The organism is Curtobacterium sp. GC_Cur_3, assembly GCF_026544205.1.
Lineage (GTDB): Bacteria > Actinomycetota > Actinomycetes > Actinomycetales > Microbacteriaceae > Curtobacterium.
This window is the reverse complement of the sequence record NZ_JALNUI010000005.1, coordinates 111,400-161,616: the sequence shown is the minus strand read 5'-3', so window position 1 is coordinate 161,616 and position 50,217 is coordinate 111,400. Positions and strand designations below refer to the sequence as shown.

Annotated in this window: 62 protein-coding genes (1 of these 62 only partly in view); 33 read left to right on the top strand and 29 right to left on the bottom strand. The window is 71.4% G+C overall.

Annotation, left to right across the window (positions count from 1 at the left end):
* Positions 1-84 precede the first annotated feature (84 nt).
* The gene (locus OXR63_RS04315) at positions 85-207 is read left to right on the top strand and encodes a hypothetical protein (RefSeq protein ID WP_267420316.1); all 123 of its coding nucleotides are present in this window, start codon (positions 85-87) and stop codon (positions 205-207) included.
* 167 nt (positions 208-374) lie between these two features.
* Here the strand turns inward: OXR63_RS04315 and OXR63_RS04310 are convergent, their stop codons facing one another.
* Complete coding sequence (locus OXR63_RS04310) at positions 375-686, bottom strand: ArsR/SmtB family transcription factor (protein ID WP_267420314.1); 312 nt, start codon at positions 684-686, stop codon at positions 375-377.
* Positions 687-735: 49 nt separating this feature from the next.
* Here OXR63_RS04310 and OXR63_RS04305 point away from each other — a divergent pair, with 49 nt between their 5' ends.
* Together OXR63_RS04305 and OXR63_RS04300 are read left to right on the top strand one after the other, a co-directional pair.
* Positions 736-1,935 carry an MFS transporter gene (locus tag OXR63_RS04305; RefSeq protein ID WP_267420312.1) on the top strand — a complete coding sequence of 400 codons (1,200 nt, stop codon included), beginning with the start codon at positions 736-738 and terminating at the stop codon, positions 1,933-1,935.
* Between the two features lie 158 nt (positions 1,936-2,093).
* A complete protein-coding gene (locus OXR63_RS04300) occupies positions 2,094-2,231 on the top strand; it encodes a hypothetical protein (RefSeq protein WP_267420311.1) in 138 nt (45 codons plus the stop codon).
* A 265-nt stretch (positions 2,232-2,496) separates the two neighbouring features.
* On the opposite strand, the gene OXR63_RS04295 is transcribed toward OXR63_RS04300, so the two are convergent.
* Both OXR63_RS04295 and OXR63_RS04290 read right to left on the bottom strand, forming a co-directional pair.
* The gene (locus tag OXR63_RS04295) at positions 2,497-2,961 is read right to left on the bottom strand and encodes a hypothetical protein (RefSeq protein ID WP_267420310.1); all 465 of its coding nucleotides are present in this window, start codon (positions 2,959-2,961) and stop codon (positions 2,497-2,499) included.
* 116 nt (positions 2,962-3,077) lie between these two features.
* Positions 3,078-3,224 (bottom strand): hypothetical protein, encoded by a 147-nt coding sequence (locus tag OXR63_RS04290; RefSeq protein WP_267420309.1) that lies wholly within the window; start codon positions 3,222-3,224, stop codon positions 3,078-3,080.
* Between the two features lie 607 nt (positions 3,225-3,831).
* Here OXR63_RS04290 and OXR63_RS04285 point away from each other — a divergent pair.
* From OXR63_RS04285 to OXR63_RS04260, 6 genes are all read left to right on the top strand, one after another.
* Entirely contained in the window at positions 3,832-4,239 is a 408-nt protein-coding gene (locus OXR63_RS04285; protein ID WP_267420308.1) for a hypothetical protein, read from the top strand.
* A 491-nt stretch (positions 4,240-4,730) separates the two neighbouring features.
* Entirely contained in the window at positions 4,731-5,300 is a 570-nt protein-coding gene (locus tag OXR63_RS04280; RefSeq protein ID WP_267420307.1) for a helix-turn-helix domain-containing protein, read from the top strand.
* A 38-nt stretch (positions 5,301-5,338) separates the two neighbouring features.
* Complete coding sequence (locus OXR63_RS04275; RefSeq protein WP_267420306.1) at positions 5,339-6,583, top strand: MFS transporter; 1,245 nt, start codon at positions 5,339-5,341, stop codon at positions 6,581-6,583.
* 65 nt (positions 6,584-6,648) lie between these two features.
* Positions 6,649-7,200: a GNAT family N-acetyltransferase gene (locus OXR63_RS04270; RefSeq protein WP_267420305.1), complete on the top strand. Its 552-nt coding sequence runs from the start codon at positions 6,649-6,651 to the stop codon at positions 7,198-7,200.
* Between the two features lie 71 nt (positions 7,201-7,271).
* A complete protein-coding gene (locus tag OXR63_RS04265; protein ID WP_267420304.1) occupies positions 7,272-7,613 on the top strand; it encodes a hypothetical protein in 342 nt (113 codons plus the stop codon).
* 10 nt (positions 7,614-7,623) lie between these two features.
* The gene (locus OXR63_RS04260; protein ID WP_267420303.1) at positions 7,624-8,247 is read left to right on the top strand and encodes a class I SAM-dependent methyltransferase; all 624 of its coding nucleotides are present in this window, start codon (positions 7,624-7,626) and stop codon (positions 8,245-8,247) included.
* Here the strand turns inward: OXR63_RS04260 and OXR63_RS04255 are convergent.
* The 3 genes from OXR63_RS04255 to OXR63_RS04245 form a co-directional block, all read right to left on the bottom strand.
* Entirely contained in the window at positions 8,244-8,813 is a 570-nt protein-coding gene (locus OXR63_RS04255; RefSeq protein ID WP_267420302.1) for an acetyltransferase, read from the bottom strand. The two genes, OXR63_RS04260 and OXR63_RS04255, sit on opposite strands and share 4 nt — an antisense overlap.
* 5 nt (positions 8,814-8,818) lie before the next feature.
* A complete protein-coding gene (locus tag OXR63_RS04250; RefSeq protein ID WP_374116062.1) occupies positions 8,819-9,283 on the bottom strand; it encodes an ASCH domain-containing protein in 465 nt (154 codons plus the stop codon).
* Between the two features lie 146 nt (positions 9,284-9,429).
* The gene (locus tag OXR63_RS04245; protein WP_267420301.1) at positions 9,430-10,629 is read right to left on the bottom strand and encodes an ROK family transcriptional regulator; all 1,200 of its coding nucleotides are present in this window, start codon (positions 10,627-10,629) and stop codon (positions 9,430-9,432) included.
* A gap of 132 nt (positions 10,630-10,761) precedes the next feature.
* Between OXR63_RS04245 and OXR63_RS04240 the strand changes: the two genes are divergently transcribed.
* From OXR63_RS04240 to OXR63_RS04205, 8 genes are read left to right on the top strand one after another with little or no spacing between them, the layout of a single operon-like run.
* Entirely contained in the window at positions 10,762-11,793 is a 1,032-nt protein-coding gene (locus OXR63_RS04240; RefSeq protein ID WP_267420300.1) for an SIS domain-containing protein, read from the top strand.
* Positions 11,790-12,713 (top strand): N-acetylglucosamine kinase, encoded by a 924-nt coding sequence (locus OXR63_RS04235; RefSeq protein WP_267420299.1) that lies wholly within the window; start codon positions 11,790-11,792, stop codon positions 12,711-12,713. Before OXR63_RS04240 ends, OXR63_RS04235 begins: the two co-directional genes overlap by 4 nt.
* A 16-nt stretch (positions 12,714-12,729) precedes the next feature.
* Entirely contained in the window at positions 12,730-13,677 is a 948-nt protein-coding gene (locus tag OXR63_RS04230) for an ABC transporter substrate-binding protein (RefSeq protein WP_267420298.1), read from the top strand.
* A gap of 1 nt (position 13,678) precedes the next feature.
* Positions 13,679-14,659 (top strand): amino acid ABC transporter permease, encoded by a 981-nt coding sequence (locus tag OXR63_RS04225; protein ID WP_267420297.1) that lies wholly within the window; start codon positions 13,679-13,681, stop codon positions 14,657-14,659.
* A gap of 29 nt (positions 14,660-14,688) precedes the next feature.
* Positions 14,689-15,441 carry an amino acid ABC transporter ATP-binding protein gene (locus tag OXR63_RS04220; RefSeq protein WP_267420318.1) on the top strand — a complete coding sequence of 251 codons (753 nt, stop codon included), beginning with the start codon at positions 14,689-14,691 and terminating at the stop codon, positions 15,439-15,441.
* A gap of 4 nt (positions 15,442-15,445) precedes the next feature.
* Entirely contained in the window at positions 15,446-16,099 is a 654-nt protein-coding gene (locus OXR63_RS04215; protein ID WP_267420296.1) for an HAD family hydrolase, read from the top strand.
* 56 nt (positions 16,100-16,155) lie between these two features.
* A complete protein-coding gene (locus OXR63_RS04210) occupies positions 16,156-17,361 on the top strand; it encodes an FAD-binding domain-containing protein (RefSeq protein ID WP_267420294.1) in 1,206 nt (401 codons plus the stop codon).
* A gap of 36 nt (positions 17,362-17,397) precedes the next feature.
* Positions 17,398-18,159 carry an SDR family NAD(P)-dependent oxidoreductase gene (locus OXR63_RS04205; protein WP_267420292.1) on the top strand — a complete coding sequence of 254 codons (762 nt, stop codon included), beginning with the start codon at positions 17,398-17,400 and terminating at the stop codon, positions 18,157-18,159.
* Here the strand turns inward: OXR63_RS04205 and OXR63_RS04200 are convergent.
* Positions 18,144-18,698, bottom strand: a complete 555-nt coding sequence (locus tag OXR63_RS04200) for an AAA family ATPase (RefSeq protein ID WP_267420291.1) — start codon at positions 18,696-18,698, stop codon at positions 18,144-18,146. The genes OXR63_RS04205 and OXR63_RS04200 overlap by 16 nt on opposite strands.
* A gap of 126 nt (positions 18,699-18,824) precedes the next feature.
* On the opposite strand from OXR63_RS04200, the gene OXR63_RS04195 reads away from it, so the two are divergent.
* Positions 18,825-19,343, top strand: coding sequence for a hypothetical protein (locus tag OXR63_RS04195; protein WP_267420290.1), 519 nt, complete (start codon positions 18,825-18,827; stop codon positions 19,341-19,343).
* A gap of 296 nt (positions 19,344-19,639) precedes the next feature.
* On the opposite strand, the gene OXR63_RS04190 is transcribed toward OXR63_RS04195, so the two are convergent.
* The 3 genes from OXR63_RS04190 to OXR63_RS04180 are packed head-to-tail and all read right to left on the bottom strand — an operon-like array spanning position 19,640 to position 22,120.
* On the bottom strand, positions 19,640-20,254 hold the full coding sequence (locus OXR63_RS04190; protein WP_267420289.1) for a hypothetical protein: 615 nt from the start codon (positions 20,252-20,254) through the stop codon (positions 19,640-19,642).
* Positions 20,251-21,198: an alpha/beta hydrolase gene (locus OXR63_RS04185; RefSeq protein ID WP_267420287.1), complete on the bottom strand. Its 948-nt coding sequence runs from the start codon at positions 21,196-21,198 to the stop codon at positions 20,251-20,253. Before OXR63_RS04185 ends, OXR63_RS04190 begins: the two co-directional genes overlap by 4 nt.
* Positions 21,199-21,244: 46 nt before the next feature.
* Entirely contained in the window at positions 21,245-22,120 is an 876-nt protein-coding gene (locus tag OXR63_RS04180; RefSeq protein WP_267420285.1) for an NmrA family NAD(P)-binding protein, read from the bottom strand.
* A 58-nt stretch (positions 22,121-22,178) separates the two neighbouring features.
* Here OXR63_RS04180 and OXR63_RS04175 point away from each other — a divergent pair, with 58 nt between their 5' ends.
* Positions 22,179-22,676, top strand: a complete 498-nt coding sequence (locus tag OXR63_RS04175) for a MarR family winged helix-turn-helix transcriptional regulator (protein WP_267420283.1) — start codon at positions 22,179-22,181, stop codon at positions 22,674-22,676.
* A 72-nt stretch (positions 22,677-22,748) separates the two neighbouring features.
* Positions 22,749-22,880 carry a hypothetical protein gene (locus OXR63_RS04170; RefSeq protein WP_267420281.1) on the top strand — a complete coding sequence of 44 codons (132 nt, stop codon included), beginning with the start codon at positions 22,749-22,751 and terminating at the stop codon, positions 22,878-22,880.
* A 91-nt stretch (positions 22,881-22,971) separates the two neighbouring features.
* Here OXR63_RS04170 and OXR63_RS04165 read toward each other — a convergent pair whose 3' ends face one another.
* The 5 genes from OXR63_RS04165 to OXR63_RS04145 are packed head-to-tail and all read right to left on the bottom strand — an operon-like array spanning position 22,972 to position 28,458.
* Complete coding sequence (locus tag OXR63_RS04165; RefSeq protein WP_267420279.1) at positions 22,972-23,979, bottom strand: aminoglycoside phosphotransferase family protein; 1,008 nt, start codon at positions 23,977-23,979, stop codon at positions 22,972-22,974.
* Entirely contained in the window at positions 23,976-24,881 is a 906-nt protein-coding gene (locus OXR63_RS04160) for a carbohydrate ABC transporter permease (RefSeq protein WP_267420277.1), read from the bottom strand. The genes OXR63_RS04165 and OXR63_RS04160 overlap by 4 nt, the downstream gene beginning before the upstream one ends.
* Complete coding sequence (locus OXR63_RS04155; RefSeq protein ID WP_267420275.1) at positions 24,881-25,840, bottom strand: carbohydrate ABC transporter permease; 960 nt, start codon at positions 25,838-25,840, stop codon at positions 24,881-24,883. Before OXR63_RS04155 ends, OXR63_RS04160 begins: the two co-directional genes overlap by 1 nt.
* Complete coding sequence (locus tag OXR63_RS04150; RefSeq protein WP_267420273.1) at positions 25,837-27,186, bottom strand: ABC transporter substrate-binding protein; 1,350 nt, start codon at positions 27,184-27,186, stop codon at positions 25,837-25,839. The genes OXR63_RS04155 and OXR63_RS04150 overlap by 4 nt, the downstream gene beginning before the upstream one ends.
* A 57-nt stretch (positions 27,187-27,243) precedes the next feature.
* Positions 27,244-28,458, bottom strand: a complete 1,215-nt coding sequence (locus tag OXR63_RS04145; protein WP_267420272.1) for an FAD-dependent monooxygenase — start codon at positions 28,456-28,458, stop codon at positions 27,244-27,246.
* Positions 28,459-28,647: 189 nt separating this feature from the next.
* Between OXR63_RS04145 and OXR63_RS04140 the strand changes: the two genes are divergently transcribed.
* The 4 genes from OXR63_RS04140 to OXR63_RS04125 all read left to right on the top strand — a co-directional run bounded on the left by OXR63_RS04140 (position 28,648) and on the right by OXR63_RS04125 (position 31,418).
* On the top strand, positions 28,648-29,280 hold the full coding sequence (locus tag OXR63_RS04140) for a TetR/AcrR family transcriptional regulator (RefSeq protein ID WP_267420271.1): 633 nt from the start codon (positions 28,648-28,650) through the stop codon (positions 29,278-29,280).
* Positions 29,277-29,624 (top strand): DMT family transporter, encoded by a 348-nt coding sequence (locus tag OXR63_RS04135; RefSeq protein ID WP_267420270.1) that lies wholly within the window; start codon positions 29,277-29,279, stop codon positions 29,622-29,624. Before OXR63_RS04140 ends, OXR63_RS04135 begins: the two co-directional genes overlap by 4 nt.
* Complete coding sequence (locus OXR63_RS04130) at positions 29,624-29,938, top strand: DMT family transporter (protein WP_071278402.1); 315 nt, start codon at positions 29,624-29,626, stop codon at positions 29,936-29,938. The genes OXR63_RS04135 and OXR63_RS04130 overlap by 1 nt, the downstream gene beginning before the upstream one ends.
* Positions 29,939-30,080: 142 nt before the next feature.
* A complete protein-coding gene (locus OXR63_RS04125) occupies positions 30,081-31,418 on the top strand; it encodes a fibronectin type III domain-containing protein (protein ID WP_267420269.1) in 1,338 nt (445 codons plus the stop codon).
* Between the two features lie 168 nt (positions 31,419-31,586).
* On the opposite strand, the gene glgX is transcribed toward OXR63_RS04125, so the two are convergent.
* Positions 31,587-33,605 carry a glycogen debranching protein GlgX gene (gene glgX / locus OXR63_RS04120; RefSeq protein ID WP_267420267.1) on the bottom strand — a complete coding sequence of 673 codons (2,019 nt, stop codon included), beginning with the start codon at positions 33,603-33,605 and terminating at the stop codon, positions 31,587-31,589.
* A gap of 116 nt (positions 33,606-33,721) precedes the next feature.
* On the opposite strand from glgX, the gene OXR63_RS04115 reads away from it, so the two are divergent.
* The 3 genes from OXR63_RS04115 to OXR63_RS04105 are packed head-to-tail and all read left to right on the top strand — an operon-like array spanning position 33,722 to position 35,978.
* A complete protein-coding gene (locus OXR63_RS04115; protein ID WP_267420265.1) occupies positions 33,722-34,498 on the top strand; it encodes a glycosyltransferase family 2 protein in 777 nt (258 codons plus the stop codon).
* Positions 34,495-35,352, top strand: a complete 858-nt coding sequence (locus OXR63_RS04110; protein WP_267420264.1) for an endonuclease/exonuclease/phosphatase family protein — start codon at positions 34,495-34,497, stop codon at positions 35,350-35,352. The genes OXR63_RS04115 and OXR63_RS04110 overlap by 4 nt, the downstream gene beginning before the upstream one ends.
* Positions 35,349-35,978 (top strand): hypothetical protein, encoded by a 630-nt coding sequence (locus tag OXR63_RS04105; RefSeq protein ID WP_267420262.1) that lies wholly within the window; start codon positions 35,349-35,351, stop codon positions 35,976-35,978. The genes OXR63_RS04110 and OXR63_RS04105 overlap by 4 nt, the downstream gene beginning before the upstream one ends.
* Here OXR63_RS04105 and OXR63_RS04100 read toward each other — a convergent pair.
* Entirely contained in the window at positions 35,960-36,748 is a 789-nt protein-coding gene (locus OXR63_RS04100; RefSeq protein WP_267420261.1) for an SDR family NAD(P)-dependent oxidoreductase, read from the bottom strand. The genes OXR63_RS04105 and OXR63_RS04100 overlap by 19 nt on opposite strands.
* A 93-nt stretch (positions 36,749-36,841) precedes the next feature.
* Here OXR63_RS04100 and OXR63_RS04095 point away from each other — a divergent pair, with 93 nt between their 5' ends.
* On the top strand, positions 36,842-37,018 hold the full coding sequence (locus OXR63_RS04095) for a hypothetical protein (protein WP_267420259.1): 177 nt from the start codon (positions 36,842-36,844) through the stop codon (positions 37,016-37,018).
* Positions 37,019-37,028: 10 nt separating this feature from the next.
* Here OXR63_RS04095 and OXR63_RS04090 read toward each other — a convergent pair whose 3' ends face one another.
* The gene (locus tag OXR63_RS04090; protein WP_267420258.1) at positions 37,029-37,595 is read right to left on the bottom strand and encodes a hypothetical protein; all 567 of its coding nucleotides are present in this window, start codon (positions 37,593-37,595) and stop codon (positions 37,029-37,031) included.
* 136 nt (positions 37,596-37,731) lie between these two features.
* Between OXR63_RS04090 and OXR63_RS04085 the strand changes: the two genes are divergently transcribed.
* Positions 37,732-38,217: a DUF4126 family protein gene (locus OXR63_RS04085; protein WP_267420257.1), complete on the top strand. Its 486-nt coding sequence runs from the start codon at positions 37,732-37,734 to the stop codon at positions 38,215-38,217.
* Between the two features lie 87 nt (positions 38,218-38,304).
* Here OXR63_RS04085 and OXR63_RS04080 read toward each other — a convergent pair whose 3' ends face one another.
* Together OXR63_RS04080 and OXR63_RS04075 are read right to left on the bottom strand one after the other, a co-directional pair.
* Positions 38,305-39,084, bottom strand: coding sequence for an SGNH/GDSL hydrolase family protein (locus OXR63_RS04080; RefSeq protein WP_267420256.1), 780 nt, complete (start codon positions 39,082-39,084; stop codon positions 38,305-38,307).
* Between the two features lie 141 nt (positions 39,085-39,225).
* Positions 39,226-40,206, bottom strand: coding sequence for an aldo/keto reductase (locus OXR63_RS04075; RefSeq protein ID WP_267420255.1), 981 nt, complete (start codon positions 40,204-40,206; stop codon positions 39,226-39,228).
* 150 nt (positions 40,207-40,356) lie between these two features.
* Here OXR63_RS04075 and OXR63_RS04070 point away from each other — a divergent pair, with 150 nt between their 5' ends.
* Positions 40,357-41,376: an SDR family NAD(P)-dependent oxidoreductase gene (locus OXR63_RS04070; RefSeq protein ID WP_267420254.1), complete on the top strand. Its 1,020-nt coding sequence runs from the start codon at positions 40,357-40,359 to the stop codon at positions 41,374-41,376.
* Between the two features lie 9 nt (positions 41,377-41,385).
* Here the strand turns inward: OXR63_RS04070 and OXR63_RS04065 are convergent, their stop codons facing one another.
* Positions 41,386-41,931, bottom strand: a complete 546-nt coding sequence (locus OXR63_RS04065; protein WP_276584930.1) for a TetR/AcrR family transcriptional regulator — start codon at positions 41,929-41,931, stop codon at positions 41,386-41,388.
* Positions 41,928-42,554 carry a TetR/AcrR family transcriptional regulator gene (locus OXR63_RS04055; protein ID WP_267420253.1) on the bottom strand — a complete coding sequence of 209 codons (627 nt, stop codon included), beginning with the start codon at positions 42,552-42,554 and terminating at the stop codon, positions 41,928-41,930. Before OXR63_RS04055 ends, OXR63_RS04065 begins: the two co-directional genes overlap by 4 nt.
* 90 nt (positions 42,555-42,644) lie before the next feature.
* Between OXR63_RS04055 and OXR63_RS04050 the strand changes: the two genes are divergently transcribed.
* Positions 42,645-43,376, top strand: coding sequence for an SDR family oxidoreductase (locus OXR63_RS04050; RefSeq protein WP_267420252.1), 732 nt, complete (start codon positions 42,645-42,647; stop codon positions 43,374-43,376).
* A gap of 101 nt (positions 43,377-43,477) precedes the next feature.
* Here the strand turns inward: OXR63_RS04050 and OXR63_RS04045 are convergent, their stop codons facing one another.
* The 4 genes from OXR63_RS04045 to OXR63_RS04030 all read right to left on the bottom strand — a co-directional run bounded on the left by OXR63_RS04045 (position 43,478) and on the right by OXR63_RS04030 (position 47,137).
* Positions 43,478-44,356: an aldo/keto reductase gene (locus tag OXR63_RS04045; RefSeq protein WP_267420251.1), complete on the bottom strand. Its 879-nt coding sequence runs from the start codon at positions 44,354-44,356 to the stop codon at positions 43,478-43,480.
* A gap of 65 nt (positions 44,357-44,421) precedes the next feature.
* Entirely contained in the window at positions 44,422-45,015 is a 594-nt protein-coding gene (locus OXR63_RS04040) for a YdeI/OmpD-associated family protein (protein WP_374116060.1), read from the bottom strand.
* Positions 45,016-45,031: 16 nt separating this feature from the next.
* Positions 45,032-46,546 carry an FAD-binding oxidoreductase gene (locus OXR63_RS04035; protein WP_267420248.1) on the bottom strand — a complete coding sequence of 505 codons (1,515 nt, stop codon included), beginning with the start codon at positions 46,544-46,546 and terminating at the stop codon, positions 45,032-45,034.
* Between the two features lie 63 nt (positions 46,547-46,609).
* Positions 46,610-47,137 carry an acyl-CoA thioesterase gene (locus tag OXR63_RS04030; protein ID WP_267420246.1) on the bottom strand — a complete coding sequence of 176 codons (528 nt, stop codon included), beginning with the start codon at positions 47,135-47,137 and terminating at the stop codon, positions 46,610-46,612.
* Between the two features lie 129 nt (positions 47,138-47,266).
* On the opposite strand from OXR63_RS04030, the gene OXR63_RS04025 reads away from it, so the two are divergent.
* The gene (locus OXR63_RS04025; protein WP_267420244.1) at positions 47,267-48,253 is read left to right on the top strand and encodes an aldo/keto reductase; all 987 of its coding nucleotides are present in this window, start codon (positions 47,267-47,269) and stop codon (positions 48,251-48,253) included.
* 57 nt (positions 48,254-48,310) lie between these two features.
* Here the strand turns inward: OXR63_RS04025 and OXR63_RS04020 are convergent, their stop codons facing one another.
* Positions 48,311-48,793, bottom strand: coding sequence for an FBP domain-containing protein (locus OXR63_RS04020; RefSeq protein WP_267420243.1), 483 nt, complete (start codon positions 48,791-48,793; stop codon positions 48,311-48,313).
* Positions 48,794-48,997: 204 nt separating this feature from the next.
* The gene (locus OXR63_RS04015) at positions 48,998-49,720 is read right to left on the bottom strand and encodes a methyltransferase domain-containing protein (RefSeq protein ID WP_267420242.1); all 723 of its coding nucleotides are present in this window, start codon (positions 49,718-49,720) and stop codon (positions 48,998-49,000) included.
* Between the two features lie 35 nt (positions 49,721-49,755).
* On the opposite strand from OXR63_RS04015, the gene OXR63_RS04010 reads away from it, so the two are divergent.
* On the top strand, positions 49,756-49,962 hold the full coding sequence (locus OXR63_RS04010) for a hypothetical protein (protein ID WP_267420240.1): 207 nt from the start codon (positions 49,756-49,758) through the stop codon (positions 49,960-49,962).
* Positions 49,963-49,983: 21 nt separating this feature from the next.
* On the opposite strand, the gene OXR63_RS04005 is transcribed toward OXR63_RS04010, so the two are convergent.
* Positions 49,984-50,217, bottom strand: the final stretch of a protein-coding gene (locus OXR63_RS04005) for a helix-turn-helix transcriptional regulator (RefSeq protein WP_194659502.1). It continues 672 nt past the right edge of the window; 234 of the gene's 906 nt are visible here — the last part of the coding sequence; the start codon falls outside the window, past its right edge; the stop codon is at positions 49,984-49,986.

The window sequence follows — 50,217 nt, the reverse complement described above, 5'->3', positions numbered from 1 at the left end:
GCGGACACCATGGCCGTACCGTGACGGGCGCGGTCCGCTGCCCGTCAATCTTCATCAACCCAAGCGCGGGTCGAGGCCGTACTGGTGCGGGGCGCCGAGGTGTTCGCGGAGCGTTGCCCCGTCGCCGGCGGGCACCACCTCGATGACGCGTACACGGTGCCCGACGACGCGAACCTCGCCGACCGCCCGCAGGGCGTCAAGGCATGAGCGCTCGACCCCGCCGCGTCCGCACGACTCTGGACGGTGTCGACGGAACTCGTCGGCCGCTGATGATCCGGAGGCAACGCTGTCGAATGACCGGTCCTGCCTCGACATCGAGCGGGCGGATGGCCGACCGCCGGACCCTGGCGGGTCCGGGCTGTGTTCCGTTGACCTCAGTGGCGTGCGCCCGAGGTTACAGCCAGCAGCAGGCCGGGGAACCGCAGGTTGAGCTCCTCGACGCGCAGGCGGATGTCGTGCGTCCGGCCGTGGACCTCGTACACCACCATGCCCGCCTCTCGGAGCGTCTTGAAGTGGTACGAACAGGTCGCTTTCGACGCGGCGAACGCCGCCCAGACGTCGTTCTTCGGCAACGGCGCGCCGTCGGCGAGCATCCGGACGATCTCGAGCCGGGTGGGATCGCCCAGTGCCTTCAGGACCGTCGCAAGCGGTACGTCCGCCAGGTCGGCGCTCGGGTACTCGGGCATCCGTGTCCAATCGTTCGATGATTCTCTAACGGTCTACTAGCGTGTCCGTATGACATCCTTCGAACGATCGTATCCGGCCCGTGGCATGGGCGCTGCTGCACTGGCGCGCCTGTGGGTCCTCGCTGCTGCACTGTTCGTGGTCGGGACGAACGCGTTCGTGATCGCCGGTATCCTACCGGACCTCGCCGAGGGGTTGCGCACCTCCACCGGGGCGGTCGCCACGGCAATCACCTGGTACGCCGCCGTCGTCGCGTTGGCGTCGCCCCTCGTCGCCACGTTCCTGGCGGTGGTCCCGCGCCGGGGCCTCCTGACGACCGGGATGGCGTTGGTCGGGATCGGCACCGCGGTCACGGCGGTGGCGGGGAACGTCGACGTCTTCATAGTCGGACGCGTCATCGCCGCGCTCGGCGGTGCGGCCCTCGTGCCGCCCGCCACCGCGGCTGCCCCGACGCTCGTCGAGCCGCACCACCGCGGACGCGCGATCGCAATCGTCACTGCAGGATTCGCCGGCGCGATCGCGTTCGGGTCACCGCTCGGCGCGGCGGTCGCTGCCGGGATCGGGTGGCGGGCCGCGCTCGCCGGCATCGCGGTGCTCGCCGGGCTCCTCGCGGTCACGCTCGGGCTGACGATGACAGGCATCCCCGGTGCTGCCGCGCGGTCGCTGCGGGAGCGCTTCAGCGTCCTCGCGGATCGCCGGATTCTCCTCGCGTTGGTCGCGATGGTGTCCTACATGGTGTCGTTCAACGTGCTCTACGTCTTCACCTCGGAGGTCCTCGCGCCGGTCGTCGGCGGGCGTCCCGGCGTGCTCGCCGTCGTGCTGCTCTCCTTCGGGCTCGCGACCCTGGTGGGGACATGGCTCGGTGGGATCGCGGTGGATCGGCGAAGCGGCGTGTGGGCCACCGTCCTCGGCCTCATCGCGATGGCCGCTGTCTACGCGGCGCTGTCCGTGTCCACTCGATCGCTGCCCGGCGCGGTCGTGCTCTACGCCGTGTGGGGCCTCGTCGCCATCGCGCCGCAGATCGGGATCCAGGCCGTCCTCGTCGCGGCCAACCCGGCAGAGATCGGCGTCTCACTGTCGTGGTACTCGACCGCGACGTACGTCGGCATCGCAGTCGCCCCTGTCCTCGGTGCGGGTGCACTCCACCTCGGCGCGTGGGCGGTGTTCCTCGCGGCGGGCGTGGCCGCACTCGTCGCGCTCGCACTCGTCGCCGTCTCGACGCGCGCCGGCAACGGCCGATCGGCGGCGTGAGTCGCCGCCCATGCATCCGACACCGACACGCATCAGCGCCGGATCGTGCTACTCGAACGCCCGCGATGCTCTGCGGACGCAGAAGCGCCCATGGACGCCGCTCGCGACTCAGCCGCCGATCCCCTGCAGAGACACAGGGCGTTCTCTAGGCTCGGAACATGGAACCCGCAGGACTGCTGGCCGTCGTGAACCCGCCGGGCGCATCGAACAGTCTGCCGCCGCACATCTGGATCGCTGCGGTGGTCGTGATCCTGATCGTGGGCGCTGCACTGTCAACCCGGCGACGGCGAAAGTAGTCCTCGTGATGGCTCCCGTTCAAGTGGTCGTCGCCTTCGCGATCGGAGCCGCGTTCCTGATGGCAGCGATCGGATACGCCTTCTATCGGAAGCTCCAAGGCTCAACGGAGCCAACGAACCGGCTCTCAAATGCTCTCGCCACCGTAGGGGGAGTGATTGCGGGCGGTGCGATGCTCTGGGGGCTCGCGCACCAGGGCATCTTCACCTGATCATTCGTCGGGTGACCCGACGGCCATGTCCGCAGAAGGATCCGCAACCGAAACGTTCACGATCTGTCGTCGCTGTCTTTGCTGTGTCGCGACGTGGTGACGAGAAGGTGGATGCCGAAGGATGCAGCGACCACGCCTCCGACGAGACTGGGGATCCCGAACGCGAGATCCCCCGCCACCAGACGCACGAAACCGACCACGACGAAGACAGACCCCAGGACCGCGCTCGTGATGTGGACCCCTTGCGTGTATGAGCCTCGGAGTGCCCGACCAGCCGCGAGGTCGGCGTCCATGAAGCGCTTCTGCCGTTCCGATTGCTCGTTCTCGGGCTTCCGCCCAATGCGTCGCTCAATGAGCATGAGGACCACAGCAACGATCATCAGCGAGTAGAAGACCACCGCACCAATCACGGTTGCTCCCTGTTTCAGACCGGTTGACTCGTCACCGCCCGAGTCTGTCAGCCACGCTCGCTCATCTCGCTGCGAAGCCAGCCAGGTTGCCCGCGAGCGTGGGTCGGTCAAGATATCGCTCGGCCTGTCTGGATAGCCGGTGGGTTACCGGCCGGGACCGGTGTCGCTGATGTGTCCCGGACGACGATCCGCTACCGAACGAGACGCCCCAGCTCTCCGAGGGACAGTCAGCGCTTGCGGCGAAGAAACATCGTGACTCCGACAGCGACGATCGCCACGATCACGAGGACGAACGCCCACAGAGGAATCGTGGCGCCCGACTTCGGACTGACAGCAGCGAGCATGACGACCGCGGAGGCGACGAGTGCGTTCACGTGCCTGAGACTAGGGGCGACCGCTGTCTCGTTACCCGATCGGCTTATGGGTATCCCCCGAGCCGGGTGGTGTTGCAACGTCCGCCTGAAACCAAGATCGGCTACTGAGACAATTCCAAGCGTCTAGGTCAGGAAGAGCGCGGTCGAGCGCAGCGCACAGCGTACGTTGGCGCCTGTGCCCTTTCGCCGAGTACTCGCGTTGACCGTCGTCGCCCTGGGCGGAGCTGTCATGACGCTTGTTGGCGGAATGAAGGTCATCCATGGCGGTGACCCAATGGCGTTCCTCCTGCTGATCGCGGGCGTCTTCCTCGTAGTGCTCTCACTTGTCGGCTTCGCCACGAGGGCTAACCGGGTGCGGCGTTCGAACAAGGACGCCCGGTAGCCGATCGGGTAACGGGAACCACGCTGCACGCTGCGGATCGGCCACACTGATGAGGTGCGTTTCGATACTGTCCTGACCGAGGCCGACGTCCCTCCGCTCCGAACTGAGGTCGCTGCCCTCCGGCTCCCGAGACGCCGGCTCGCGCGCGGCGTGAGTGTGCGACGGGATGGTCGCGAACGTCCGTGGCAGTTCCAAGCGGTCGTTGACGAGCGCGACCAAAGTTGGATGTTCGACCGGCAGGGGGACTCGCATCGGGACCGCTATGCGGAGGGCGTGCTTCATTCTGTTGACGGCCCGTCCGAGGTGAGTTTCGCGCGTAGCGGCGCAGTGGCCCCTCCTGTTCGATTGCTCACTCCGGAACTGCTTCTCCTGTGGGGGGCGCCCGCGAGCTATTCACCGATGCTCGTCCAGCGAATCAAGGAGCACTGGCTGCTGTTCACGTTTGAGCACGAGTTCGACCCCGCGCAACGCACGACGCTGGTCGTCGACGAGCGCGACGGAGTCGCACACCGCTCGTACGACCTGGGTCAGATCACAGTGCTCACCGAGCTCCGCGTCATAGAAGACGACGAGCCGATCCCCTCGCGTCCACGCTTCTCACGACTGCAGGAGTGGCCCACGCTCGAGTACTGAGAACGTGTCTGCACGGACCCGTCCGTGTGCGGATGCGTCACTGAGACAAGTTCGCCTCTTGACACCGGAGTCTGCAGTGCGACCGTCAGCTGTCTAATGCATGAGCCCAGAGCATCAGTAGAACTCCTGAGGCGGCGACGACCCCGATTCCGAACCAGAACCAAGGAGCACTTGCGCCGCGGTCTGCTCTGGCCCGGCCGACCCCATCACGGCGAACTGCGATCACGACAGCACGACCGATGAGTCCACAGCCCACCAGCGCGACGCTCACGATCCCAGACCACGTCCACCATGAGAACTCCATGTGGCAAGGATGCCGGATCTGATCGGCTGCATCGAGAGCGACCGCGCGGGCAGTTGTCGTCTCGATAGCCGATCGGCTAACGGGACCCCACTGAGCAGTCAAATGTCCGTCGATCTGAAAGTCATTTGCAGATTGTTCCTCGACGCCCTACGATCTGAAAGACCGTTTCAGATCGCAGGGAGTCGTCGTGCAGGAAAATCGTCCGAACCTCGCTAACCCGGGGGTCCTCGATGCGTTGTCCCACCCGGTGCGTCTCGACGTCCTCGGATACCTCGCCTCTTCGGGCCCAGCGACGGCCTCACAGTGCGCCCGCGCGGTCGGGGACACTCCGTCGAACTGCAGCTACCACCTCCGGGTGCTGGCTTCCCACGGGTTGGTCGAGCCGGATCCCTCGGGCGATGGTCGCTCCCGGCCGTGGCGCACGAGCATCACCGGGTTCACCACCGACGACGTCGACCCGGCCGACCTGGCTGGCGTCGACCGGATGCTGGCTGCTTCGGTCGAGCTCGACCACCACCTGCTCCGCGAGTACCTTCGCGGCCGCGACGTCGTACCGCCGGAGTGGCGGACGGTGGACCTGCACGCCTCCTACGGCCTCGCCCTCTCGCCGGCCGAGCTCGCCGAGGTCATCGAACGACTCGACGCGGTCGTCCGGCCGTACATCCAGGCGACCCGGACGGACGCACCCTCCGACGCCGAACACGTGCACCTGTCGCTCAGTGCGTTCCCGCGGTTCGGGTTCGGACCGGGCCGGTGATGACGACGACCACCCGTCCCGGGCTCAGGGGCTCAGCGATGGCTGTACCCGCGTTCCGGCGGCTCTGGCTCGCCGGGCTCGTGTCGGACACCGGCGATTGGTTGATGTTCATCGCTCTGCCGCTGGTCGTCCTCCAGCTCACCGGTTCCGCAGTCGGCACGTCGTTCGCCTTCCTCCTCGAGCTCGCCCCGCCAGTGCTGCTCGCTCCGGTCGTCGCACGGGTCACCGACCGGTTGTCACACCGGTTGGTGATGGTCGTGGCGATGGTCGGGCAGGCGCTGACGCTGCTGCCGTTGCTCCTGGTGCACGCGGCGTCGGACCTGCCGATCGTCTACGGAGTCATCGTGGCTCAAGCATCGTTCGGCGCATTCTTCCTGCCGGCGAAGAACGCGCTCCTGCCAACACTCGTCGGACTCGAGCGTGCGAACTCGGCGAACGCGCTCGTCGGGCTGAACAACGACCTCGGCCGGATCGTCGGTGGCCCGCTCGGTGGTGTGCTCCTCGCGGTCGGCTCGTTGAGCGCCATTGCGCTCATCGACATGGCCTCCTACGTCGTCGCGGCTGCCCTCGTCCTCAGCCTGCCCCGCGAACGCCGAACCAACCCGGGCGGGCATCCCAGCACGCACCCAAGCGCGCCGAAGCCCAGCGGCGTCCTCCACGCCCTCGCCCACCGGCCGACGCTGCACCTCGTCCTGGTGAACACCGTCGCATCGGTCGCACAAGGACTCTTCCTCGTCCTGTTCGTCTTCTTCGTCACCGACGTGATCCGCGGGAACGAAGCCGACGTCGGCCTCCTCCGCGGCGTGCAGGCGATCGGAGCCATCGGCGCCGGGCTCGTCCTCGGCGTCCTTGGGGCCAAGATCGACGCCTTACGGCTCGCTCTCATCGGCACTAGCATGCTGACGCTCATCACCATGCTCTGCTGGAACGCGTCGTTCGTCACCCATGCCGTGCCGCTCTACGCGCTGCTCTTCGCCATGATCGGGGTACCCGCGGTCTTCATGGGCGCGGGACTGACCAGCCTCCTGCAACAGGCCACCCGCGGCGCGCACCGGGGAAGCGCCTTCGCCGCACTCGGCCTCGGCCAGGCGATCGGCCAGGCGATCGGAATAACGGCCGCGGGGCTCCTGCAGGAACCGCTCGGCACACTGCCCCTGCTTGAAGCCCAAGCCGGCACCTACGCGCTCACCGCGATGCTGGCCATCGTCCTGCTCCCACGACGTTCACGCACAACTTCCGGCCGGCCCGCGCTGTCAGAGCCCGCTCCAAGTTCGTCCGATTGACCATCCCCAACTGGACTGTAGCTAGCGGACTGCTGCGCCGAGAGGCATCCTTCTAGGCTTGCCGGATGACCATCGATGTCGAGCCGCGCCTCTTTCGCGCCGAGGACGCTCCAGAGCTGACGGCTCTGCTGAACTCGGCATATCGAGAGCTGCAAGAAGCGGGCTTGAACTTCACCGCAGCCACCCAAGACGTCGAGACAACTCGACAGCGGGTGGCAGAGGGCGTCTGCTGGGTGGTGGAACACGACGGCCGGGTGGCCGCGAGCATGACGATGTCCGTGCCTCCGCCGGAGGACGTTCGACCGCTGTCCGCGCACGCTCGAGTGGCAGGCACCGGATGGTTGTGCCAGGTGGCAGTCGGGCCAGAGCTGCGTGGTCGCGCCGTCGCGAAGTCGCTGTTCGAGGTCGCCGTGGCGTGGGCCGTGCGGCATGGCATGACGACGATCGGGCTCGACACCGCAGCACCTGCGGGGCACCTCGTCGCCATGTACGCGCGGTGGGGCTTCGAACACGTCGACACGGTGCGCTTCCCCGGCAAGAACTACGACAGCGTCGTGATGACGCGAAGGGTGACCGGCCAGGAGGACCCGCAGACATCGCCCAACAGCCGTTCTTGATCCTGTGAGACGCCGCCTCGGATGCGGGCTCCCTTGGGAAGCACGAGTGAATCGGGACCTACGCTCGGGTCATGCCAGAGAACGCCACGGATGCGTGGTTCGGAGTCCGCTGCGTGTTCCGCCACGGCGGGAGCACGTACGAGGAGCGCATCGTCATCGTCCTCGCCGCTGACTTCGATCACGCGATCGCGAAGGCTGAGGACGATGCCGCTGAGTACGCCGATGACGTGAACGCGGAGTACGTCGGGCTCGCTCAGGCCTTTGCGCTCTTCGACGACCTCGGTGACGGTTCGGAGGTCTTCTCCCTGATGCGGGACTCTGACCTCACCCCTGACGAGTACCTCACCGCCTTCTTCGACACGGGAGACGAGCGGCAGCACGATGCCGGTCGGTCGTGGCCGAAGTCCTCCTAGGCTTCTGCCCATGCCATCGGATGCCCTCGCCGCCTACGGGCGCCGCGCTGCGGAGTACGCCGAGCACCTCGGGTCGATGGCATCGGTGCACCCGTCCGACGTGCACCTCGTGACGACGTGGGCAGCCTCCGTCGACGGCACGCTGCTCGACGCCGGGTGCGGCCCCGGCCACTGGACAGCGCACCTCGCCGGGCAGGGCATCAACGTCCGAGGCGTCGATCAGGTCCCCGCCTTCATCGACCACGCTCGCAGCACCTACCCCGACGTGCCCTTCACGCTCGGCAGCATCGACGCCCTCCAGGACCCAGCCGACACGTACGGCGGCGTCCTGGCTTGGTACTCCCTCATCCACCACGAGCCGAGCGCGATCCGCCGCCCCCTCGACGAGTTCGCGCGGGTCCTTCAACCGGGCGGCCACCTCCTCGTGAGCTTCTTCCTCGGGGACGCCCTCGAGCCCTTCGACCACGCGATCGTCACCGCTTGGCGCTGGCCGGCCGACCTCCTCGCGCAGGAGCTCGAGGCCGCAGGCTTCGACCTCGTCGAGACGCACACCCGCGCCGCTGCTAATGGGACGCCCCGCCCTCACGGCGCGATCGTCGCGCGCCTGAAGGGCACCGACCAGGCGCCCTCCTAGCGACCGTCGGGCGCCAGCGTCACCCACTCCTCGTCGCGCACGTAGCCGACCACGTCGTTGGCGGCCAGGATCGCCGCGTTGTCGGCCGAGCCTCCAGTCCGGAACCGCGTGACGCCGTCGGCGAGCAGCGCCAGCACCGACGCCGCCTTGGCAGCGACACCCAGACCTCGTCCGCGCCAGGCCGGGTGCACGACCGTGAAGTCCGTCTCGGCGTCCGACCCGTCGACGTCGACGAACGTCATCGCGACCAGCTCCCCGCTCAGGAGGAACACCCCGAATGCCCGCCGCGACTCCGAAGGCGTCGCACGCTGCCGGTCGAGCGGCGTGTGCTGCGTCGCGATGCTGCCCGGGTAGTCCCCGATGGTCAGGGCATCGAGGGCAAGGACGGCGTCAACGTCGGCATGGCTGAGCTCGCGCACCGAACCGACATCGGCCGTCCGGGCAACGAGGCCCTGCAACCGGGGCTGATCGACCGCGTGCGCGTCGAGCTGCGCGCCGAACGAGCGGGCGACGACGGTCCACCCCTGCGCCTCGAGCTCCCACCGCTCCGGTGCGTCCGCGGGCATGACCTTCATCGGGGCCACAGCAGCTCGAAGCGCTCGCACACGACCGGCATGTCCGGCGCGAAGCCGCGGGGGTTCTCGGAGTGCTCCCGCCAGTAGCGCTCATGCGAGGACCGCCAGTAGGCGAGGGTCCGGTCGCCCTCTCCCTCGGCGTGTGCGTGCTCGGCGTCGACCTGGTCGAACGGGACGATAATGATCCTCGTGGTCACGAGCACGGCTCGGGGCTCCCCAGCGCCATCGAGGATGACGCTGAGCTCGCCGACCTCGGGCAGCGGGTCGCCGCTCTCCTCGTGGTCCCAGAGCGAGGACGCGGTCCCGTCCTTCACCCCGCGCAGCACCAGGTCGAGCAGGGCGTCGGCGTGCTCCGGCGTCGCGCCGAAGGCCCACGCGAGCGGGACGGCTTCCGGCAGGTCGGGGGACTCGCGGCGGCGGGCTGCCCAGAAGGCGGGCACGGACGGCGACGGTGCGATCACGACGACAACGGTAGCGGGCGTCCAGTTGGCCACCATGGTGGGCGGCGACCAGCCGCCGGACGGGAGGCTCGGTGCCAGCCCGGTGGGGAGCCTCCAGTCCGGCCCGTGCCCTGGCCTGACACCGGGAGGTGTCGTGGCCGGTGAGGTCAGTCCGGCAGGTTGACGACCGCGGTCCGCAGGTCCAGCCGCCGGTGGTGATGTCCGTGGAGCAGTGCGCCTCGGGCGTGGTCCACGGTCAGTGCGACGGCACCCTCGACACTGGCAGCGTCCCCGAGCTCGCTCACCACGACGTCGAGGTCCGGCCGATAGCGCTGGACGGCAGCGCGGACACCCGGGGTCAGCACGGGGTTCCTGCCGACACCGCCGCCGAGGACCACGATGCCCGGGTCCACGACCGCGGCCAGGGTCAACGCGAGCTGGCCGACGTCGTCGGCGTGCTGCTCCACGACTCCGCGGGCGACCGGGTTGCCGCCTGCAGCGGCGGTGAACAACTCCGGCACCGTGCGGGGTGGATCGGTGGGTTCATCCGACCAGGCCTCATGGGCGCGTTCAAGCAGCCGACCGGAGCCGAGGTACCGCTCGAGTGCCCAGGCGTCCTCCTGGCGGCGGGAGGGCCAACCGACGGGGACCGCGGAGACCTCGCCCGCGCCACCGTGGGCACCGCGGAGGACCCGGCGACCGGCCACGATCCCCGCGCCGATGCGCACGCCGACCTGCAGGTAGACGAAGTCCTCCTGCCCCCGAGCAGCGCCCTGCTCCATCTCGGCCAGCGCAGCGCAGTTCACGTTGTTCTCGAGCAGCACGGGGAGGCCACGAGGGACGCCGAGTGCCGGGAGCAACTCGTCGATGGGCGGAGCACCGGAGTTCGATCCACCGTCACCGGACAGGTAGTCCGGGATCACCCGGGGCAGCGCGACCCCGGCCGCACGGAGTGGACCGTTGCCGTTCCCGACCGCGCGCCTGATCCGTTTCACCACCGAGCGGACCGCGTCCGTCCCGGTGTCGGTGGCCGCGAGGTCGACCGCGAACTCGGCGAGCACCCGGCCGTCGACACCGCGCGCTCGTGCGTGCACACGGGTGGACCCGACGTCGATCCCCATCAGCCAGCCAGCGGTGGGGGCGACGGCGTACACGGTGGCAGCCCGACCGAGCGCCCCCTGTGCGGTCCGGACGGCCTGGACGAGCCCGAGGTCGATGAGGCGCCCCACCGCGGTGCCGACCGTCGGGGCCGAGAGCGACGTGTTCCGGGCGACGAGGGGCCGGGTGGCTTCACCTTCGTCCACGATCACCGACAGGACCGCGCGTTCCGTGTCCGTCAGATCCGACTCGACGGTGATCTCCGCCATGCGACGCCCCTTGTTTCGTGTTCGTGAATTCTGTCAGGTCGTCCTCCCCGAGGGTTGACCAGTCTGACTTATTAAGACAGATTACTTAAAGAAGGGCCGGGTCACCGGCACACCACGAGGGAACGGACACCAATGGCACAGCACGAATGGCTCAGCTTCGACCAGGGCGTCGCCGACCAGGCAACGGTCGTCGACGCAGCGACCCAGACCCTCATCGAGTGGTTCGAGGCGGGCGGCGCGGACGCACTCGTGGGCCGCAGCGTGGTCATCGCCGGGATCGGAGCCAGCCACGCGGCCGCAGCGACCCCGGTGTACGCGCTGCGGTCGGACGGGGTCCAGGCGTACCGGTCGAGCTGCGCGGACATCCCGGACGACGGTGTCGCGCTCGCCGACGTGTACGTCGCGGTCTCGCAGGGAGGCAGGAGCCGGGAGACGATCCAGGCGCTCCTCACCGTCCCGGCGGAGCAGCGGGTGGCCGTCGTCAACGACTCCGACTCCCCGCTGGCCGACACGGCGGGGACCGTCATCGGCCTCGGTGACCTGGTCGACAGCCACATGTCGTCGATCGGCTTCAGCGCGACGGTCGTGGCGCTCGGGCTCCTGGCCGACCGTCTGGCTGGCCGACCGACGCACCAGGGATGGACCGGCTTGGCCGCGCGTGCGGCCGCGGTCGTCGACGACGCCGACGAGCAGCTCCGAGCCTTCGCGGCCGAGATCGCCCTGCGGGGGACGGTGGACATCGTTTCGCGCGCAGCCGACCTGACCGCCGCCGAGCAGGGAGCGCTCCTGTTCCGTGAGGGGCCGGGTCTCCCGGCGATGGCGATGGACACACGGTCCTACCTGCACGGCCCGATGGACTGCGCCGGTCCCGCGACCAGCCACGTGCTGTTCGGTGGCGCACGTGAGGGCCTCCTCGCAGAGCAGCTCGCCGAGAAGGACGTGCCCGTCCTGCTCGTGACCGACGAGGACGTCGACGCACCCGCGACCGTCGTGCGGATCCCCGTGCTCCCTCCGACCCAGCGGGTGCTCGTCGAGGTCGCACTGCTGCAGCGGCTGGTCCAGCACACGGCAGCGGCCGCCGGGAAGGACCTCGAGGCACGTGCCTTCACGCGCTACGACACGAAGGTGGACTCGGTGCAGCAGGTCGTGGACGGCACGGTGTGAGCGGCGTGCTCGTCGGCCTCGACGTCGGAGGGTCGAAGACCGCGATCCGCGCGGTCGACGAACAGGGTGACGTCCGGTACGAAGCCACCCTGCCCACCGACCGCTGGCGCGGGGAGTCATGGTCCGGCAAGGCCGCGATCCTCGTGGCCGCTGTCCGGTCCGTCGTCCCCGTCCCCGTCCTCGCGCTGGCGGTCGGCGCCCACGGCTGTGACACCGATGAGCAGTGTGCTGCGCTCGCTCGTGAACTCGACCGGCTCCTCGACGTCCCGGTCCGGGTGGTCAACGACGCGCAGCTCCTCGGCCACGCCGTCTCCCGACCAGACGCGGTCGGCCTGATCGCCGGCACCGGGGCGATCGCGGTGGCGACGACGACGGACGGGCGGACCGTGCACGCCGGGGGCTGGGGCTGGCTCGTCGGTGACGACGGCGGTGCGACGGGCATCATGCGCGAGACGGTGCGCGCGGCACTGCAGGCATCCGACCGAGGTGCGAGTGACCTGGTACTCGAACGCTCGCTCTCCGGTGCCGCCGAGGTCGGAACGCTCGGCGACCTCGCGTTCGGCATGATGCTCGCGCGCCCCGAACGGTGGGCGACGCACGCAAGTGCCGTGTTCGTCGCCGCGGAGGCTGGGTCATCGATCGCCCGGACAGTCCTCGACGCCGCTGCTGCGTCGCTCGCGGGTCTCGTCACGGTCGTCGAGCGCCTCGGCGCCCCGGTCGGTCACGTCGTGCTCGGCGGCGGCGTCGTCCGGGGGCAACCCCGGTACGCCGCACGCGTCGCCGAGCTGATCCGCGCGGAGCACCCCGGCACCACGGTCGTCCTGCTCCACGAACCGCCGGTCGCCGGCGCGGTCGCGCTCGCTCGACAGCTCGTCCCCGCTCAACCTCACCCAGACCGCATGCACCACCCGATCCCCTGACCCCAGAAGGACCACCATGCGCACCTCCACCTCCATGCGGCTCGCCGCACTCGTCCTCGCCGTCGGCACGGTCGCGACGCTCACCGGCTGCAGCAGCGACGCTTCCGCCGGCAGCGGCTCGTCCGCCGGCGGATCGGGAGCCCTCAACACCGTCACCGGCATCAAGGGGACCATCACGAAGGACTCCGCCATCGCGGCCAAGGTGCCGTCCGCGTACCGCGATGGGCTCACCGTGGGCACCGACGCGACGATGGCGCCGAAGGAGTTCCTCGACGCTGACGGCAAGACGTTCAAGGGCCTCGACATCGACCTCACCTACGCCATCGGCAACGTGCTCGGCGTGCGGATGACGTTCGTCAACGCAGGGTTCGACACCCTGCTGCCCGGCGTCCAGAACGGCCGCTACGACTTCGTCGCCTCGTCGGCCGCCCCCACGCTCGAGCGGGAGAAGGTCGTGGACTTCGTCAGTGTCGACCGGTCCGGAGAGTCGCTCCTCGTCCGTTCCGCCGACAAGTCGTCCCTCAAGGACATCACCTCGCTCTGCGGCAAGCAGGCCGGTGCGATCAAGGGCTCCTTGCAGGTCGAGGACCTCGCGGAGCAGAGCACCAAGTGCACCGACGACGGCAAGCAGCCGATCGACACCTCGCTCTTCCCCGACGCCGCGGCGGTCAACCTCGCGCTGAACAGCAGCCGGGTCGACGTGGCCTTCTTCGACACCCCGACGTCCGCCTACCAGGCGAAGCGGTCCGGCGGGAAGCTCGTCGTGGTGGGGCCGATCTACCGCGCCGGGCTCGAGGGCGTGTTCATGAAGCAGGGCAGCGGTCTCGCCGAGCCGGTGGCCGCCGCCGTGAACGAGCTGATCGAGAACGGGACCTACCAGCAGCTCCTCGAGAAGTGGGGACTCGGGAAGAGCGCGATCGACAAGGCCTACGTCAACCCTGCGACCAACGGCAAGGCCGAGTGACATGAGCGACGTGCAGCAGGCGGGCGACACCTTCGTCCCCCTCCGGGCCCGGAGTCGACCGAAGCCCCTGTCGTGGGTTGCCACCGTCGTCGTCCTGGTGATCGCCGCGATGATCGTCCAGGCGCTCGTCACGAACCCGCACTTCGAGTGGGCCGTCGTCGGGAAGTACTTCCTCTCGTCCTCCATCGTCGGGGGGCTGTGGCGGACGATCGAACTGACGGTGTTCGCGATGGTCGGCGGCGTCCTGCTCGGCACCCTCCTCGCCGTGATGCGGGGGACCTCGAACCCGGCCGTGTCCGCCGCTGCAGGGTGCTACATCTGGTTCTTCCGGGGCACCCCGCTCCTGGTGCAGCTGATCTTCTGGTTCAACCTGTCGTCGCTGTACCCGACGCTCCGCTACGGCGTCCCGTTCACGCCGATGGTGTTCGGCGAGGTCACGACGAACAGCGTGATCTCCCCGTACACCGCTGCGCTGCTCGGGCTGGGCCTGAACCAGGCGGCCTACACCGCGGAGATCGTCCGCGCCGGCATCCTCTCCGTCCCCCACGGGCAGCTGGACGCCGCCGCCTCGATCGGCATGACGCGACTCATGACGATGCGGCGGGTCGTCCTGCCGCAGGCGATGCGGGTGATCATCCCGCCGATCGGCAACGAGACCATCGGCATGCTGAAGACGACGTCGGTGGTGAGCGTGCTGGCGATGCCGGAGTTGCTCTACAGCGCGCAGCTCGTCTACTCGCGGACGTACCAGATCATCCCGCTGCTCATCGTCGCCAGCCTCTGGTACCTCCTCGTCACGACCGTGCTGACGATCGTGCAGACCCAGATCGAGCGCCACTACGCCCTTCGCGGCCCGGCGGCCACGGAGGACCCCGTGCTCGCGCTGCTGCGTCGGGCGTTCCGGGTGCACGCCCGACCCACCCCACCGGTGAGCACCGTCACCACCCCGACCCCCGTCCCGGCCCAGGGAGGAACACCGTGAGCACCAGCACCCACCCCGACGACCGTCCGATGATCTCTGCCCGCGGCGTGCACAAGCACTTCGGGTCGACCCCCGTCCTCAACGGGCTGGACCTCGACGTCCATGCCGGCGAGGTCGTCTGCCTGCTCGGTTCGTCCGGCTCGGGCAAGACGACGTTCCTCCGGTGCGTCAACCACCTGGAACGGATCAGCGCCGGTCGGATCGTCGTCGACGGCGAGATCGTCGGGTACCGCGAGCGGCGCGGGTACCTCGTCGAGCGCAGCGAGAAGGAGATCGCGAAGCAGCGGGCATCGATGGCCATGGTGTTCCAGCAGTTCAACCTGTTCCCGCACCGCACGGTGATGCAGAACCTCATCGAGGCTCCGGTGCTCATCGGACGCGAGGACCGCGCCTCCGCGACGGAGCGGGCCGCCGCGATGCTCGCGCGGGTCGGCCTGTCCGGCAAGGAGCGCGCCTACCCGGGGCAGCTCTCCGGCGGCCAGCAGCAGCGCGTGGCGATCGCGCGTGCGCTGACGTCGAAACCGAAGCTCATGCTCTTCGACGAACCGACGAGTGCCCTGGACCCGGAACTCGTCGGGGAGGTGCTCGACGTGATGCGGGGTCTCGCGGGAGACGGCATGACGATGGTGGTCGTCACGCACGAGATGGGCTTTGCACGCGACGTGGCGGATCGGGTCGTCGTCATGGACGGTGGCGTGATCGTCGAGCAGGGGCCGCCGAACGCGGTGTTCGACGACCCGCAGCACGCTCGCACGCGTGCGTTCCTGCGCAAGGTCGCCTGACACGATGACCGGAGCAACGTCCTTCCGCGCGGTGGTGTTCGACTGCGACGGCGTCCTCGTCGACAGCGAGGCACCGCTCGCGGCGATCGACCAGCGGATGCTCGCCGACTTCGGCTGGCAGATGACGCTGCAGGAGGTCCACGACCGGTTCGTCGGGCACACCGCTGCGCACTTCGTCGAGGAGGTGGAGCGGCATCTCGGCAGTCTGCCCGTCGGGTGGCGTGAGCCCTACGAGCCGCTGGTGCACCGCGCACTCCACGAGGACCTGCAGGCCGTTGACGGTGTGCAGGACGTGCTCGCTGGGCTCGACGTGCCCGTGGCCGTCGCCTCGAACAGTTCCCACGCACGGGTCCGGGAGAGTCTTGCGTTGGTGGGGCTCCTGCAGCACTTCGGCGACCTGGTCGTGGGTTCCGACGACGTCGTGCAGGGGAAGCCTGCCCCGGACGTCTACCTCAGGGCCGCAGACCTGCTCGCGGTGCCCCCGACCGCCTGCGTCGCCGTGGAGGACTCCGTCACCGGCGTCCGATCAGCGCGTGCGGCCGGCATGACCGTGTTCGGGTACGCGGCCGGGTTGACCGCACCCGGGCCGCTCCGCGCCGCTGGCGCGGTCACGTTCTCGTCGATGGCGGAGCTCCCGGCGCTGTTGTCCCGCGCGTAGCCCGGAAAGCGCTACAGACCCCCGGCACCGTCGGAGGTCCCCTGCATCATCAGGAGGTGTTCATCCCCACCAGAGCCGCCGGCCTCGACGCCCTCGACGACTTCGTCCCCCGCGCCGGCCGCGACTACGCCCGCGACCGCAACGCGGACCTCGGGGCATCGCGCACGAACGTCTCGGGCCTGTCGCCCTACGTGCGGCACCGCCTGGTGACCGAGCACGAGGTCGTCGCCGCCGTCCTCGACCGCCACAGCCTGCCCGCCGCCGAGAAGTTCGTGCAGGAGGTCTTCTGGCGCACCTACTGGAAGGGCTGGCTCGAGCAGAACCCCGAGGTGTGGCGGCGCTACCGGCGCGAGGTCGACGAGTTCGCAACGGGAACCCTGCCGGCCGGCTACGACGACGCGGTCAACGGCCGGACCGGCATCGACGCGATGGACGCCTGGGCACGCGAGCTCATCGACACGGGCTACCTCCACAACCACACGCGCATGTGGTTCGCGAGCATCTGGGTCTTCACGCTCGGCCTGCCGTGGCAGCTCGGGGCCGACTTCTTCCACCGTCACCTGCTCGACGGCGACGCGGCCTCGAACACCCTGTCGTGGCGGTGGGTCGCGGGACTGCAGACCGCGGGCAAGACCTACCTGGCATCGGCGTCCAACATCGCGCGGTACACGGACGGCCGGTTCTCGCCGAGTGGGCTGGCCACGACCGCCCCGGCGCTCTCCGAGGAACCGCTCCCACCACGCACGCCGATCGAGTCCGACGACGTCGTGGGCACGATCGGCGAGCGGGTCGGGCTGCTGCTGCACGAGGAGGACCTCGAAGCGACGAGCCTGCTGACCGAGCACCCCCGGCTGCCCAACCGCCCGATCGCGACAGCGGTCGCCGCGGACCCCGCCGCGCGCTCGCCGTTCTCGGTCTCGGAGGTCGTCGAGGCCTTCACGACGACTGCCCTCGACGACGCGGCCGAACGGACACTGGACGCGAGCGGCCGTCCCGCTCAAGTGCTGGCCGACACGCTGCCGTCGACCCTCCTGCGCTGGGCGGAGTCCGAGCAGCTCGACACCGTGGTGGTGCCGTACGCACCGGTCGGCCCGGTCCACGGGCGACTCGGGGTGCTGCGTGCTGCCCTCGCCGCCGAGGGTGTCTCCCTCGTCACCGTCCGACGGCGATGGGACAGCTCGGCGTGGCCGTACGCGTCCCGCGGGTTCTTCCCGTTCCGCGAGCGCATTCCGGCCCTGGTTCGCGAACTCGTGGTGGACTGAGCCTTCCGCACGACCGGACGCGTCGAAAGGCACCACATGACCTCCCCCTTCAGCCTGCAGGGCAAGACCGCGATCGTCACCGGCGGCAACCAGGGCCTCGGCAAGGCGTTCGCGTTCGGCCTCGCTGAGGCCGGTGCCCGCGTCGCCATCGTCGGTCGCTCCGCCGACCGCAACGAGCGGGTCGCCGCCGAGGCCGCCGCGGTGGGGCACGAGTTCGTCACGATCACGGCGGACATCACCGACGACGCCCAGGTCACCCGCATGACCGAGGAGGCGCTCGCCGCCTTCGGCACGATCGACGTCCTGGTCAACAACGCCGGCACCTGCGTCCACAACGAGGCCTTCGCGGTCACCGACGACGAGTGGGACGCCGTCTTCACCCTCAACGTCCGTGCACTCTGGAAGGCCACCGTCGCCGTCGGTGCACACATGCGCGAGGCCGGTTCGGGTTCGATCGTCAACATCGGCAGCATGTCGGGCATCATCGTGAACCGCCCGCAGTGGCAGCCGGCGTACAACGCGTCCAAGGCCGCGGTGCACCACCTGACGAAGTCCCTCGCCGTCGAGTGGGCGCAGTACGGCATCCGCGTCAACGCCCTCGCCCCCGGCTACGTGAAGACGGAGATGGCGCCCGTCGATCGCGAGGACTTCAAGCGCTACTGGATCGACGACGCCCCGCAGCAGCGGTTCGCACTGCCCGAGGAGATCGCGCCGAGCGTCGTCTTCCTCGCCAGCGATGCCGCGTCGTTCATCACCGGGTCGGTGCTCGTCGCGGACGGCGGCTACACCGCGGTCTGAGGACGACGCACGGGCGGCAGCTGCACCGCGTCCGCGATCTGCTGCGCGACCTCGGCCGCGGGGATCGAGGTCGCGTCGACGACCTCGGCCTCCCGGTGCAGCCAGCCCGCTGCCGCTTCGGCGTAGGCGTCGACGTACGCGAACCGGAACGTCGAGGGGCCGAGCTCCTGGTCGTTCTGGATCCGGTCGACGAGTGTGGGGCCGTCGACGTGCAGCACAAAGTGGCGCACCGGGATGCCCGAGGCAGCGAGGCCGGCCTGGATCTCGCGCCAGTAGGCCTGGACCAGGACGGTCATCGGCATGATGAGCGGCCCGCCGCCGATGTAGTCGTGCACGCGGCGGGCCGTCTCGACCACGAGGGGGCGCCAGGGGTCCCAGTGCTGGAAGTTGTCCGTCGGTGGCAGCCCGGGCGTGATGTCCATGAGGACCTCGCCGACCTTCTCAGCGTCCAGGATCTGCGATCCCGGCAGCAGCGGCTGGAGCAGCCGACTCGTGGTGGTCTTCCCCGCACCGTGCGTTCCGTTCAACCAGACGATCACAGGTGGACCCTACTGGCGACCAGCCGCCGGACGGGAGGCTCGGTGCCAGCTGGTGGGGAGCCTCCAGTACAACCATTGATCCCGATCGCGGAACGGAGCGCCGCCCTGCTGCCGCGGTGCGGCAGGGTGGACGGCGTGGACACCTGGGGACTGGACGAGACCGGCCGGCTGGTCGGACGGAGCTACCTGTGGCTGGCGGGGGTGACGGCGCCGATCGGCGCAGTGGTCTTCTACCTCCTTGCCGCAGTCACCAGTGGCGGGGGCGTCGGTGAACTGAGCCAGATGCTGTGGCTGGTCATCGTCACCGTGGTCGCGACCGCGGTGTTCGCACTGGGCGGCGCGGCTGTCGCGCTCCCGTGCACGTACCTGCTCGGCCGGGCACTGCGGCGGGTGCGGTCCCGCGGCGCGCACACGGCCGCGCATGCGGTGCTCGCCGGACTGCTCGCCCTGGTGACGTCGTCACTCGTGGTGCTGTGGTTCTCCGGGCCGTCGTCCCTGCCAGACGTCGTGGCGTTCCCGTTGGGCATGTCCGTGGCCGCCGGCCTGGCTGCGGCTATCGCGACGTGGCGGTTCCTCCGGCCGGTGCCGGACGCGGACTCAGAGTCTGACCAGGCCGCCGACGCTGATGCCGCTCGGCTGGGCTGACCGGTCGCAGAGCTGACGGAAGCCGGTGGAGCGCTGTCGGGTCAGGACCCCACCGGCTTCAAGCGCACGTCGCCACCCCCGCGACGGTGCGCCCTGTCACGCGGGCGATCCTGCAGGAGCGACGTTGCTCCCGGGGCCCGCGGCTCGGGAGGTGAGTCGGCACAGCGCACGAGCTGCCGAAGGCGAACACTGCATGCGTGGTTCCGATCCGGCGGCCGGGGTCCGGGGTCACCTGGCGGGAACAGTACGCCCGCGCGGGCATCCGCACCAGGGACCCGGCGGGAACCGCACTGCCGTCAGCGGCGGGATGCCAGCCGAGCGTCGTCGCGGACCGTCGCGGTGCCCATCGGCCGACGGGCCAGAGCGAGGGCGATGAGCAGGAGTCCGGCGCCCGTGACCACGACCCCGGCCATGGTGGCGACGTGGTTCACGTCACCGCTGACACCGGGGACGAGCAGCAGGGTGTTCGAGACGAGCGCCGGCATCCCGACCAGGCCGAGACCGACCAGGGTGCCGATCGTCAGCCGGTGCCGCGACCGGGCCACGAGCAGCAGGACGACCGCGACGGCGACGGCGAGCCCGCCGACGAGACCGACCACGGCGGAGGCTGCCAGGACCGCGGGCTGCGGTCGACCGGCCTGCAGCAGGACCGTCTTGACGACGGCGGCCCCGGCAGCGGTCATCAGCAGCGGCATGGCGAGCGGGACCTGGCGGAGGGGCCGCTCGTCGGACAGGCCCGTGGCGATGATGCCGAGCCCGGCCAGCGTCAGGGTGCCGGCGAGGATCGCGGCGGCGGACCGAGCGCCCGTGCCGGCGGGCACGACGGCGATCAGGACGGTGCAGAGCCCGGCGGCCGCGAAGGTGATCGCGTGCAGGCGGACGGCGAGCGCGTGCCCGACCGCGGCGATCACGGGGACGCCAGTGCCGACCGCAGCCCCGCCGTCAGCTCGCCGAGCGCCTGCGGGACGGCCCGGCTGATCCGGGGGAAGGCCATGAAGCCGTGGGGCATGCCGACGTAGGTCGTCGTGCGCACGGCGACCCCGGCCTCCAGGAGGGCTGCGGCGTAGCGGAGGCCGTCGTCGCGGAGCGGGTCGTGCTCGGCCACCTGGACCAGGGCCGGCGGCAGGCCGGTCAGGTCGGCGAAGAGCGGCGAGGCGTACGGGTCGGTCGGGTCCTGGCCCGCCAGGTAGTGGCCGCGGAAGGCGAGCATGTCCGCCTTCGTCAGGATCGGGGCGTGCGCGTTCTCGTCGATGGACGGACTCGCCATCGTCAGGTCGGTGGCGGGGTAGATGAGGCCCTGGAACGCGATCGGCGGGCCGGAGCGGTCACGTGCCACGAGGGCGACGACGGCGGCGAGGTTGCCACCCGCGCTGTCGCCGACGACGGCCAGGCGGCTCGTGTCGGCACCGAGCTCGTGGCCGCGGCCGACGAGGTCGACGGTGGCGGCGTAGGAGTCCTCGGCGGCGGCGGGCCAGCGCGCGCCGGGGGCCAGGCGGTAGTCCAGGGAGGCGACCACGGCCTGGGCGTCCCGGGCGATGCTGCTGGCGAGCCAGTCGTAGGTGTCGAGCGACCCGGACGTCCAGCCGCCGCCGTGGATGAGGACGACGAGCGGGGGCGTGCCGCGGAAGGTCGTGGGCCGGTAGACGCGGACGCCGATCGGGCCGTCCGCGCCGGTGGCGGTGGTGTCGCGGACGGCGATGCCCGGGGTGAGTCCGCCCAGCAGCAGGTCGACGACGGGGTTGTGGCCGATCTCGCGGCGCTGGTCGGCGAGGATCTGCTCCTCCGACCGGCGGGTGACCGAGGCGGCGCTGAGCAGTCGGCCGAGCAGTCGCGTACGGAGGTCGATCGCAGCCATGGTCCCAGTGTGCGCGCTCGGCGGCTGGCGTGGGTGTCAGTCGCCGTCAGCGCCCCAGCAACACCCCCCGCGACGCCCGCGCCCAGTCCGCCATCGACCGCGCCGGCGTCCCGGTGATCCGCTCGACCTCGTCCGTGTGCACCGCGATGCCGTCGAGGCCGTGTCGGGCGACGATGCCGAACTGCTGACGCAGCCCTGCCGCCTGCCACGCGGGCATGCCGGTCGCCCGCAGCAGGCCCGCGAACGCTCGACTGGGCAGGTGCACGTACCGCACCCGCCGTCCGAGGCCCTGGCTCAACGCCCGGGCGACCCCGCGGCCGTCGAGCAGCTCGGGCCCGGTGAGCACGGGCTCGGCTCCGACGTGCACGCCGTCGGTCAGCACCCGTGCGGCCACCCTGGCGATGTCCTGGCTGTCGATCCAGTCGATCACCCCGCGGCCCATCGTCTGCGGGAAGAACCCGCGGCGGATCGCCGGCCCGGACGGCACCAGGTTCGTCATGAAGCCCGACGGGTGCAGGATCGTCCACTCCAGATTACTGGCCCGCACGTCCACGTCGATCTCCGCCACCGCGCGAGCCCACGGGATCGTCGACCCCAGCGCCGCGTCCCCGCCCGACAGGTGCACGAGCGCCCGCACCCCGGCACGCTGCGCGGCCTGCACGCCGACCGCGCCGTGCTCTCGCTGCTGCTGGGTCGCCGCCGTGACCAGGAACACCTGGTCGACGCCCTCGAGTGCCGCCGTCAGGGCGGGCAGGTCCCCGAGGTCCGCCTGTCTGGCATCGATCCCGCGGGCCCGGAAGGCCTCGACCTGCTCCCGCCGCCGCGCGATCGCCCGGACGGTCTTCCCCGCGGCGCGGAGGGCCTCGACCGTCTTGCCGCCGACGTCCCCGGTCGCTCCTGTGACTGCCACGATGTCGCTCATGTCGTCTCCTTCGGTATCAGTTACCTGATAGTAGCCCCTCCTCCGCTACGATCGAGCGGTGCCCCCGGAGTTCGCAGCATCGCGTGACGACGTCGACGCGGTCGCCGCCTGGACGGTCATCCGCGCCGGCCGCGAACTCGCACGACGCCTGGCGACCGAGCTGGCGCCGATGGAGCTCACGCCCGTGGAGTTCGGCGTGCTCGTCCAGCTCGCCACGTCCGAGGAGCTCAGCCAGGCCGAGCTCGCCCGTGCGGTCGGCGTGCGGCCGCAGAGCATGACCGCGCTCGTCGGCACACTCGGTGCGCGCGGGCTGCTGGTGCGCGGTGCCGAGCCGGGTCGCGGGCGGCTGTCGCGCCTGACGCTCACCTCGGCCGGGCGCGAACTGCTGTCCCGTGCGTTCCCGGTCGTCCTCGCGAGCAACACGTGGTTCGCACCGGTCACGGTCGGCGACGACGCCACCGGCGCCGAGGTGGTCGCGTCCGCGTTGCTGCCGCTCCTCGGCGGCGAGATGTCCGGGGAACGCGAACCGGCGGCCGGTTCCCCGGGAACCGCCTGACGGCGGGGCACCGCGGGAATGGCTGACACCGCTCCGGCGTAGTACTCCTCACCCCCGAAGAAGGAGCACCCCATGAGCCACGACCTCGACCGTTCCACCGCGACCCTCGACGAGCTCGACTGCTGGCCCGCGCCGCGCGCGCTCCACGACGAGCCGACGCCCCGCTTCGGGCGCTACCTCGGCCTGATCAACGGCCACGACTGACCACTCACGGCGACCAGCTGACAGACCGCGACCAGCGGACAGACGGGAGGCTCCCCACCGGACCGGTGGGGAGCCTCCCATCTGTCCGTGGTCAGGACGGCGTCGCCGCGTCTGCCAGCGCGGCGCGCAGACGGTCCTCGACCAGGGAGGCCGAGCCGGTCGGGGCGAGGATCCCGGTGAAGACCCGGAGGGCCTCGGTGCGGTCCTCGTCGGATCCGTCGAGTGCCGCCGTCATCGTCGACGTCAGGTCCTCGAGCGCGCGGACGCAGGCGTACCGGACCAGGCGGTGCTCGTCGAGGACGACGGGTCCGTAGCCGGCACGGAACGCGGCGAGCTCCTCGGGCGAAGCCGGGGCGAACAGCACGCTGAACTCGACGAGGTGCAGGTCGAGCTCGCGCGGGGCGACGACGGCCTCGTCCCAGTCGACCAGCCGCAGCCCGCTGTCCGGTTCCACCAGGACGTTGCCGAGGTGCGGGTCGCCGTGGCACGGGACGCGTTCGCCGGGCGCTGCCGAGGCGAGCGTCGTGCCCTGCTGCAGCAGGGCGATCCGGGGTCGGGCGTCGCGCCACAGGCGGAGGACGTCGTCTCCCGTGGGTCGCGCATCCAGCATGCGGATCGCGGCACGGTACCGCTGCCGTCGGCGCCGGATCCCCCGGCGTGCGCCCTGCCGACGCGGTGGGAGCGGGAACGCGTGGGCGTGCACGTCGGCGAGGAGCTCCCCGTAGGCGTGCCAGCCGTCGAGGTCGAGGCCGACCGTGGCGGCGTCCTCGCCCTCGGACCAGCGCGAGACGGCGAGCCGCCCACCGCCACGACGACTGCGGCGGCGGCCGTCCACGGTCGGGACGGTCCCCGGGGCGCGGTCGAGCCCGGCGTCGGCCATCGACCCGACCAGGCGCGTGCCGGTCGTGGTGGTGCGGGTGGTCCACTTCGCGGCCCAGGCGTCACCGGTGTCGTCGACGAACCGCCAGACGACGGCGGAGACGTCGGTGCCGCCGGACACTTCCTCGATCGCGGCGACCTGCATCGCGAAGTCGGCGGTGATCCAGTGGCGGGCGTCCTCTGGAGTCGGGCGGCCAGTCGTCGGTTCGGCTGCGCTCACCGCAGGCCGCTCCGCGACAGCCCCTCGACGAAGTACCGCTGGAAGGCCAGGAACAGGGCGACGATCGGCAGGATCATCAGCAGGTTGACGGCCATGATCGCGCCGTAGTCCGACGTGTACTGGCCCTGCAGCGTTCCGACGATGCCGATCGGGACGGTGAACAGGTCCTGGTTGCCGGACAGGGCGACGAGCGGCCAGCCGAAGGCGTTCCACTCGCCCATGAACGTCAGGAGCACCAGCACGGCGAGCAGCGGCCGGCAGAGCGGGAGCACGACCGACACGAACGTGCGGAAGCGGCCGGCGCCGTCGAGCTGGGCGGCCTCGATGAGCTCGTCGGGCACGGCGAGGAAGAACTGCCGGGCCAGGAACACCCCGAAGATCGCCGCGGCCTCTGGCAGGATGACCGCCCACAGTCCGCCGTACAGGTGCAGGCCGATCGAGATGAAGAACTGCGGCACGATGATCGCCTGCGGCGGGATCATCAGCGTCGACAGCAGCACCAGGAACAGGGCGTTGCGGCCGCGGAAGCGCAGCTTGGCGAAGGCGTACCCGGCGAGCAGGTTGCACACGACGGTGATGACCGTGACGACGACGGAGATCAGCAGCGAGTTGCCGAACCAGCGCCAGACCGGGAACTCCTGGAACGGACGGACGAAGTTCTGGATCGTGAAGTGCCCCGGCCAGAGCTGCAGCCCCGGCGCGTACAGGTCGGCCCGGGTCGAGAACGCGGTGAGCAGCATCCAGTAGAGCGGGAACGCCATCACGACGGTCACGATGACCGCGACGGTCAGCCGCAGCCAGAGCAGTCGTCCGCGGCGCTTCCTCGGCGACCGGGTGGCGGTGCGGGCGGCGGCAGCGGGTGCGGAGTCGGCGGCGCCGGTGTCCCAGGTGGTGGAGGTCATCAGTCGGTCTGGTCCCGTCCGGCGTTGAACCGCCACTGGAGGCCCGTGATGAGCAGGGTCACGAGGTAGATGACGATGCCCACCGCGGCGCCGTACCCGAGCAGCTGGGGGCCGTGCTCGTCGAAGGCCACCCGGTACGCGTAGGACACGATCGTGGTGGTGCCGTAGCCGGGGCCACCGCGGGTCATCGCCCACACGGTGTCGAACACCTGGAACGAGTAGATGAGGTTCATCACGAGCAGGAAGAACGTGGACGGGCCGAGCAGCGGGAACGTGATGAGCCGGAAGCGCTGCCAGCCGCTCGCACCGTCGGTCGTCGCCGCTTCCTGCACCGCGGGGTCGACGCCCTGCAGCCCGGCGAGGTAGATGAGCATGTCGAAGCCGATGCGCTGCCACAGCGTCATCAGGATCACGGCCGTCATCGCCCAGCCGCCACTCGACTGCCACTGGATCTGCGGCAGCCCGAGGGAGCGGAGGAACTCGTCGACGAAGCCGTTGTTCTGGTCGAACATCCACGCGCCGAGGACACCGGTCGCGACGCCGGAGACCACCAGCGGCAGGAAGATGATCGTCCGGAAGACCGCACGCCCGGGCAGCACGCCGTTGAGCAGCACCGCGACGCCGAGCCCGATGGCCATGCCGACCGGCACCGTGAACAGCGTGAAGACGCCCGTGTTCGCCACCGACTGCCAGAACACCGGGTCCGTCACCAGGCGCGCGTAGTTGCCGAGGCCCGCCCAGCTCGTGCCACCGAGGGAGTCGAGGTCCTGGAAGCTGATGACCAGGGCGTAGACGAGCGGCAGCAGCGTGAAGACCACGATGAGGACGACGTTCGGCACCAGGAACGCCGTCGCCGCGGCCCCGCTGGACCCCCGGAACCCCCCGACCGTCCGGCGCGGACCCCGACGGACGGCCCCGCCCGCGGTGGCTCCGCCGATGCGCTCGGCTGCGCCGGTCACGCCGCCACCGCCTGCTCGACGGCGGCGTCGATTGCCGTCACCGCGGCGTCGGTCCCGCGGCCGTGGAAGGCGAGCTCGAGCTGGTCCTGCAGCGCCGTGTTGACCGAGGCGAACCCGGGCACGACGGTCTCGCGGACGGCGGTCTCGGTGATCGTCGTGGCCTGCTGCGTGAAGACGTCCATCACGTCCGGGCGCACGGCGTAGTCGAGGGGCGTGTCCGCCAGGCTCTTCAGCGTCGGCAGCTCGTTCGCCCGCTGGCAGAAGTCACGCATCTGGGCCTCTTCCACGAGGAACTTGAGGAACGCGGCCGCGAGCTCCGGGTGCTCGGTGTCACGGGTGGCGACGACGGCGTTCCCGCCGAGGTCGGATGCGGCTGCCTGGTCGCGGGGCATGTACGTGGTCGCCCACTTGCCGCCCTGGTAGCCGTTCTTCGTGTCGGCGAGCTCGGGCACCAGGAAGTCGCCGATGAACGTCATCGCGACGGTCTGGTTCAGGAAGAAGTTGTCCGAGTAGACGGTCGTCTTGATCGTGTTGTTCGCCGGCACCCAGCGCTCGTCGAAGAACCGCTGCGTGAACGCCATGGCCTTGCGCGCGGGGTCGCCGTCGACCGCCGAGTGCTTCAACGACGGCGTCAGGAGCGACCCGCCCGCCTGGTAGAGGAAGCTCGCCCAGCGGTAGGCGCCGGCGGCGGTCCAGTCGTACGCGAAGGGGTACTTGTCGTCCGGCAGGGCCTTGCGGAGCTTCGTCGCGACCGCGGTGAACTCCTCCCACGTCCAGGCGTCCTCGAGCCGGTCGGGCACCGCGCCGATGCCCGCTTCGTCGAGGGCGTCGCGGCTGAACGCGATCGCCGAGGTGTCGGTCTGGTGCGGGACGCCGTAGGTGCGGCCCTCGAACCGGACGGCGTCGCGGAGTGCGGGCAGGAAGCCGGCGGACTCGGTGGCGCTCAGGTACGGCGTGATGTCGAGCAGCACCCCGTGCGAGGTGTACTTGCCGATGCTCGTGTAGTCGACCCGGAAGACGTCCGGTGCCGTTCGCGACAGGATGCCCCGGTCGATGCCGGAGAAGAACCCGTCGTAGGGCAGCGTCTGCAGCACGATGGTGGCCTTCGGGTGCCGGGCCTCGAACACCTTCTTCGCGTGGGCGAACCCGGCGTTCTCCCCGTCGCTGCCACCCCAGAACGCGAAGCGGATCGTGCCCTCGACCTCGCCGATGTCGGCCTTCGACCCAGCTGCGGCGGTGCTCGGCACGGGACCGTTGTTCGCGACGCACCCGCTGAGGGCCCCGGCCGCGGCCAACCCGAACGCACCGACGAGCACCGAGCGACGGGAGATGGGCTGCAGCGGCACGGGCGGCTCCTCGGGACGGGGTCGCGTCGATCGATGCCGGTCGCCGCGCCCGCGACGCTAGTCCGCGCCCCCGACACCGGTCGTGCCCGCGTGCGGACCAGTGCGGGAATCGGTGTCCCGGTCGGTGCGACCGACCTCGTAGTCCTCGAGCACGAGGTTCGAGGCGGGTCGGTCGATGACCCGGATGAGCGGACTGAAGACGGCCAGGGCACTGAACAGCAGGTTGCGGACGCGGATGCCGGCGGCCGTCCTCGGTGCGAGGAGCTTGCCGGCGTTCACCTTGTGCGAGATCGACGCGTAGTCCCGGTAGCGGCGCTCGAACGTCTCGAACGCGATGACGTGGTCACCGCCGGCACGCGCCAGTTCCCCGGCGAGGACGTACGCGCCCACGACGGCGAGGCCGGTGCCGTACCCGCCGAGGGCGTTCCCCCACGCGGAGTCGCCGAGCAGCACGACGCGGCCGCGGGACCAGTGGTCGACCGTCGCACGGCTGATCGAGTCCGTGTAGAAGTCGCGGGCGTCGGGCAGCTGCTCCAGCAGCTCGGGGATCCGCCACTTCCCACGGCGGAGCGCCTCGGTCACCTGCTGCTTCTGCCGGGCCACGTCGTCGCGCGCCGGGGGCAGCGGTGGGCCGGCGAAGACGAAGAACGCCGGCGCCTTGGTCCCGCCGAGCATGACGGTGATGCCCGGTTCGCTGTAGATGACGTCGTCGGGGCCGGTGTCGAGGTCGGCCAGGACGTAGTGGTAGCCGAGGTGCGTGACGTGCTCCGACTCGGGTCCGAACGCCAGCCGGCGGACGGTGGAGTGCATGCCGTCCGCGCCGACGACCAGGTCGAACGTCCGCGGTGCTCCGTGCTCGAACGTCGCGTCGACGCCGTCGCCGGTGTCGGTCAGGCTCGTGATCGAGTCCCCGAAGACGTACTCGACGGTGTCCTCGGTCAGCCGGTGCAGGATCCGGGCGAGGTCGCCACGGGGGATGTTCACCTCGCCCGCGCCGAAGGCACCGGGGGCCGTCCCGACCTTCCGGCCGGCGGCGTTCACGATGATGCCGTCCTCGTCACGGACGTCGGCGGCGCGCACCTCGTCGAGGATGCCCATCTCGCGCAGGACGCGCAGGTGGATCGGCCCCTTGAAGTCCACGGCCTGCCCGCCGGGTCGGATGCTGCCGGCCTTCTCGACGACGGTGACGTCGAACCCGGACCGGTGCAGCCAGTACGCCAGGGCGGGGCCGGCGATGCTCGCGCCGGAGACGAGGACTCGGGTGTTCTGCACGGTGTGCTCCTTCGATCGGATGCCCTGATCATCGGCCGCGGCACTCACGTGGCGCTGACGCGCCACTGACACCGGACCGACGGGAGGCGCGGTGCCACCTGGCACCGAGCCTCCAGGCCGCCTGTCCGTCGGCTGGGACAGCACTGACCGACTTGGCCACCTGGCCAACTCGGCCGGTACGGTCGTCCCATGACCACCAGCACTCATCGCAGCGCGGACGAACGTCGGGCCCAGCTCGTCGACGCCGCCGTCGCGGTGATGACCGACGAGGGCGTCCGCGCCGTGACCACCCGCGCCGTGACGGCCCGCGCCGGACTCCCCCACGGCACGTTCGCGTACTGCTTCGGGTCGAAGGGCGAGCTGTTCCGCGCCGTGCTCGACCGGGAGCTCCGGCGGTCCATGGCCTCGGCCTTCGACGACGACTCGGCACCGACCGACGACCCGTGCGAGCGCATCGTCGCGGGGCTCCTGGCCTCCCTGGACCGTGTCCGGGCCGCACCGGAGGAGGCGATGGCGCTCCTCGAGCTCACCGCACTGGCGCGACGCGACCCGGAGCTGCGGGACCTGGCCCGGTGGGAACAGACGGCCTACGTCAGCGCGGTCACGGAGAACCTGACGCGGTGGTCGGACGCGCACGGCCGTCGGTGGAGCGTGCCGACCGAGCACGTCGGGCGGCTGCTCGTGGCGGTCGTCGAGGGAGCGGTGTCCGCGTGGCTCAGCGACCGGGACGACGCCGCGGCGGAGGCGACGCTGACCCTCGGCGCGCGGGTGACCGGGGCGCTCGCCGTGCGCGACGCCGACGCCGAGGGGGTCCGCTCGTGAAGTGGCTGTTCCTCGCCGGCGCGATCCTCTCCGAGGTCACCGCGGCGCTGTCCCTGCAGGCCGCCGTCGAGCGACCGGGCTGGTACGGGCTCGTCGTGGTCGGGTACGTCGGGTCGTTCTTCCTGCTCGTCCAGGTGCTCCGCCGGGGCATGGCCATCGGGGTCGCCTACGGCGTCTGGGGCGCCTCGGGCGTTGCTCTGACCGCGGTGCTCGCCGCCGTGCTGTTCGGGCAGTCGCTGACCCCCGTGATGCTGGTCGGCATCGCGTTCATCGCGGCGGGGGTGCTGCTCGTCGAGGTCGGCTCGCAGCGGGCGCTCGCCGCACGCAAGGACGGAGCCCGCTGATGGGCTGGGTGCTGCTCGCGATCGCCATCGTCACCGAGGTCTTCGCGACGATGAGCCTGAAGGTCGCGACGGACGGCAGGCGTCGCTGGTACGTCGCGGTGGTGGCCGGGTACCTGGTGGCGTTCTCGCTGCTCGCGGTCGCGCTGACGACGGGCCTGCCGATCGGGGTGGCCTACGGGGTCTGGGCGGCGACGGGGGTGGCGCTGACGGCGGTCCTCGGGCGGGTGCTGTTCAAGGACCCGTTGACGCGGACGATGCTCGCGGGCATCGGGCTGATCATCGTGGGGGTGCTGCTCGTCGAGCTCGGGCACTGAGGCACGCCGCGTACCGGCTGGTCCGGTGCGGATTCCCGTACGTCGTACCGCAATGTTCGGCACGGCCCCCTGGCGCGGCACGGGACCTGCTCTGCTGTGCACAGCAGCGGCACCGGTGCCGCAGCACGTTGAGGGGATCGTCGTGTTCAAGAGCATGCTCACCATCGCAGCCGCGGCTGCACTCGTCGTCGGGGGTGCGCTCCCGGCGCACGCTGCCCCGGCGTCGTCGACGCCGAGTGCGCCGACGTCCGTCCGTGTCACGGGGTCCGAGGGGGACGCCGACGTCACCTGGGGCGCGCCGAGTTCCGGCCCGCGCATCACGGGCTACACCGTCACGGTGACGCCCGCCGAGAGCCAGCCGAACGGCGGCGTCGACCGCCTGCCCGCCACCGCCCGCTGGGACCACTTCGGCGCGCTGCGCACCGGCACCACGTACACGTTCGCCGTGCGCGCGGTCGCCGCGAAGCAGACCGGGCCGGCCGTCAGCGTCAAGTACACCGCGACGTCCGCCGCACCCACGCCGCAGGCGCTCTTCGCGCTGGACGCCCAGGGCAGCGTCGTCCGGTTCGGCACCGGGAGCACCGGGAGCACGACGACCGGCACCACGGTCGCGACGAACGGCACGGGCTACACCGCCGACGACCGCGGGGACGTGTTCGTGCCCTCGGCCGACCTGACCTCGATCCTCATGTACCCGGCCGGTGGTGGGGCCGCTCGTACGGTCGCGACGGGCCTGCACCTGACCGCTGACCTCCGGTCCGACGTCGCCGGCAACCTGTACTGGGCCGACTCGGTGTCCGGCTCGGTGACGATGCTCCCGATCGACGGGTCCGCTCCGCGGGTCGTCGCGGACTTCGGCACGGTGCAGTACGGCAAGCACGCGTGGGTCGTCTCGCGGAACGGCATCGTGACCGCGTACAACAACAGCCCGTTCGAAGCACGCATCGCCCAGCGCAGTGCGGCCGGGGTGGTCACCGTCCGGGCCTTCAGCTACAGCGGTGTGTACCCGGTCGTCGGTGGGCTGCAGTCCGACGACGCCGGGAACCTGTACCTGACACTGACCCAGGACGGCCGCGACGGACAGTACCCCTGGGTCGAGGTCCGCGCGGGCGAGAGCGCGCTGACGCGACTGACCACCAGCGACGCCTTCGAGTACGGCGCGACGAACTCGACGACGTTCCGACTGGTGCGGTCCGCCGGGTGGTGCACCCAGGCCGCCGAGCTGTCCGGCACGTGCGACATCGACCGGTCGCTCGCCACGGAGCTCGTCGTCGGTCGTGACGGGACCCAGCAGACGCTCGCCGTGTCCGGGATCACCGCGGGTTCGCGCGGATCGCACGTGGGTGTCGCGACCGAGGCCGGCGACGTGTTCCTCGACGTCGACCGTGCCCCGTCGGCCGGCCTGTGGCGCGTCCCCGCCGCTGGCGGAGCCGCGCAGCAGGTCTCCACGGCGCAGTTCACGCGCCTGCTCGTGATCTAGGGCAGCTGTCGGCCCGCACCGGGCCACACACGGAACGGGAGGCTCCCCACCAGCTGGTGGGGAGCCTCCCGTCTGTCAGTCATCGCGTCTCCGCAGCCGCAACGCGTCGGGTTCGGGCCCCGACGCGGGGCGGCCGCAGGACGCGGCTCAGGCCACTGCCGCTCTGGGTCAGGCCAGCGCGGTGAACGACGCGTCGCGCACCAGCAGCGTGGTCGCGTCGCCGTCGAGCTGCTGCTCCGGGTCGCTCGAGAGCCCGAGCGACCAGGTGCCGCCGCCCGGCTTCTCCGGCAGGGTGAACTCGACCGTGGTCTCGGACGCGTTCAGCAGCACGGAGACCGAGTCGTCGCCCTGCTCCAGCACGAGCATCACGGCACGGTTGCCGCCGTCGGCCCAGTCGCCGTCCTCGAAGCCCGCGTTGTCGGCGCGGAGCACCGAGACCGTGGACTCCGAGTGACCCGGCGCGGTGCGGTACCACTCGGGGCGGAGCGCCTCGTGCTGCTGGCGGAACGCGATCGCCGACGTGGTGAAGGCGAGCAGGTCCTGGTCCACCGCGGCCCAGTCGAACCACGAGATCTCGTCGTCCTGGCAGTAGGCGTTGTTGTTGCCGCCCTGCGACCGGGCGATCTCGTCGCCGCCGAGGATCATCGGCACACCGGCCGAGAGCATCAGGGTGCCGAGGAAGTTCCGACGCTGGCGGTCGCGGTAGTCGTTCACCGCGCCGTCGTCCGTCGGGCCCTCGATGCCGCCGTTGAACGACGTGTTGTCGCTCTCCCCGTCGTTGTTGTCCTCGCCGTTCGCCTCGTTGTGCTTCTCGGCGTACATCGTGAGGTCGGCGAGCGTGAAACCGTCATGGGCGGTCACGAAGTCGACCGAGCAGAGCGGCGAACGGCGCGATCCCTCGTAGACGTCGGGGCTGCCGAGGACGCGCTGCACGGCGTCGCCCAGTGCACCCTCGTCGCCGCGCCAGAACGCGCGGAGGTCGTCGCGGTACTTCCCGTTCCACTCGGACCAGTCGGCCGGGAAGCCGCCCACCTGGTAGCCGGCGGTGTCCCACGGCTCGGCGATCATCTTGACCTCGCGGAGCACCGGGTCCTGGTGGATGATGTCGAGGAACGCGGAGTGCTTCTCGGCCTCGCCGTCCTGGCGGGTCAGGGTCGTCGCCAGGTCGAAGCGGAAGCCGTCGACGTGCATCTCCTCGACCCAGTAGCGCAGCGAGTCCATGATCAGACCGAGCGCGGTCGGGTGGCCGACGTTGAGCGAGTTGCCGGTGCCGGTCGTGTCGAAGTAGTTCGCCTCGCCACCCTCCACGAGCCGGTAGTACGACGCGTTGTCGATGCCCTTGAAGGACAGCGTCGGGCCCATGTGGTTGCCCTCGGCGGTGTGGTTGTAGACGACGTCCATGATGACCTCGAGCCCCGCGGCGTGCAGGGCCTTGACCATCTCCTTGAACTCGACGACCTGCTGGCCGGCCGTGCCCGTGGACGAGTACTCGTTGTGCGGCGCGAAGAAGCCGATGGAGTTGTAGCCCCAGTAGTTGCGCAGGCCCTTGTCGACGAGCGTCGAGTCCTGGACGAACTGGTGCGTGGGGAGCAGCTCGACGGCCGTGACCCCGAGGTCGACGAGGTGCTTGATCGCCGCCGGGTGCGCCATGCCGGCGTAGGTGCCGCGGATCTCCTCGGGCACGTCGGGGTGCTGCTTCGTGAAGCCCTTGACGTGCACCTCGTAGAAGACGGTGTCGGCCAGGTCGGTGCCCAGGCGGGTGTCGCCCTGCCAGTCGAAGGAGCGGTCGGCGACGATCGAGCGCGGCATCGCGGAGGCCGAGTCGGTCTCGTCGATCTGCTCGGGCTCGTTCATGTCGTGGCCGAAGAGCGCCTGGCCCCACTCGTACTCACCGTCGATCGCGGTGGCGTAGGGGTCGAGCAGCAGCTTGGCGCCGTTGTGGCGCAGGCCGTTCGCCGGGTCCCATGCGCCGTGCACCCGGAAGCCGTAGCGGGTGCCGATGGCGACGTCCGGCACGATGTCGTGGAACGTGTAGCCCGTGCGCTGCGTCAGCTCGGTGCGGTGTTCGGTGCCGTCCTCGTCGAAGCGGCAGAACTCGACCCGCTCCGCGGTGCTGGAGAACAGGGCGACGTTGGCGCCGCCGTCGACGAGGGTCACGCCGAGCGGTGTGCGCGAAGAAGTGGTCATGGTCCCAGTTCTACCGACGTGGTGCTGTGTCCGAGGCTCGTCGTCGTACCCCGGCGCGCCGAACGGCCATCCGCGACAGGACCAGCGCTCAGCCCGGTCTTGGTTGGCTGGGGGGCATGCGTTCCGTCACCGTCGTCATCCCGGTGCTCGACGACGCCGACCAGCTCCGAGCCTGCCTGGCCTCCCTCGCCGCCCAGACGGTGCTCCCGACCGAGGTCATCGTCGTGGACAACGGCAGCTCGGACGGCAGCGCCGAGGTCGCGCGTGCCGCCGGGGCCGTCGTGCTGCACGAGCCCGTCCGCGGCATCGCGTCCGCCGCCAGCCGCGGCTACGACGCCGCGTCGGGCGAGGTCATCGCCCGGGTCGACTCCGACTCGGTGCTCCCCAGCGACTGGATCGCCCGCGGCACCGCCCGGTTCGCCGACCCGCTCGTCACGGCGGTCACCGGGCCCGGTCGGTTCCGGGACCTCCGCCCCGTGGCCAGGACCGTGTGGCAGGTCGCGTACATGGGGGCGTACTTCACGCTGATGACCGCAGCGCTCGGTCGTCCGCCGCTGTTCGGCTCGAACATGCTGATGCGGCGCTCCGCGTGGCTGGCGATCCGGCACCGCGTGCACCACGACCCGATGGTGCACGACGACATCGACCTCTCGATCCAGTTCGACCCGACCTGGCGCACCGTCCTCGACCTCGGGCTCGTCGCGTCCGTGTCCAGCACGCCCGTGCAGGACCCGTGGGGCCTGGTCGTCCGGACCCGCAAGGCCGCGCGGACCATGCGGGTCTCCGGGATGCGGGCGTTCACCCCGGCCCGCATCATGCGCCGCGTGCTCGTCGGCACGCGTCCGGTCCGCGTCGTGCGGCAGCCGGACCGGGCGTCGGTCCAGCAGCCGTGACGCCCGACGACGCCCCGGTCGTGGGCCCCGTCGCCGCGCCGGCCCTGCACTGCATGACCTTCAACGTGCGCCGACCGATGCCGCACCTCCGCGCCATGCATCCCGACACCTGGGCGCGGCGGGCCCCGGCGGTTGCCGCGCTGGTCCGGTCCGAAGCACCCCACCTGCTGGCTGTCCAGGAGGCCGTGCCCACCCAGGTGCAGCACCTCACCGCCGCCATGGGGTCGCGGTGGACGGCCGTGGTCGCGGACCGACAGGGCGCCGACGGCACGACCGGCGGCGAGCACGTCGGGGTCGTCGTCGACACCGACCGACTCGAGGTGGGCACCACGACCACCGTCGCCCTCGGGCCGGACCGCTCCCGGGTCGGCAGCCGGGCCTGGGGTGCGCCCTTCCCCCGCATCGCGGTGCTCGTCGAGCTCGAGGACCGGGTCACCGGCGTCCGCTTCGTCGCCCTCGCCACCCACGTCGACCCGTTCTCGCCGCTGGCGCAGGTCCGGTCCGCGCGGCTCGTCGGTGCGCTCGTACGGGAGACCGGGTTGCCCGCCGTGGTGCTCGCCGACTGGAACGCCGGGGAGCGGTCACCGGCCGCCAGGGTCCTCACCGCCGAGGGACTTGACGACACCTGGGACCGCGTGCCCGAGCGGGACCGACCCGCGAGCGTCTGCACCTACGCCCACTACCGGGAACCGCGACCGGGCGGCCCCCGCCTCGACCGCGTCCTGGTCACCCGCGACCACCCCGCCGCCCGTGCCGTCGTCGAGCGCGTGGCCGTCTCGACCCGTCGACCCGGTGGCGTCTGGCCGTCCGACCACACCCCCGTGCACGCCGTCATCCGATGGGAGACCCCGTGACGAGCATCCTCCGCACCGCAGGACCGACCTTCCTCCGGCGCCCCCGTGGCACCGAGTGGGTCGCGGACGTCCTGCGGGTCCTGACGCTCCTCAGCATCCCGGGCGCGACGCTCGGCTGGGGACCGATCGCCTTCGCGGTGATGTCCCTGACGCTCTTCGGCGTGGTCGTCCCGCGCATCCTCGGACTCCGCCCGGGCTTCGACGTCGCACTGTGCCTGCTCGCCCTGGTGGCCGGGTGGAGCAGCGCCCTCGAGTGGTACACGACCGTCCCCGGCTGGGACAAGGCCATCCACTTCCTGCTCGTCGGTGCGCTCGCCGTGCTTGTGGTCGTCATCGCGTCGGACCTCGGGATCCTGCCCGACGCCACGCGGATGCGGCTCGTCGTCGCGGTCGTCGTCTGCGGGACCGTCGGCCTGGCGATCGGCGCCGTGTGGGAGATGTTCGAGTGGGTCGGCCACAACTACCTCGACTCCACGATCTTCGTCGGGTACGACGACACGATCGGGGACCTGCTCGCCGACGGTGGCGGCGCCGTGGTCGTCGGCATCGTCGCCCGCTGGTGCGCGTCCGACCGGCGGATCATCCAGCCGCCCGTCCGGTCCTGGCGTCAGTCGCCCGCGGTGTAGAGCGCCGACATCCGGGCCATCAGCCCGCGCGGCACGAACCGGTGCGCGCTCGCGATGACCGTGTTGCCGAGGCCCGACACGACGGTCGGACCGCCCGCCCGCGCGAAGGCCCGGAGCCCGACGGCGGCGACCTGCTCCGCGGTCTGTCGTCCGCCCTCGAGCGACGAGCTGCCCGCGGCGTCGAAGAACCCCGTCTCGGTCGGCCCCGGGCAGAGAGCGAGCACACGGACACCACGGCCGCGGGTCTCCTGCCAGATCGCCTCGGTCAGGGAGAGCACGAAGGCCTTCGTCGCGCCGTAGACGCCCATGCCCGGTGTCGGCTGGAACGCCGCGGTGGAGGCGACCGTCATCACGCCACCGACCCCGCGCGCGAGCATCCCCGGCAGGAACGCGTGCACGAGCCGGGTGACCGCGGTGATGTTCAGCGCGATCTGGGTCCGGTTCCGCTCCTCGGAGTCGTCGACGAAGTCACCGTGCGACCCGAGACCGGCGTTCGCCACGACGATGTCCACCCGGCTGCCGGCCAGGGACGTGATGACGTGGTCGACGCCGGCGTCGGTGGACAGGTCGGCGACGAGGACCTCCGCGCGCACCCCGTGGTCACGGCGGACCCGGGCGGCGACCGCCTCGAGCTTGTCGGCCGACCGCGCCACCAGGACGAGGTCGCTGCCGCCACGGGCGAGTCCGACGGCGAGCGCTTCGCCGATGCCCCCGCTCGCTCCGGTGACGAGGGCGCGGCGGGCACGGAAGGGCTGCTTCTGGGGGGCCATGCACCCTGCCTACACGTCCACGGCGCTCCGCAGCCCAACCCGGCGGTGGCAACACCTTGCACTGGAATGCGAGATGCCACTACCGTGGCCGTCATGCGCGTTCCGGTGGCGATCGTGGTCAGTCTCGTCCTCGTCGCCGCCAGCGTCGCCATCACGGTCGCCCCTGGTGACCTGCCCGGTTGGATGAGCAGGGTCCTCGCCGGTCTCGCCCTGTTCGGAGCGATCGTGTACCTCGGGTCCGCCATCCGCGGCCGTCACCGGAGGCCCTGACCGGGTCGGGTCACTCGGGCGTCGAGACACCCCGACGCAGGATCGCGGCGGCGGCCCGGGCGCGCGGGATGACGACGACGGCGCTCCACAGCCCGAGCCCGGTCCACAGCCCGCAGAGCAGCAGCGTGATGACCCATCCGTGCTGACTCCGCATCGACCAGGACATCGCGAACCACAGCACCGCGGTCAGGATCTTCCCCCAGCCGGCGACCTGCCGGTCGGCCTGCCCGTGCAGCAGCGGGATCCACTCCGTCGCGGGGACGTCGATCGGCACCCGGCCGTCGGAGATCCAGCGCTGCACCGCACTCGCCCGCTTGTAGCCGCCCTCGATCCGCCACGAGCGCAGCAGCAGCACGACGCCGAGCGTCCCGCCGACCGCCGCGGCCGGCACACCGACGGACACCAGCACGCCCGTGGTCGCCGCGGTCCACGAGGACAGCACGAGCATCACGAACACCAGGGCGAACGCGGCCCCGGAGACGGCTGCCCCGAGGAGCCGGAGCCGACCGGCCTCGTCCACGGCACCCACCCGCGCCCGCGGGGCAGCGGTGGCGCGGATGCGGTCGGCGTCGGTCACGGTGGTCCTGTTCGTTCGGGGGACCCCATGACTACACCGCGCCGCTCGGCGGACGTCGTGCGCCCGACCGTGGACATCCCGGTGCGGCGGCCAGGTCCCGTGGGTAGCGTCGACCACGATCTTGTGAGGAGACCCCATGGCGAAGAACACGAAGCACACCGGTACGAAGGCCCTGCTGCTCGGCATCCTGACGGGTGGCCGCAGCGCCACCCCGCTCGCACTCCTGGCGCTCAACCGCGACCGCAAGGAGCTGTCCGGCGCGTGGCAGGACTGGCCCGCGTTCCGCACGCCGCTCGGACGCGGCCTGCTCATCGCCGGCGCCGTCGGCGAGATCATCGGTGACAAGCTCCCGATGACCCCGAGCCGCACCGCCGCGACCGGCCTGATCGGCCGCGCCACCTCCGGCGCGTTCGTCGGGCTGGCGATCGGCACGACCGGCAAGCGCGACCGCCGGGTCGAGGGCGCGATCCTCGGGGCGATCGGAGCCGTCATCGGCAGCTACGTCGGACTGCTCGCCCGGAAGTCCGTCACGAAGACGACCGGCCTGCGCGACCCGCTGGTGGCGCTCGCCGAGGACGCGGCGGTCATCGCCGGCACGACGAAGGTGCTCACCTCGCGCTGACCCGCGACCACACGACGCAACAGGAGGCTCGGCGCACCACGTGTACCGGGCCTCCTGTTGCGTCCCGGGGTGCGTCCAGGACCCCGCTCAGGCGCGCGCGGTCTGCGCGGCAGCCGTGATGGCCGCGGCGAAGCGGCCGGCGATCGCGTGGTTCGCCGCGGTCGTGGGGTGGATGCCGTCCGTGGAGGTCCCGGGGACCCAGGAGCCGTCGCGCTCGCGGTCCGCGGCGAACGGGTCGGTCTCGCTCCACCCGTGGCGGCGCGCGTCGACGACCAGGGCCCGGTCGAGCGTGGCGTTGCCCGTCCGACGGTCGACGCCCCACAGGCTCGTCGTGTGGTCCGACGGCGGCGCCGCGACCAGGAGCACGTGCGGCGCTGCGACCTGCGCCACCAGGCGGTCGACGTCCCGCAGCGTCGTCGCGGTCGGCACGTGCTGGTTCACGTCGTTCGTCCCCAGCTCCACGACCAGGACGTCCTCGCCGTGCACGATGGGCATCCGGGCGAGCACCTGGTCCGAGCGGTACCCGCTGTGGGCGTAGCCACCGACGGCCCGGACGACCGCTTCCCCGGCAGGTGTGGCGGCCAGGTCGCGCAGCCACGAGCCGGGCCGGGCGGTGATCGAGTCGCCGGCGTAGGCGAAGGGCACCGAGTGGCCGCCCGCTGCGCCGAGGGCCCCGGTGAGGACCTGGTCCGGGGTGTGGCGGAGCTCGGCGGCCCGCGCGGCCACCACCCGTGCGGCCTGCGGACCGGTCACGTCGGTGGTCGACCCGTACGCGGCGACCGCCGGGTGCGCGACGATCAGCGCCGTCGGGACGGCGAGCAGAGCAGCGGCCAGTGCGGCGGTGACGAGGACGTGGCGCACGCGCATGGTGGTTCCCGATCGGTCAGAGGGTGTGGGATCACCGTAGGACCGGGCCGGGCGCTGCACGCCGTGGGATCGATGGGAAGGGGCGGCGGTTCCTGAAGCACCTCCGAGCAGTGGCTGGGAGGCGCTCCAGGCCGCCGGGGGTCACCAGCGCTCGTGCACCGTCGCGCGGAACCAGCGGTCGTAGAGGTCACGCACGGTCGCGTCGAGGTCGGCCGGGGTGTCGAGGGACCCCGCCTGGGCGTTGGAGCGGGCCTGCTCGGCGTTGCGGGCACCGGGGATCGCGGCCGTGACGCCGTCCTGCGCGATGATCCACGCGAGTGCGGCCTGCGGCACGGAGACGCCGTCGGGCAGGGCGGCGGCGAACTCCTGCGCGGCACGGACGCCGTCCTCGAAGGGCACCCCGCTGAAGGTCTCGCCCTGGTCGAAGGCCTCGCCGTGGCGGTTGTACGTGCGGTGGTCCTCCGGGGCGAACTCGGTGTCCGTCGTGTACTTGCCGGAGAGCAGCCCCGATGCCAGCGGGACGCGCGCCAGGATCGCGACCCCGGCCTCCCGGGCGGCGGGCAGGACCGCGTCCAGCGGCTTCAGCCGGAACGCGTTGAGGATGATCTGGACGCTCGCGACGTTCGGCCGCGCGATCGCGGTGAGCGCCTGGTCCGTGGTCTCGACGCTGACGCCGTAGGCGGCGATCGAGCCGTCGGCGACCAGCGCGTCGAGGGCGTCGTACACGGCGTCGTCGGAGAACACCGCGGTCGGCGGGCAGTGCAGCTGCACCAGGTCGAGCGTGTCCTGCTGCAGGTTGGTGCGCGACCGGTCGACCCAGGTGCGGAAGTTGGCGGCGACGTAGTTGTCGGGGGTCTGGTCGGCGCGACGGCCCATCTTCGTCGTGACGGTGACGCCCGAGCCCGGGTTCGCCTGCATCCAGCGGCCGATGAGTGACTCGCTCGTGCCGTCGCCGTACACGTCGGCGGTGTCGAACAGGGTGACGTCGGCCTCGGCGGAGGCGTCCATCACGGCGAAGGCGTCCTCGTCGGCGACGGGACCCCAGTCACCGCCGAACTGCCAGGTGCCGAGACCGATGGAGGAGACTTCGCGGCCGGTGCGGCCGAGGGTGCGTCGCTGCATGGGTCCGAAGGTAGTCGCCCGCACCGGGGCACTCGTGCGGCCAGTGTCGGACGGGGTTGAACACGCAGGTTCAACACTGTTGAATGATGCTGTTCAACAGTGTTGAACCACAGCCCCGGTCGCTGACGACCGGCCGACGAGAGGACTCCCATGCCCGGACACGACGTCACCCTCACCGCTGGATCCACGATCGGGACCTGGCTCGACCACCCGGTCGGCAGCGGTCTCATCCGTGGGCTGCTCACGCGGGCCGGGGTCGGCGAGGAGATGCTGGCGCCGGTGCGGACGCTCCCCCTGCAGCAGATGGTCGCGATGTCGAACGGGCAGATGCCGCAGTCCGCGGTCGATGACCTGGTCCGCGCCGCGAACGACGGCGTCATCCCCGACGTCGTCGACGACGACGGCGCGTGGCGCGAGCAGGTCACCTCCGGTCGCTTCGCGGGACGCACGGTCGTGGTGACCGGTGCCGCCTCCGGCATCGGTCGGGCCACGGCATCCCGCATCGTGCGCGAAGGCGGGCGGGTCGTCGCGGTCGACGTGTCGGCCGAGCGGCTCGCCGAGTTCGCGGACGCCGTGGGCACCGGCTCCGTCGTCACGGTCACCGGTGACATCACGCGGCAGGAGGACGTCGACGCCGTCGTGGCCGCGGCCGGGGACCGGATCGACGCCCTCGCGAACATCGCCGGCATCAACGACGACTTCTCCCCGCTGCACGAGACCAGCGACGCGATGTGGGACCGCGTCATCGGGGTGAACCTGACCGGGGCGTTCAAGCTCTCGCGGGCGGTGCTGCCCGTGATGGTCGCCGCCGGACGCGGGTCGATCGTGAACGTCGCGTCCGAGGCCGGCCTCCGGGGCAACGCGTCGGGGAACGCCTACACGGTGTCCAAGCACGGCGTCGTGGGCCTGACGAAGAGCGCCGCGTTCATGTACGGGCCGCACGGCATCCGCGTGAACGCCGTCGCGCCGGGCGGTGTGGCCACGGGCATCCCGATGCCGGCCCACGTGTCCGAGGCGGGCGCCGCCCGGCTCGGGCCGTTCCAGGCCGCGATCCCGACGCTCGCCACCGCCGAACAGCTCGCCGCCTCGATCACGTTCCTGCTCAGCGACGACGGGGTCAACGTCAACGGTGCCGTGCTGGCGTCGGACGGCGGGTGGTCCGTCCAGTGAGACCGGTCGTCACGCCGGTGTGACGAGCTCCTGCACGACGTGGCCGTAGTGCCGCACGACGTCGTGACGATCGGCGGCGAGGAGGGTCTCGTCGCCGATCACCCACAGCGAGTACAGCAGCCCGGCGACGGCCGCCGCGGCGAGTGAGGCGCGCAGGTCGGCGTCCGGGCCCGACATCTGCGTCAGCAGCGGGGCGACGACCGACCGCTGGTGCTGGCGACGGAGCTCCGAGCCGATGGCGTCCGAGTCGCTCGCGTGGATCAGCGCGAGGTAGGTCGCCCGGACCTCCGGTGCGGCGTCGAGCAGGTAGGCGATGAACCGCTCGCCCACCGTGGACGCCGGGCCTTCGGTGAGGGGGAACGGCGGGAGCCGGTCGGCCATGGCGGCGACGAAGAGCCCGTCCTTCGAGCCGAAGTGGTGGATCACCAGGGCGGCGTCCGCACCGGCGTCACGGCCGATGTCCCGCAGCGAGGTGCCGCCGTACCCGTGCGCGACGAAGAGCTCCGCGGCGGCGGTGAGGATCGCGTCCCGCTTGGTCGGGCGGACGTCGGTCATCGTGTGGCCGTCGCGGGCCGGTGCGGGGCGGCCGGCGTGGCAGGTGCGGCGCTGTCGTGGCTGAACAGGCCCGCGGTCGCCAGGCGCACCCGGCGTCTGGCCTGCTCCTGGTCGTCCCCGAAGCGGTCGACGCCCCACGACAGCGTGGTGAGCAGCTCGAAGACGTCCTCGGCGCTCGCCGTGTCCGTCGCGCTGCCCTGCGTCCGAGCATGCTGCAGGAACACGTCGGTGCGCTCCGTCAGCCGGGCGCAGACGTCCTGCACCGGCGACTGGTCGTCCCCGATGGCGCTGGCGATGCAGGTCGGCAGGTTCTGCCAGATGCGGAGCTGCCACGTGACGCGGAACATCCACTCGTGCAGGGCGTCGTCGGCCGGCAGCGACTCGAGCTCGCGCGACTCGTCGAGGACCGCGTGGACGCTGTCGGCCATGACCGCAGCGAGCAGGTCGTCCCGCGTCGGGAAGTTCCGGTAGAACGTCGCGTTGCCGACCCCGGCTGCCGTGGCGATGCCGTCGATCGGGGCGAGGATGCCGTCGGTCTCGAAGACCTGTCGTGCGGCCGCGGTGATCGCGTCGCGGTTCCGGCGTGCATCCGCGCGCAGGGGCTTCGCGGTCGTCGACGTCACGGCACACCTCGCTTGACTCAAGTGGGGACTGTCCCCACATAATGATCCGGGGAGCATCCCCGCTTCCCGGATCAACCTACAGGAGTGACCATGACTGAGCGACTCGACGGCCGGACCGTGCTCGTGACCGGAGCGAACGGAGGCCTCGGCGAGGAGTTCGTCCGCCAGGCCCTGGAGCGTGGTGCGACCAAGGTCTACGCCACGGCACGGTCCCCGCGGCAGTGGGACGACGAGCGCGTGGTGCCGCTCGTGCTCGACCTGACCGACGCGGAGTCCATCGCCGCCGCAGCGCGGACCGCGTCCGACGTGGACCTGCTCGTCAACAACGCGGCGATCGCCCCGGCGTCGGACACGTCCGTCGCGGCCGCGGACGAGGACGTCCTCCGGACGGTGTTCGAGACGAACGTCTTCGGCACGATCCGGGTCTCCGGGGCCTTCGCACCGGTGCTCGCGGCGAACGGCGGCGGTGCCGTGCTGACCGTGCTCTCCGCCGCCGCGTGGATCCCGCTCCCCACGGTCTACGCGGCCTCGAAGGCGGCGGCGTGGTCCGCGACGAACGGCCTCCGGACCGAGCTGGCCGGGCAGGGCACCACGGTCACCGGCGTGCTCGTCGGCATGATCGACACGGCGATGGGTGCGCGCTTCGACGTCCCGAAGACCAGCCCGGAGCGCGTCGTGGCACAGTCGCTCGACGGCGCGGTGACCGGCGCGTACGAGGTGCTCGCCGACGACGACACCCGCATGGTGAAGGGGCTGCTGAGCCGCCCGGCGGAGGACCTCGGCGCGGCGACGGCACAGGCGATGGCGGCCCTGGCCTCCTGACCGATGACATGACGGATCCGGTCGGCGATCCCGCAGGATCGTCGACCGGATCCGTCGACGCTCGATCCGGGTTCCGCTGTCGCCAGCGGAGCCCGGTCAGGTCACTCGTGCAGCCCGGCGAGCTCCTGGAACTCGTCGTCGGTGAGCTCGACCGTCGCACCGGCGAGGTTGTCCTCGAGGTGGTCGACGCTCGACGTGCCGGGGATCGGCAGCATCACCGGGGAGCGCTTGAGCAGCCAGGCCAGGGCGACCTGCGCGGGAGTGGCCTGCTTGCGCTCGGCGAGCTCGGTCAGCGGGGAGTCCTCGCCGGTCAGGCCACCGGTCGCGAGCGGGAACCACGGGATGAAGCCGATGTCCTGCTCCTCGGACCAGTCGAGCAGCGCCTCGGAGGACCGGTCGGTGAGGTTGTAGAGGTTCTGAACGGAGACGATCGTCGCGATCTCCTGCGCTGCCTTGACCTCGTCGACGGAGACCTCGGACAGGCCGATGTGGCGGATCTTGCCCTCGTCCTGCAGCTTCTTCAGCTCGCCGACCTGGTCCTCGAGCGGGACCTTCGGGTCGATGCGGTGCAGCTGGAACAGGTCGATGCGCTCCAGGCCCAGGCGGCGGAGGCTCATCTCGGCCTCCTGACGCAGGTACTCCGGGCGACCGACCGGCGGCCACTCGTTCGGGCCGGTGCGGGTCAGGCCGGCCTTGGTCGCGATGACGACGTCGTCGCCGTACGGGTGCAGGGCCTCCTTGAGGAGCTCCTCCGCGACGTAGGGGCCGTAGGAGTCGGCGGTGTCGAAGAAGTTCACGCCGAGCTCGACGGCGCGCTTGAGCACGCGGATCGCCTCGTCGTGGTCCTTCGGCGGTCCCCAGACCCCGGGGCCGGTGAGCTGCATGGTGCCGTAGCCGAGGCGGTTGACCTCGAGGTCGCCACCGATGCGGAAGGTGCCGGAGGCGTCGGCCGGACGTGTCGTGGTGTCGGTGTTCGTCATGACCCCGGTCTACGCCGTCTCCGCGAACGCACAGTGAGCAACAGGAGACGTTCTGTCCCCCGACCTCAGCGTGTCGGGCGCGGGTACGGGGTCTCGCCGCGGTCGAGCATGCCGACGAGCTTGGCCAGCCGGGCCGCGCGGGCCGTGGCGCTCGGGGCGGTCATGACGCGGTGCAGGACGGCGTACCGGTTCGTGGCGTCGAGCTCGGCGAACAGGGCGGCGGCAGCGGGTGCGGCGTCGAGCGCAGCGACGAGGTCGTCGGGCACCGTGGCGGTCGCCGAGCCGGCATAGGCACGGTCCCACCGGCCGTCGGCCTTGGCTCGGTCGACCTCGGCCTGGCCGCGCTCCCGCATCCGCCCCTGCGCGACGAGCGTCGCGACCAGGCCGATGTTCCGCTCCGACCACAGCGAGGCCTTCCGCCGGGGCGTGAACCGCTGCAGGAAGGTCGCCGCGTCGTTGCTCCGTTTCTGCCCGTCGATCCAGCCGGAGCAGAGCGCCTCGTCGAGGGCCTGTGCGTACGTCAGGGTCGTCGGCCCCGCGGTGCCCTTCTTGGCGAGGGCGAGCCAGACGCCGTCCGAGTCGTCCTCGTGCTGGTCGAGCCAGGCGCGCCAGGCGGCGGCGTCGGCGACGACGAACGGCTCGATGTCCATGTCGGTCATCGTAGGACGACACGGCTCACACCCAGTGCGGCTGCGCGAACACCCCGTCCGGGTCGGCCTGCTCGGCGATGCGGTGCAGCCGCGAGGTGTTCACGTCGAAGTACGCCGACGGGTCCGTGATCGCCGCGTCGCAGTAGTTCGCGTACGCCCCGTCACCCCACGCGGGTCGCATCGCCGCACGGAAGCCGCGCACGTACCGGTCGAACGGCGCCGGGTCCGCGCCGTTCGCGAACACGGCCGTGTACTGCACGGTGCACAGCGCCGTTCGCCACGGGAAGGGGCTGTCGGTCCGGCCGACGTCCGCCACGACACCGCCGAGGGCGTCGAGGGACACCCCACCCTCCGCCATGCCGGCGACCGACCCGGACCGCTCGGCCTGCTGCACGAGGACCGCGATCTGCGCGTCCGTCAGGGCCGTCGTGCCGATCGACGACGTGGCCGCCTCGGACACCCGCACCGGCTTGCCGGCGAGTTGCTGCATCGCCTGGCCGTACGTCAGCTCGTCCGCGGTGTGCCGGGTCGGCGTCGCACCGGTCGCGGCGATGAACCCGTCGACCGAGGCATCGGCGCCGGACTTCGCCCCGGTCCACACGCCGGTCACCGTCACGGACGGGCCGCTGGCGTGCCGTTCGCCGCCCAGGAGCTTCAACGTCGACCACAGCTGCCGGTCCGCCTGCGGCGCCCAGTCCTGCCACGCACGCACCACCCCAGCGGCGGCCGACCAGGGGAAGGCGATCTCGAAGAGCAGGACGGGAGGCGCGGGCTGGGTCCGGAACGTCAGGCTCGTCACGACGCCCACCGTCCCGCCACCCCCGCCGCGACAGGCCCAGAAGAGGTCCGGTTCCCGGGACGACGAGACCTCGTGCACGGCGCCGTCCGCCGTGACGATCGTGGCTCCGGTGAGCTGGTCCGAGGTCAGGCCGAACGAGCGGACGAGCACGCCGACACCTCCGCCGAGCGTCAGGCCGCCGATGCCGACGGTCGGGCACGACCCCGCACCGATCGCCCGACCGGCCTTCGCCAGGGCGGCGTAGACGTCGGCGAGCTGCGCGCCGGGGCCGATCGTCACCGACTCCCCCAACACCTGGACGTCGTCGAGCGCCGCGGTGCTGATCACGAGCGAGCGTGGGACGTCCGTGCCGGCAGCGCCGCCGGCCGACCAGCCCGTGTACGAGTGCCCGCCGGCCCGGAGCGCGACCGGCGTGCGGGTGTTCCGCGCGAAGGCGAGCCCGGCGACGACGTCGTCGGCGTTCGCCACGCGGAGGATGCCCTGCGGGTCGGCGTCGTCGTACCGGGGGTTCTCGAGCACGCGCGCCGTGTCCCAGCCCTGTGCGCCCGACCGGAGCACCGCCCCGGTGGTCGCCGCGGCCAGCGCGTCCCAGGTGTCCGGACCGGAGCCCGTCGACGGGGTGCTCGCGCTCGTGCTGGGCATCGGCGTCCCGCTCGCTCCCGAGGTCGTCGTGCCGGACGGTGTCGGTGCCGGGGACCCGCCGCTGCACGCGGCCAGGACCCCGGCGATGCCGAGTCCCACGCCCCCCGCGATGAGTCCCCTGCGTGTGGTCGTGCTCCCCGATGGTTCCGTCACCGGACCTGTCTACCCCGCGGTGGAGCTGATCCGGACGGCGTCGGCCCAGGCGCGGACCCACTCCGGCAGCACCAGGTCCGACGGAGCACCCCCGACGGCGTCGAGCAGCTCGGCGGAGGCCACGGTCCCGCCGGCCGTCCGGAGGAACCGGGCCTGCACGACCGCCCGGGCCACGACGGTCCCGCGCCGGACGAACGTCTGCTCGATGTACGTCGCCCGCTCGTCCACGCCGAGCACCCGCGTGACCAGGTCGAACCGCTGCCCGAGCGTCAGCGACCGCTTGTACGTGATCGTCTGCGCCGCCACCACCGGGTACCAGCCCCGTCGGGTCAGGTCGCTCCAGAACCCTGACCGGATCATCAGGTCGAGCCGCCCGAGGTCGAGCAGCGCCAGGTACCGGGCGTTGTTCATGTGCCGGAGCGGGTCGAGGTCGGTGAGGGTCACCCGGAACGGGGTCCGCGCCTCGCCCCACAGCGACCGTCGCGGCGCTCGCCGGGTGCGGAGGTGCAGGAGCAGCAGACGGAAGTACAGGTTCACCCCCCGATCAGACCAGGTCCGCCGTGCCGGTCCCCGGACCCTTGGAGGAACCACACCATGCGGGGCCGCTCGTGACGGGTACGACCGGTGCCTCCCTCCAACCCGGGTGCGCGGAGTAGACCGGGAGACATGCAGACACGCAAGCTCAGTGACCTCGAGGTCGGCCCGATCGGCCTCGGAACGATGGGGATGAGCGCCTTCTACACGGGCGCCGGCACGGACGACGACGAGTCGGTCCGCACCATCCACCGCGCGATCGACCTCGGTGTGACGCTCTTCGACACCGCCGAGGCCTACGGCCCCTACACGAACGAGGAGCTCCTCCGCCGGGCCCTCGCCGACCGCCGCGACGACGTCGTCATCGCGACGAAGTTCGGCCTGATCACCCACGAGGCCGGGGAGACGACCCCGGCAGCCGGCCGCGGCATCAGCTCCGCGCCGGAGTCCGTGCGGGAGGCCCTCGAGGGTTCGCTCCGCCGCCTCGGCACCGACCACATCGACCTCTACTACCAGCACCGCGTCGACCCGGCGGTCCCGATCGAGGACGTCATCGGCCAGCTCGCCGAGTTCGTCCAGGAGGGCAAGATCCGCCACATCGGGCTCTCCGAGGCGAGCGCCGCGACCATCCGCAAGGCGAACGCCGTCCACCAGATCACGGCCCTGCAGAGCGAGTACTCCCTCTGGACGCGCGACCCCGAGGGCGACGTGCTCGACACCCTCCGCGAGCTCGGCATCGGCCTGGTCCCGTACTCGCCGCTCGGCCGCGGGTTCCTCACCGGCGCGATCACGAAGCCCTCGGACCTCGACGCCGACGACTTCCGCCTGGCGAACCCCCGCTTCCAGCAGGAGGCCTTCGAGACGAACATGCGCATCGTCGACGAGGTCAAGCACGTCGCGGACGAGGTCGGCGGCACCCCCGCCCAGGTCGCCCTCGCGTGGCTGCTCGCGCAGGGCGACGACGTCGTGCCGATCCCCGGCACGAAGCGCGTCTCCCGCCTCGAGGAGAACGTCGCCGCGGCGGAGGTCACCCTGAGCGCGGAGCAGGTCGAGCGCCTCTCGGCCCTGCCCGCCCCGACCGGTGACCGCTACCCCGACATGTCGAGCATCGACCGCTGACGCAACCCGAAGACTGACAGGAGGTTCGGTGCCGGCTGGCACCGAGCCTCCTGTCCGTCACAGGTCGGTGGCGAAGCCGGCCGCGCGGAGCTGCAGGTCCTCGATCCGGCGGAGCCGGGCGGCCTCGAGGTCGAAGCCCTCGTAGGCCAGGGGCGGGGTCCTCCTGACGTTCGCCGAGCACTGGAAGTCCTGGCAGACCAGCGTGCCGACGGTGTTGCCGTTGCGACCGGCCGGACCGGACCGCTTGGCGCTGTGGAACACCACGTCGTTCGGCAGTCTGACGTCCTGGCACCACGAGCACTGGGCTCGGGAACGCGGCGAGGCCTCGGCCTGCCGGAGCAGGACGCCGATCAGGTCGCCTTCGAGGGTCGGCACGACGACGGACGCGCGACGAGGACTCTTCGGGTCGCGCCACCCGAGGAAGTCGAGCGCGTCCCAGTCCAGGGTCGCGAAGTCGGCGGGCAACGTCAGGTCACTCGTCTCCCTGCGGGAGGCGTTGACGAAGGACGCGCGGATGGTCTTCTCGCTGATGGGCAGCATGGTGAGCCGTTCTGTGGTGCCACCCGGGGCGCTCGTGCGCCGCACCGGGCGGGTGTTCTGGGAGGGAACGACGACGGGGGCCACGTCGACGACGTGACCCGGGGCGTCAGGCCCTGATGCCGGCGTGGACGCCGACGACCTCCTCAGAACGGTTGCTCACGGCACCAGCCTACGAGGCGGTGTCAAGACGAACGCGTCAGCGTGTCAGGGCGTCGCGGTCAGCAGGACGAGCGAGCCGTCGTGGGACGGACGGACCCGGAGCGCCCCGTGCCGGTCGTCCCAGGCGCCGGACTCGAGCGCGGTGCGGAGAGCGGCGACCGAGCGGGCGGCGCTCATCTCGTCGACCAGGCCCCAGGCGTCGTCGGCTCGCCGCGCGGCCGGGTCGAGCAGGCGCTCGGGCCGGCCGTAGTACGCCTCGGAGAACCCGTCGACGCACGTGAAGGGGATCGGCACACGGGTCGTGGTGACGTCCCCGCCGAGGGCTTCGGCGATGCGGTCGAGGCTCGGGTGGCGCCGGGCGTCGGCGGCCGTCACCTCGGGGGCGTACTCGGCGAGCCAAGAGCTCTGGATCCGGGCGGGGTCCCGCGTCAGGACGACCACGGGGCCACGCGCCACGCGCCGCATCTCGACCAGTCCACGGTCGAGGTCCTCCCATCGGGGGATGGTGAACGCGGTCATCGCGGCGTCGAACGTGTCGTCGGGGAAGGGCAGATGCGCGATCGGCTCGACGGTGGTGACGTCCCGGTCGTGCGGCTCGTACGACACGGCATCGGCGTCGGCGCTCACGTGCAGCACCGTGCGGGCGTCCCCGAGTGCGGCCTTCAGCGCCCGGGCGAAGGCGGGTTCCGGGCGGCGCCACCGGGTGCTGTCCACGCCGGTGCTGCCCTGGTCGGCGGTGCCCGCCGTTCCGTCCGCGCGCCTGGTCACGCGGCTCAGCCTACGGCGGCCGCTAGGGTCGGCACATGATCGCCGACTCCGGTTTCAGCTTCGTCTTCATCGTCTACGGCCTGCTCCTGCTCGCCGTCGTCGTGCTCGTCATCGCGCTCATCGTGCTGTCGGTCACCGCGACCCGCGTGCTGCGGCTGTCCGCACAGGAACGGGTGCTGCGCATCGAGCAGCTCCGAGCCGCCGCGCTCGACGCCGGCGACGAGGACCCGACCGCCATCTGACGGTCGGGTGGTACAGACTGCTCAGTCGACCGACTCGGACTCCGTGGCCCGGGCCGCTGCGAGCTGCTCCGCGCGTTCCGTCGCCGCCCAGGTCCCGAGGAGCGCGAGCGAACGCTCCGACTCCGACCCCGGCTCGGCGCTGTACGTGAACATCGTCAGGCCCTGGTCCGCGACGAGGTCGAGCGCCTCGTAGTCCAGGTCGAGCGCACCCACGACCGGGTGGCTGATCCGCTTCTTGCCGGTGCGGTGCAGGCG

Bases quoted from the DNA above. Each gene is read 5' to 3' on its own strand.
- OXR63_RS04260 (WP_267420303.1), top strand. From the start codon at position 7,624: ATGCCATCGGATGCCCTCGCCGCCTACGGGCGCCGCGCTGCGGAGTAC.
- OXR63_RS04100 (WP_267420261.1), bottom strand. From the start codon at position 36,748: ATGGCCCCCCAGAAGCAGCCCTTCCGTGCCCGCCGCGCCCTCGTCACC.
- OXR63_RS04285 (WP_267420308.1), top strand. From the start codon at position 3,832: ATGTTCGACCGGCAGGGGGACTCGCATCGGGACCGCTATGCGGAGGGC.
- OXR63_RS04255 (WP_267420302.1), bottom strand. From the start codon at position 8,813: ATGCCCGCGGACGCACCGGAGCGGTGGGAGCTCGAGGCGCAGGGGTGG.
- OXR63_RS04245 (WP_267420301.1), bottom strand. From the start codon at position 10,629: ATGGCGGAGATCACCGTCGAGTCGGATCTGACGGACACGGAACGCGCG.
- OXR63_RS04170 (WP_267420281.1), top strand. From the start codon at position 22,749: ATGAGCCACGACCTCGACCGTTCCACCGCGACCCTCGACGAGCTCGAC.
- OXR63_RS04205 (WP_267420292.1), top strand. From the start codon at position 17,398: ATGACCTCCCCCTTCAGCCTGCAGGGCAAGACCGCGATCGTCACCGGC.
- OXR63_RS04140 (WP_267420271.1), top strand. From the start codon at position 28,648: ATGACCACCAGCACTCATCGCAGCGCGGACGAACGTCGGGCCCAGCTC.
- OXR63_RS04180 (WP_267420285.1), bottom strand. From the start codon at position 22,120: ATGAGCGACATCGTGGCAGTCACAGGAGCGACCGGGGACGTCGGCGGC.
- OXR63_RS04095 (WP_267420259.1), top strand. From the start codon at position 36,842: ATGCGCGTTCCGGTGGCGATCGTGGTCAGTCTCGTCCTCGTCGCCGCC.
- OXR63_RS04130 (WP_071278402.1), top strand. From the start codon at position 29,624: ATGGGCTGGGTGCTGCTCGCGATCGCCATCGTCACCGAGGTCTTCGCG.
- OXR63_RS04040 (WP_374116060.1), bottom strand. From the start codon at position 45,015: ATGACCGACATGGACATCGAGCCGTTCGTCGTCGCCGACGCCGCCGCC.
- OXR63_RS04305 (WP_267420312.1), top strand. From the start codon at position 736: ATGACATCCTTCGAACGATCGTATCCGGCCCGTGGCATGGGCGCTGCT.
- OXR63_RS04050 (WP_267420252.1), top strand. From the start codon at position 42,645: ATGACTGAGCGACTCGACGGCCGGACCGTGCTCGTGACCGGAGCGAAC.
- OXR63_RS04070 (WP_267420254.1), top strand. From the start codon at position 40,357: ATGCCCGGACACGACGTCACCCTCACCGCTGGATCCACGATCGGGACC.
- OXR63_RS04045 (WP_267420251.1), bottom strand. From the start codon at position 44,356: ATGACGAACACCGACACCACGACACGTCCGGCCGACGCCTCCGGCACC.
- OXR63_RS04160 (WP_267420277.1), bottom strand. From the start codon at position 24,881: ATGACCTCCACCACCTGGGACACCGGCGCCGCCGACTCCGCACCCGCT.
- OXR63_RS04025 (WP_267420244.1), top strand. From the start codon at position 47,267: ATGCAGACACGCAAGCTCAGTGACCTCGAGGTCGGCCCGATCGGCCTC.
- OXR63_RS04230 (WP_267420298.1), top strand. From the start codon at position 12,730: ATGCGCACCTCCACCTCCATGCGGCTCGCCGCACTCGTCCTCGCCGTC.
- glgX (WP_267420267.1), bottom strand. From the start codon at position 33,605: ATGACCACTTCTTCGCGCACACCGCTCGGCGTGACCCTCGTCGACGGC.
- OXR63_RS04065 (WP_276584930.1), bottom strand. From the start codon at position 41,931: ATGACCGACGTCCGCCCGACCAAGCGGGACGCGATCCTCACCGCCGCC.
- OXR63_RS04215 (WP_267420296.1), top strand. From the start codon at position 15,446: ATGACCGGAGCAACGTCCTTCCGCGCGGTGGTGTTCGACTGCGACGGC.
- OXR63_RS04310 (WP_267420314.1), bottom strand. From the start codon at position 686: ATGCCCGAGTACCCGAGCGCCGACCTGGCGGACGTACCGCTTGCGACG.
- OXR63_RS04080 (WP_267420256.1), bottom strand. From the start codon at position 39,084: ATGCGCGTGCGCCACGTCCTCGTCACCGCCGCACTGGCCGCTGCTCTG.
- OXR63_RS04075 (WP_267420255.1), bottom strand. From the start codon at position 40,206: ATGCAGCGACGCACCCTCGGCCGCACCGGCCGCGAAGTCTCCTCCATC.
- OXR63_RS04270 (WP_267420305.1), top strand. From the start codon at position 6,649: ATGACCATCGATGTCGAGCCGCGCCTCTTTCGCGCCGAGGACGCTCCA.
- OXR63_RS04225 (WP_267420297.1), top strand. From the start codon at position 13,679: ATGAGCGACGTGCAGCAGGCGGGCGACACCTTCGTCCCCCTCCGGGCC.
- OXR63_RS04300 (WP_267420311.1), top strand. From the start codon at position 2,094: ATGGAACCCGCAGGACTGCTGGCCGTCGTGAACCCGCCGGGCGCATCG.
- OXR63_RS04240 (WP_267420300.1), top strand. From the start codon at position 10,762: ATGGCACAGCACGAATGGCTCAGCTTCGACCAGGGCGTCGCCGACCAG.
- OXR63_RS04265 (WP_267420304.1), top strand. From the start codon at position 7,272: ATGCCAGAGAACGCCACGGATGCGTGGTTCGGAGTCCGCTGCGTGTTC.
- OXR63_RS04020 (WP_267420243.1), bottom strand. From the start codon at position 48,793: ATGCTGCCCATCAGCGAGAAGACCATCCGCGCGTCCTTCGTCAACGCC.
- OXR63_RS04220 (WP_267420318.1), top strand. From the start codon at position 14,689: ATGATCTCTGCCCGCGGCGTGCACAAGCACTTCGGGTCGACCCCCGTC.
- OXR63_RS04085 (WP_267420257.1), top strand. From the start codon at position 37,732: ATGGCGAAGAACACGAAGCACACCGGTACGAAGGCCCTGCTGCTCGGC.
- OXR63_RS04010 (WP_267420240.1), top strand. From the start codon at position 49,756: ATGATCGCCGACTCCGGTTTCAGCTTCGTCTTCATCGTCTACGGCCTG.
- OXR63_RS04185 (WP_267420287.1), bottom strand. From the start codon at position 21,198: ATGGCTGCGATCGACCTCCGTACGCGACTGCTCGGCCGACTGCTCAGC.
- OXR63_RS04275 (WP_267420306.1), top strand. From the start codon at position 5,339: ATGGCTGTACCCGCGTTCCGGCGGCTCTGGCTCGCCGGGCTCGTGTCG.
- OXR63_RS04115 (WP_267420265.1), top strand. From the start codon at position 33,722: ATGCGTTCCGTCACCGTCGTCATCCCGGTGCTCGACGACGCCGACCAG.